The organism is Streptomyces sp. NPDC031049, assembly GCF_055571015.1.
The window spans coordinates 225657-272104 of record NZ_JBVIGC010000005.1; the positions used below are offsets into that span (position 1 = coordinate 225657).

A 46448-nucleotide genomic window follows, 5' to 3' on the forward strand; every position below is an offset into this window, starting at 1 on the left:
AAAGTCGGCGGGGAGGGGAAGTGGAAAAAGGAAGCAACCAACAACCCCCCCCCTCCCCCCCCCCCCCCCCCTTCTTTTTTTTTTTTTTTTTTTTTTTTTTTCCCCCCCCCCCCCCCCCCACCGGGCGGTACGGCGGGACGTCACGTCCCGGCTGCCAGTGCGGCCCCTGGCGGAGGTGGCGCAGGATCACGGCCAGGTCGATCGTGACGATCAACCACAGCACTCCACAGGCGAGGGCCCAGCCGGGGCGCCCGGTGAGCGCGAAGGCCGCCGTGCCGAAGACCGTCCAGAGCAGCCCCCACACGCTCAGCCAGAGACGCGCCCGCAGCGCACTGCGCGCGGTCGCCGGTTCACTGCCCGTACGCATGGCGGTCACCGCTCCCGAGGAAAACGTACCTCGCTGCCGTCCCCGGCGCCCGTTCACTCGGTCGGGTGAACGGGGTGGTGGCGGGAACGGGTGTGCGGACCCGGGCCGTTGGACGGGCATGGAGCTGAGAATGCGAGAGGGACACCGAGGGACGGGACCCGGTGCCATGACCCCGGACGGCTGCGCCGTCGAGCTCTACTCGCGGCTGCCCGTCGGAGCCGAGCCGGACGTCGTCGCCGCCGCCGTACCCGCGGGGAGCCACATCCTGGAGCTGGGCAGCGGTGTGGGCCGTGTGACGCACGCGCTGCTGGAGCGCGGGTTCACGGTCACGGCGGTGGACGAGTCCGCCCAGATGCTGGAGCGTGTCCGCGGTGCGCGGACGATATGCGGCGCCATCGAGGGGCTCGACCTGGGGGAGACCTTCGACGTGGTCATGCTGGCGTCGTTCCTCGTCCACACCGGGGACCCCGAGGTGCGGCGAGGACTGCTGCGCACCTGCGCGCGGCACGTGGCGAAGGACGGCTGCGTCCTGATCCAGCGAGAAGGCGGCGACTACCACACGAACGTGCCCCGGGAGCGGGTCGACCCCAGCGGTTTCACCGTGCGCGTCGCGTCGTCCGAACCGGTCGGCGACGGTGTCCACTCGGTCCACGTGGAGTACGTGTTCCCCGACGCCGTCTGGACGCAGACCTTCCGGTCCCGTCCGCTGACCCACGAGCAGTTCGAGGCAGCGCTCGAGGAGGCGGGCCTGAGAGTGGACCGCTATCTGACCGAGGACCGGATATGGGTCCGGGCGGTGCCGGCGGCATAGCGGCCACCGCGCCCTTGGGTCCCGGGGGTCACTGCCCTCGGCTCCCGGGGAGGTCAGCGGCCTCGGGGGCGGCCCCCGAGCCCGCCGCCCATGCCCATGCCGCCCGGGCCGCCGGCCCCGCCCGCGCCACCCAGGCCACGCAGGCGTTCCAGTTCCCGGCGGTCGCGCTTGGTGGGCCTTCCGGCGCCGCGGTCGCGGACACCGGCGGGGGCCACGGCCTCGCGGGGCGGGGGAGGAGGGGAGTTGTCGATGTAGCACTGGGCGGCCACCGGGGCCCCGACCCGCTTGCGGATCAGCCGCTTCACGACGACCACCCGTTCCCGGCCCTCGTGCCGCAGGCGGACCTCGTCGCCCACACGCAGGGCGTGCGCCGGCTTCACGCGCTCGCCGTTCACCCGGACATGGCCGCCCCGGCAGGCGGTCGCGCCGATGGACCGGGTCTTGACCAGCCGGACCGCCCAGATCCAGCTGTCGACGCGGACCGTCTCGCCGGTCTTCGGCCCGGCCGCCTCGGCGGCGGCGATGGCCGCGGCGATCTTCGGGTCGAGCTCCACGGCGGTCTGTCCGGCGGGCACGCCGCCCGTCTCACCTGCGGACTGCCCGGTCGGTGGCGTCGCGTCGCTGCTGCCCTGGTCATGCTCGGAAGCCATGCCCCTGACCATAGCCTCCCGGTGGGGAGGCGGGGGCACGAGCGCCGGTTCCCCGGTACCGGACGAGAAGTTCCGGCCGGCGAACGCCGGACAGGCGGGAATTCAGGAGAGGGGAGGGTTCGAGCCAAGCCGAGCGTGGCGGAGGGGAGGGCTCGAGCCAGCCAAGCGTGAGAGAAGGGAGGGAAGGGGCGGCGAGGGCGGGACACGGCCCTACGGTGGAGAGATGGACAGCAGTGGACTCGGCGAGCTCGACCAGCGCATCGCGGGCTGCCGCGCCTGTCCGAGGCTGGTCGACTGGCGAGAGGAGGTGGCCCGTACCAAACGGGCGGCGTTCGCCGACTGGACCTACTGGGGCCGGCCGGTGCCGGGCTTCGGCCCGCCGGACGCCCGGCTGCTGATCGTCGGGCTCGCCCCGGCGGCCCACGGCGGGAACCGCACGGGCCGGATGTTCACCGGGGACCGCTCCGGCGACGTCCTGTACCGGGCGCTGTACGAGGTGGGCCTCGCCTCGCAGCCCACCGCCGTCTCCACCGACGACGGCCTGGAACTGTACGGCGTCCGCGTCACCTCGCCGGTGCACTGCGCCCCGCCCGCCAACAAGCCCACCCCGGGCGAGCGGGACACCTGCCGGCCCTGGCTCGTACAGGAGCTGCGCCTGCTGCGGCCGACGCTACGGGCCGTGGTCGTCCTCGGAGCCTTCGGCTGGCAGGCGGCACTGCCCGCGTTCGCCGAGGCGGGGTGGACCGTGCCGAGGCCCCGGCCCGCCTTCGCGCACGGTGCCCGGGTCGCGCTGGAGGGGGCGGAGCCGGGAGACGGACGGGACGGGCTGGACCTCTTCGGCTGCTTCCACGTCAGCCAGCGCAACACCTTCACCGGCCGGCTCACCCCCGAGATGCTGCGCCACGTGCTGCGCACGGCGGCACGGACGGCGGGCCTGCCGGTCACGCCCGCGGAGGACGGGGAAAAGGAGACGACCGGCCCCCGGCACCGCGATTAGGGTGCGCCGATGGCCTTGTATCCGGAGATCGAACCCTACGACCACGGCATGCTCGACGTCGGTGACGGCAACCGCGTCTACTGGGAGACCAGCGGCAATCCGCACGGCAAGCCCGCCGTGGTGCTGCACGGCGGCCCCGGATCGGGTGCCGGCCCGAACTTCCGGCGCTACTTCGACCCGGCCGCCTACCGGATCGTGCTGCTGGACCAGCGCGGCTGCGGACGGTCCACGCCGCACGCGAGCGCCCACGACACCGACATGAGCGTCAACACCACGGCGCACGTGATGGCGGACCTGGAACTGCTGCGCCGCCATCTGGGGATCGAGCGCTGGCTGGTGTGGGGCGCGTCCTGGGGCTCCGTGCTCGGCCTGCGCTACGCCCAGACGCACCCGGCCGTGGTGACGGAACTGGTGCTCACCGCGGTCGCGACCGGTTCCGACCCCGAGGTCACCCTCATGACCAAGGGGCTGGGCAAGCTCTTCCCGGCGGCGTTCGCGGACTTCGTGGCACTGGTTCCCGAGGACGAGCGCGACGGGAACCTGCCCGCCGCCTACAACCGACTGCTCGAATCGCCCGACCCGGCCGTGCGGGAACGGGCGGCGCGGGCCTGGACCGACTGGGAGACGGCAGTCGCCTCCGCCCCGCCCCGCTCGGTGGCCCGCTACGAGGACCCGGTCTTCCGCATGGGCTTCGCCCGCACGGTGACCCACTACTGGGGCAACGGCCACTTCCTGGGCGAGGGCAACGACGAGGGCGTCGTCCTGCGCGACGCCCACCTGCTCGCGGACATCCCCGGCACCCTGGTCCAGGGCGGCCTCGACCCCGGCAACCTGCTCGGCATCGTCTGGCGGCTCCACCACGCCTGGCCGGCCAGCGAACTGTTCCTTGTGGACGAGGCCGGTCACAGCGCCACCGCACCGGGCGTGACCGACCTGCTGACCGCGGCGACGGACAGGTACGCGAGACTTCATTGACCACTCCCACGACCGACGATCCCCCTCGGACGGCAGGAGCCCGCCCCATGCCCTCCCTCACCGACCACGCCTTCCTCGACGCCACCGCCGACCGGCTGGCCGCTCTGCCCGGCGTCCGTGCGGTCACCCTGGGCGGCTCCCGGACCCTGGGCACCCACGGGCCCGGGAGCGACTGGGACCTGGCGGTCTACTACCGAGGCTCCTTCGACCCCGCCGACCTCCGTGCCGTCGGCTGGGAGGGCGAGGTCTCCGGGCTGGGCGAATGGGGCGGCGGTGTCTTCAACGGCGGGGCCTGGCTGACCATCGACGAGCGGCGGGTGGACGTGCACTACCGCGACCTGGACGTCGTCGAGCACGAGGTGGAGGAGGCCGAGGCCGGCCGCTTCCGCGTCGAGCCGCTGATGTTCCACCTCGCGGGCATCCCCACGTACCTGGTCGTCTCCGAACTGGCCGTCAACGAGGTGCTGCGCGGTGAACTGCCCCGCCCCGCCTACCCGGAGGCGCTGCGCCGCACCGCCCCCGGGTTCTGGCACGGCATGGCCGCCGCGACTCTCGCCTACGCCAAGGCGGGCCACGCCCCCAAGGGCGCCGTCGCCCAGGTCGCGGGCGCGATCGCCCTCGCCGCGACACAGACGGCGCACGCCGTGCTCGCGGCGCGCGGCGCGTGGGTCACCAACGAGAAGGGGCTCGTCCTGCGGGCCGGGCTGACCGAGGCGGACGCGCTCGTGGCCGGGCTGTCACCGGCTCCGGAGGCGCTGACCCGGGCGGTCGCCGAGGCCGAGACGCTGTTCGGACGGGCCGTGGAGGCGGCTCGCGGGGAATAGCCGCACGGGCGTCGCGAGCGGTGCCGGCGCCCCGGGCCGGCCTCCCGCTCCCGGCCGGACCTCCGCCGCGGGCCGTCCGGGCCCGGACACCGTCACACCTCCGCAACACGCCCTTTCCCTCCGCTCAAAGAACGCCCCCTACCCTGGACGGGACCCCCTGCCCGGCCACCGTCGCCCGAAGGCTCACCCCTGCCCTCGACATGACGACAGGAGCCCCGCGCCCTTGCCCCGCCGCTCACCCGCTCCCGGACCCCCGCACGAACCCGAGCCCCGCCCCGGTCACGCACCCAGGCCCCGCCCCCGTCACGCACCCGAGCCCGGGCCCCGGCACCAGCCCGCGCCCCGGCCCGAAGACGAGCCCGCGCCCCGGTCCGTGACCGGGCCCGAAGACGAGCCTGTACCCCGGCCCTCGCGCCCCGGGCGTCGGCGGCACCGAGCCGCATCGCCCGGCCCCCGCCGCCACGGGAGGCTCGCCGTCCCGGCGCTTCCCCTCTGGCTCGACCACGCCTTCCGGGCCCAGCGTGGGCCCGTGCCCTGGGACGCCGTCGCGCGCGGTGCGCTGGCCGGCGGGCCGTTGCTGCTCCTCGCCGTGCTCGCCGGGCACCCCTCCGTCGGTGTGGTCGCCGCCATCGCCGCGATGCTGGCCGGGATCAACGACCGGCCGGGAAGCCGACGGGCCGCCGTCCGGCGGATCGGCGTGCCCGCGCTCGCCGGGGCCGCCGGGCTGTTCGTCGGCACGTACGCGGGCGAGCACCTCGGCGCCGTCGCCCTGACCCTCGTACTGACCCTGCTCGGACTGCTCGCCGGGGGCGCCAGCGCCGTCGGGCCCGTGGCGTCCGCGGCCGGGACGCAACTGCTGGTCGCCGGTGCCGTCGGGGCCGGGATGCCGCTGCCCGGCACCGGATGGCAGCGGGCGGCCGCCTTCCTCGCCGGCGCCGGATGGCTGCTCGTGCTGAGGCTGGCGCTGCCCACGCCCGGTGCGCTGACCGGCGACTTCCGGTTCGACGGGGAGCGGGTCGCGGTCGCCGACGTGTACGACGCCGTCGCCGCGCTCCTCGACGCCGCCGGCACCGAGCACGCCGTCGCCCGTCGCGCCGCGCTCACCGCCGCCCTGGACCGTGCGCAGGACGCGCTCGCCGGGCCCCGGCTGCGCCGGTACGCCTCGTCCGCGGCCGAGCGGCGGCTGCACGCGCAGTACGCCGCCGCGCTGCCCCTCGCCGAGGCCGCGACCGCGCTCGCCTGGGCGGGGGAGGCGGTGCCCGCGCGTGCCGGTGAAGGGCCCCGGCGGCTGGCGGCGGCGGTGCGCGGCAACACGCACACCGGGCCGCTGCCCGCGCCCGCCCGCTCCCTGCCCGCCCTGCGCGCCCTCGACGACGCCCTGCTGCACGCCGCCGAGGCCTTCGACCGCGGCCGGAGCGGTGACCTCCACACCCGCAGGCGCTCGCCCGCCGCCCTGGCCCGCACCGTCCTCGGCCCCGGCGGGCGCGAGTACGGGCTGCGGGTCGCCCTGAGCTTCGGGGCCGCCGCCGCCGTCGCGCAGGCACTGCACCACGCCCACTGGTACGGGCAGCACCGGCACTGGTACTGGCTGCCCGCCACCGCCGTCTTCCTGGTCAAGCCGGACCTGGGGCCGCTCGCGTCCCGGGTGCTGTGCCGGGCCGCCGGAACCGTCCTCGGGGCGCTGGCGTTCGCCGCCCTGGCCGCCGTGCTGCCCAGGCCGGCGGGCCTCGTCGCGCTCGTCGCCGTCTGCGGCGCCCTCATCCCGGTCGCCGCCCGGCACTTCGCCGCCCAGACCGCCGTCGTCACCGTCCTCGTGCTGGCCCTGGTCATGGCCGGCGGCGAACCGCAGGCCTCGGCCGCCCGGATCGGCGAGACCCTGCTGGCCTGCGCGATCGTGCTCGTCGCCGGACATCTGCCGTTGCCGGGGCAGCGCGGCGGCGGTGTCCGGGACCGGCTGGTCGCGGCGGGCGACGCCGCCCACGCCTACCTCGCCCATGTGCTCGGCGGGTCCGGCGACCGCGCGACGCGGTGGAGACTGCGCCGGGAGGCCTACCGCGCGCTGGCCGAGGCCCGCGCGGCGATCGCGCTCGCCGCCGCCGAACTGCCCGCCCTCGCCCGTCACTCCGCGGGCGCCGACGACCTCGCCGCCACCCTCGAACTGCTCGTCGACACCACGACCGCCTGCGCCGTGCACCTCGACGACACCGGCCGGCTCACACCCCGCCACGTCCGCCGGCTCGCCGAACTGCGCGACGACCTCGCCCGGCACCGGCAGCGGGTGCCGCTGCGCCTGCCCGGCCTGCCGCTCGCCGGATAGCGCACCCGCCGTGCCGGTCCGGTCACCGACGCCCCGCCCGTGCAGCCCCGTCGGCCGGGCGGGGCGTCCCCGATACCGGCCCCGGCGCGCCGTCCGGCGCCGTACGTTGTCCTCATGACGCACCCCGCGGATCTCGTCATCACCGGCTGTACCGTTCTCGTCCACGACGCGCAGGAGGAGGCCGGCTTCGAGGAGGACGCGGGCATCGTCGTCCGCGACGGCGTCATCGAGGCCGTGACGACCGGCGAAGCCGCCCGCGGCACCCCCGCCGCCGAACGCATCGACGCCCGCGGCCAGGTCGCCCTGCCCGGGCTGATCAACTGCCACACGCACGCCCCGATGGTCGCCCTGCGCGGCCTGGCCGAGGACCTGCCGACCGAGGAGTGGTTCAACGACGTCGTCTGGCCCGTCGAGACCAATCTGACGGCCGGGGACGTCGAGCTGGGCGCGCGGCTCGCCTGCGCGGAGATGATCCGGGCCGGCGTGACCTGCTTCGCGGACCACTACTTCGCGATGGACGCCGTCGCCGACGTCGTCGCCGAGTGCGGCATGCGCGCGCTGCTGGGCGAGGCGTACTTCTCCTCTCAGGGACCCGAGGGCCGGGAGCGGTCCCTGGAGTTCGCGCTGCGGCACCGGGGCGCCGCCGACGGCCGGATCACCACCGCCCTCGCCCCGCACGCCCCCTACACGGTGACGGAGGCCGACCTCACCGCCACCGCCGCCCTCGCCCGCGAACACGGCCTGCCCGTCCACCTCCACGCCGCCGAGAACCGCGACCAGACCGAGGCCAGCCTCGCCCGGCACGGTGCCACCCCCGTACAGATCCTCGAACGCACCGGCATCCTCGGCACCGACGTGCTCATCGCGCACGGCACCGGCATCGTCGAGACCGATCTGCCCGTCCTCGCGCGCGCGGAAGGACGTACGGCGGTGGCGAGCGCGCCGCGCGGCTACCTCAAGTTCGCCTGGCCGACCACCACACCCGTGCGGGCCCTGCGCGACATCGGCGTCGCCGTCGGGCTCGCCACGGACGGCGCGGCCTCCAACAACTCCCTCGACGTGTGGGAGTCCATGGCGCTCACCTCCCTGATCCAGAAGTCGACCGAACGTGACCCGAGATGGCTCACCTCCCGTCAGGCCCTCCACCACGCCACGCTGCAGAGCGCCCGCGCGGTCGGCCTGGGCGACAGCGTCGGCAGCATCGCGCCGGGGCGGCGGGCCGACCTGGTCCTGGTGGACCTCACCGGCCCGCACACCCAGCCGGTCCACGACCTCGCCGCCACCCTCGTGCACAGCGCCCGTTCGTCCGACGTGCGGACGACGATCGTCGACGGCCGGGTGCTCATGCGGGACCGGGAACTGCTCACGCTCGACGTCCCCGCGGTCGTCCGGGAACTGGGGGAGCGGCTGCCCGCCCTCACCGACCGCGGTCACGGCCGGCGCATCCAGCGGTACGGTCCCTGAGCCGAGAGAAAAATTCTCGCCGCGCCGCGATGAGTTCCGCCGACGCCGACGGTCACCACCTCCGGACGGACCGTTGCACAGGAGGAGCCCCATGTCGCTTCCCGAGATCGTCTCGCGCGACGCATGGCGCGCGGCGCGCGAAGCCCTGCTGGCCAAGGAGAAGGCGGCCACCCGCGCGCGCGACGCGCTCAACGCCGAGCGGCGCAGACTGCCCATGGTCGGAATCGACAAGGAGTACGTCTTCGAGGGCGGCGACGGGAAGGCCTCCCTGCTCGACCTCTTCGAGGGGCGGCGGCAACTCGTCGTCTACCACTTCATGTTCGCCCCCGAATGGGACGCCGGCTGCCGCAGCTGCTCGGCCTTCCTGGACCAGATCGGGCATCTGGCGCATCTGCGGGCGCGCGGCACGTCGTTCGCCGCCGTGTCCCGGGCGCCGTACACCAAGATCCTTCCGTTCAAGGCGCGGATGGGCTGGACGCTGCCCTGGTACTCGTCGTACGTCAGCGACTTCAACACGGACTTCGAGGTGACCCTCGAACACGAGGGGGAGCTGCTGGAGCGGCCGGGCCTGAGCTGCTTCCTGCGGGACGGGGACCGGGTCTTCCACACCTACTCGACGTACGAACGCGGTCTCGACGGCCTCGGCTCGACCACCAGCCTGCTGGACCTGACCGCGCTCGGCCGGCAGGAGGCCTGGGAGCAACCCGAGGGGCGCGCGTCGGCTCTCGGGGCGCCTGCGGGCAGCGAGCACATCCGCTACCACGACGAGTACGAGGAATGATGCGCAACGTAACGAAAACGGCCGAACAGCTGAGATGTTCATCACTCTTTGCGGTGAACGAGTGTCAACTACGTCTCAGTACCGTCACTTCGCGAGGCGTTCACCTCATGGTTGGCGTTTAACTCTACGAGTACAGCGCTACATGGAGGTGCAGGGTGAACGGGCGAACGGTGCTCGAACGCTTTCCCGCCGGTGGGCCGCGTGGCTCCTGGCCGGCGGAGGAGTTCGCTCATGCGCGGCGTGCCGAAGGCCTGCCCGCCGAGGTCGTCATGGATCTGTCCACCGACATGTTCCTGGTGATCGTCCGGAGCGTCGACGCGGCCGGTGACGCCGCGGCCTGATCCCTTGTGCCGGCCGCCGGGCCCGAGCAGTCCTCAGCCCGCCTCGCGGGTGGGCACCGGCGCCTTCGTGAGCTGGTCCGCCTGGAGGGAGTACAGCTCCGCGTAGACACCGCCGGAAGCGAGCAGCTCGTCGGGTGTCCCGGACTCCACCAGCCGGCCCTGGTCCAGGACGTGCACCAGGTCCGCGTGGCGCACCGACGCCAGCCGGTGGGTGATCATCACGACCGTCTGACCGCGCCCGCCAGGGCGCGGACCCTCTCGAAGATCTCCAGCTCGGCCCGTGCGGCCAGGGCCGCCGTCGGTTCGTCCACGACCAGGATGCGGCCCCGCCGGTAGGCGGCACGGGCGATCCCGAGCCGCTGCCACTGCCCGCCGCACAACTGGTGGCCGCCGCTGAAATGACGGGCCAGCAGCGTGTCCAGTCCGCGCGGCAGATCCGCGATCACGTCCCCGGCACCGGCCTCGGTGACCGCGTCCGTCACGTGCGCGTCGTTCACGGGGGCCGAGCTGCGGCCCAAGGCGACGTTGACGCGTGCGGTGAACGGCCACCGCCTGAAGTCCTGCGCCACCATCGCGACGCGCTCGGCGAGCGCCTGGCGGTCCGCCGCCGGGGCGTCCACCTGTGTTAGGCGCTGAGCGGGCGCGACCAGGTCGGCGTCGTGCCCGTCACCCGGCACAGGGCCAGGTACAGGGGGATCGGCGGCGTGTAGGGAACCGTGCCCTCCGGGCGGTGGATCAGGCCGGGCACGCGCTGCGGGCCGGAGGATTCGGGCAGGAGCGCGCCGGTGGCGTACCGCGCGGGCTCGGGCCACTCCATGGCGTAGTCCGAGTCGGACGGCACGATCCACCACCACTGCGTGTCATCGGCGTAGACGCAGCCGACGCGCGGCAGCCGGGGGAGCACCTGCGGGCCGAGGCCGGCGGGCGCCGCCACCGCGTCGCAGCCCAGCGGGGCGCTCATGCCCTCCGGCACGGGGAGCCGACGGGGAGTGTCCGGCGTGTGCAGGCCGCGCTGGAGACGGACCAGTGTGTCCAGGCCGAGTACCTGGCCGCCGGACCAGGCCCTCACAGCCATACGCCCCCCGCCCTGCGGTGGGTCCGGGCAGGTGGCTCCGTGGGTGGGTGGGGCTGGGGCGCGTGCGGCTGGGGTGCGTGGGTTTGCGGCGCGTGCGGCTGCGGCCCGGGGGGCTGGGGCGCGTGTCCCCGCGGTGCCCTCGGCGGGTGGGGCTGCCGGGTGTGCGCCTGTGGTGCCCGTACGGTCGACTCCCGGGCCTGCGACTCCGTCTCGTCCTCGTTCTCCGAGCCGTCGTCGGCCGGGCCCGGCTTGGGGCGGGCGCCCCAGCCCAGGTCGTTGCGGGGTTCGGACGGGTCGCGCGGAATGTCCGCCTTGCGGGGCAGCTCGGCCCAGACCAGCAGCCCGGCGTCCTGCTCGTGCGCGCCCCAGGCATGGCACATCGCGTCGACCAGCAGCAGGCCCCGGCCGTGCTCCTCTTCGGGACGGCTGCGGGCCGCCGCCTGAGGCTGACCCGGCGCGCACCCCTCGTCACGGACGGCTATGCGTACCAGTTCCTCACCGTCGTGCAGCTCGCACACTATGTGCCTGCTCGCGGTGTGGACGATCGCGTTGGTCACCAGCTCGGAGACCACCAGAGCTGCGGTGTCGCAGGTGTCCTCGCACACGGACCAGCCGGTCAGCCGGGCCCGTGTCAGGCGTCTGGCCTGTGCGGGGGAACCCGGATGCGCGGCCAGCTCGAAGCGGAACCGGCGCTCGGCAGCCGTCCCGGAGGGACCGGCTCCCGAGGCGACACCGAGGCTGGAAAGGCCCGCGGCGGTGTCTGTTCCTAAGGGCGCGGACGGAATCACGCTTGCCACTATCTCCCCGGCGTGAACACTTGGCAAGTGTCACTCTGAAAAATGCAGAGTGCAGTGTGACGGCTCGGGCGGTCGTGGCACACTGCTCGCAACAGAACGTCGAGCGGCGCCACTTCAGATCGGCGAAGGTCTGCCCAGGCCTTCGAAAAGGTCTTCGAATGGCGCCGCCGGGCTGTCCGCACGCTGACGCGGCGGCCCTCGGCGTAGGGGCGTCGGGAACACGGCGCCCGGAGCGCGGCGCCCGAAGCGCGGCGTCCGGCGAGCGGCGTCGAGTCAGGGCCGGCGGCACGGTGGAAGCGTGCCGCTCGGGCGTGCCGTCGGGCGCCCCGACCGGGAACCGGGAATCAGGGACTCTGCATGGAGGTGGAGCGGTGAGCGAACCGCGGTCTGCGCCGACCGTCGGCCAGGTCGTCCTCGGTCGGCGCCTGCTGGACCTGCGGGAGCGCGCCGGGCTGAAGCGCGAGGAGGCCGCGAAGGTCCTCCGGGTCGCCCCGGCCACGGTCCGCCGCATGGAGACGGCCGAGGTCTCGCTCAAGATCCCGTACCTCCAGCTGCTGCTGAAGGCGTACGGCGTCTGCGACGAGGAGGCCGACGCCTTCGTCCGGCTGGCCGAGGAGGCCAACAAGCCGGGGTGGTGGCAGCGCTTCCACGACATCCTTCCCGGCTGGTTCTCGATGTACGTCAGCCTGGAGGGCGCGGCCAGCCTCATCCGTTCCTACGAACCCCACTTCGTCCCCGGTCTGCTCCAGACCGAGGACTACGCGCGCGGGGTGCTGCGGTCGGGCGCCATCGCCCAGACCCGGCCCGACGACATCGAACGCCACGTCGCCCTGCGCATGCAGCGGCAGGAACTGCTCACCCGCGAGGACGCGCCCCGGCTGTGGGTCGTCATGGACGAGACCGTGCTGCGCCGCCCCGTCGGCGGCCCGGAGGTGATGCGTGCCCAGATCGACCGACTGCTCGACGCCACGAAGCTGCCCCACGTGACCTTGCAGGTCGTCCCGTTCGAGAACGGGCCGCACCCCGGCACGTACGGGCCCTTCGTGCTGTTCCGATTCGCCATGCCGGAACTGCCGGACATGGTCTACAGCGAGTACCTGACCGGCGCGGTCTACCTGGACGCGCGCGCCGAGGTGGCGACCCACCTCGAGGTCATGGACCGCATGGCGGCGCAGGCCGCTACGGCACATCGCACGAAGGAGATCCTCCGGGATCTCCGCAAGGAGCTGTGAATGGAACGCATGATGTCCCAGCCCGCGCCGCCGTCCCGCGGCGAGCGGATCTACAACGGCATGCCCGCGCGGGAGCTGGGCACCGAGGGCTGGCACAAGCCGTGGAGCGGCGGCAACGGGGGCAACTGCCTGGAGGTCATGAAACTCGCCGACGGGCGCATAGCCCTCAGGCAGTCCACCGACCCCGACGGGCCCGCGCTCATCTACACCTCGGACGAGATGACGGCGTTCATCGAAGGGGCCAAGGCGGGGGAGGCGGACTTCCTGCTGTCCTGAACCCCGCGGGGGCTTGTTGGTTAACTCGTTGCGTTGCGTCACCTGCCTCGGTCCGTCCACCGTCCTGTCCCGACGATGAGTTGATCACCACAGGGGCGGCCGTCAGGCCGTCATCACCCGGGCGGCCGTCAGACCGTCATCGGCCGGTCGTACGGTCCGATCGGCGCCGGCAGGCGTGTCGTCCCGCCCGACAGCTGGCGGTCCACGGCCGCGGCCACCGCCCGCCCCTCCGCGAGCGCCCAGACGATCAGCGACTGCCCGCGGGCCGCGTCCCCGGCGGCGAACACCCCGGGGACGTTGGTGGCGAACCGGCCGTCCCGCGCGATCGTCCCGCGCGGTTCCAGCTCCAGTCCCAGCTGGTCGACCAGCCCGTCCGCGCGGTCGGGGCCCAAGAACCCGAGGGCGAGCAGCACCAGCTCGGCGGGGATGGCCCGCTCGCTGCCCGGCACCGGTCGGCGCGCCGCGTCCACGCCGACCAGATGCAGCCACCGCACATGCCCGTCCGGGTCCCCGGTGAGCCGGAGCGTGGACGCGGCGAACAGCCGGGCGTCCGCGTCGGCCGCCGGCGCGGACCCCAGATCACGCGCCTCCTCGTGAGCCGCCGACAGCCGGTACAGCTTCGGATACGTCGGCCACGGCTCGCTCTCCTCGTCGCGGGCCGTGCCCGGCTGGGCGTAGATGTCCAGCTGGGTCACCGACGCAGCGCCCTCACGCACCGCCGTGCCCAGGCAGTCCGCTCCCGTGTCACCGCCGCCGATGATGACGACGTGCTTGCCCGCCGCCGACAGCGGGGAGGTCTCCAGGTCGCCCTCGCACACCCGGTTGGCCAGCGGCAGGTACTCCATGGCCTGGTGAACGCCCCTCAGCTCCCGCCCGGGAACGGGCAGTTCCCGCCACGCCGTCGCCCCCGTGGCCACCACCACCGCGTCGTACCGGGCGCGCAGCCCGGCGGCGTCGACGTCCCGCCCGACCGCCGTCGACGTCCGGAACCTCGTCCCCTCGGCCCGCATCTGCTCGATGCGCCGCTCCAGATACCGCTTCTCCATCTTGAACTCGGGGATGCCGTACCGCATCAGCCCGCCGATGCGGTCCTCCCGCTCGTACACGGCCACGGTGTGCCCCGCGCGGGTCAGCTGCTGGGCCGCGGCCAGCCCCGTGGGGCCCGACCCGATCACCGCCACGGTCTTGCCCGACAGCCGGTCCGGTGGCCGGGGCGCGGTGAAGCCCTCCTCCCAGGCACGGTCGGCGATGGCGCACTCGACGTTCTTGATGGTGACGGCCGGCTGGTTGATCGCCAGCACGCAGCCCGCCTCGCACGGGGCGGGACACAACCGGCCGGTGAACTCGGGGAAGTTGTTCGTGGCGTGCAGCCGGTCGCTCGCCGCCCGCCAGTCCTCCCGGGAGACCAGGTCGTTCCACTCGGGGATCAGGTTGCCGAGCGGGCAGGCCTGGTGGCAGAACGGGATGCCGCAGTCCATGCAGCGGTCGGCCTGCCTGCTGATGATCGGCAGCAGCGCCCCCGGCACATAGACCTCGTCCCAGTCGCGGACCCGCTCCTCGACCGGCCTGCGCGGCCACTCCTCGCGGGGGGTTCTCATGAAACCCTTGGGATCGGCCATGGCCGTCTTCCTTGCGTGCGCGGGTCGCGGGCCGTGCGTCGCCGGGTGCGTCCCCGGGTGCGTCGGCGGCGGCACTCCTGCGGCCACGATACGTCCGGCCGACCGTGCGCGCAGTGCGGCCGGCAGCGCCTTCTCGCAGGCCGGGTGGTATGCGAGGGGTGTGCGGGGAGCGCGTGGACGGGCCGGGACTAGGTGAGGGCGAGTACGTAGGCCCCTGCGGCCGCTGCCGAGGCGATCGTGCGCACGTGGTTCCACGCCGTCCACTCGCGCACGTACGCCGGCCAGTACGCCGCCGCCTCCGCACCGCCCGGCTCCAGCCGCCGCAGCGCCTCGTTGCGGGGCACGTTGGCGACGACGGTCACACCGAACGACCCGAACAGGTACAGCGCACTGCCCGACAGCAGCTCCACCGCCCCCTCGTCCGGCCACACCGCGAACGTCGTCACGGCGATCACCGCGCACAGCACCGCCGACCCCAGGAACAGAACCATGAAGGGCGGCGTCACCGCGGCCCCGTTGATCGCCTGCATCGCCGCGACACCCTGCGCGGGCGGCAGGGCACCGAGACCGCGCATGACGAACGCCGAGAACCCGGCGAAGACCCCGGCCACCAGCCCGGTTCCCAGCGCGCCCAGCAAGGCCAGCACGACGTACGGTCCGTCGATCATGTTCTGTCAGCTCCCCCGTCGGTCCGGGCGACGCCCGCAACCCATCCGTCTCCACAGCACGTCCAGTCAAGCGCGCCGGCACCCCCGGGGCCATGGCCGGAAGACGCGCGCACATACGCGGGCGTCCACGCCCGGGAGGGCCAGGCGGGCGGCTCGTGGCCCGGTGCCCTGCCGGTGACCTCCCGCCGGCCGTCCCTGCCCTCCGCCCGGAGGCTGACGCATCATGGGCCCTGTGCGACTGGAAGCGATCACCTGGGACCGCCTCGGCGAGCAGCTCGCCGAGCGCCTCCTCGCCATCGAGCCCGCCGACGGCGGTGCCTGGCCGCGCATCGCCTTCGACGGAGCCCCCGCCGCCCGCCCCGGCGACCTCGCCGACCGTGTCCACGAGGCACTGCGCGTCCGCGGACGCCCGTCCCTGAGCGTCGGTACGGCCGGCTTTCTGCGTCCCGCGTCGCTGCGCCTGGAGTACGGGCACCGCGACGTCGACTCCTATTACGACGGCTGGTACGACACCGGCGCCCTGTGGCGCGAGGTCTTCGGCCCGCTCGAGCCGGGCGGTGACGGACGCGTCCTGCCCGACCTGTGGGACCCGGTCACCGACCGGGCCACCCGCAGCCCCCGGGCCCACCTCCCGCCGGGCGGCTTCCTGCTGCTGCACGGCCCCTTCCTCCTCCGTCACTGGTTCCCCTTCGACCTGAGCGTGCATCTCCTCCTCGGCCCGGCCGCCCTGCGCCGCCGCACCCCGCAGGACGAGCACTGGACGCTGCCCGCCTTCGAGCGCTACGAGCACGAGACCGACCCCGCCTCCACCGCGGACGTCCTGGTGCGCGCCGACGACCCCCGGCACCCCGCGTGGAACGGCTGATCCCCAAAACGGCCGATCCGCTCCCCGCCGCCGCCCTGCCCGGTGTGCCTCAGAGCCAGCCGTTGCGCCGGAAGCCCCGGTACAGCGTCAGGCAGGCGACGGCTATGACGCCGATGACCAGTCCGTAGCCGTACCGCCAGCCGAGCTCCGGCATGTGGTCGAAGTTCATGCCGTACACCCCGCACACCATGGTCGGCACGGCGACGATGGCGGCCCACGCCGTGATCTTCCGCATGTCCGCGTTCTGCGCGACGGTCACCTGGGCGAGGTGCGCCTGGAGGATCGAGTTGAGCAGCTCGTCGAAGGCGGCGATCTGCTCCGTGGCACGCAGCAGGTGGTCCGAGACGTCCCGGAAGTAGGCCTGTATCTCCGGGGCCACCACCCGGATCGGGCGGGTGGCCAGTTCCTCCAGCGGCCGGCCGAGCGGCATCACGGCCCGCTTCAGCTCCAGGAGTTCCCGCTTGAGCTGGTAGATCCGCCCCGGGTCGACCAGCGCGCCGTTCTCCGCGAACACCTCCGATTCCACCTGGTCGACGTCCGCCTGCACCGCGTCGATCGTGGTGAGGAAGTCGTCCACGACATGGTCCGCGATGGCGTGCAGCACCGCCGACGGCCCCTTCGCCAGCTGCTGCGGATCGGACTCCAGCTCCTCGCGGAGCGGGCCCAGCGAACCATGCCGCCCGTGCCGCACGGTGACCACGAAGTCCCGGCCGACGAACACCATGATCTCGCCGGTGCTCACCACCTCGCTCGTGGCCGTCAGCTGTTCGTGCTCGACGTGGCAGACCGTCTTGAGCACGGCGAAGAGCGTGTCGTCGTACCGCTCCAGCTTCGGTCGCTGATGCGCCTCGACGGCATCCTCCACCGCCAGAGGATGCAGGCCGAACAGCTCCGCGATGCCCGCGAACTCCTCGTCCGCCGGCTCGTGCAGGCCGAGCCAGACGAAGCCGCCGCCGTGCTTGCGGACCTCCTCGAGGGCGTCGACCGGGTCGTCGCTCGCGGGGGTGCGGACGCCGTCCCGGTAGGTCACGCAGTTCACCACCGAGGAACCCAGAGGAGAACGGGCTGGGTGACTGAGGTCGACGCGGGGGCGCCGCCGGGCCATCCTGGCCACCCTGCGCAGCCCGCCGACACCGCGGAAGCCCGTGACCTTCCGCAGATTCCCGCCCATGGACATCCCGACCTCCCCGTGCGCCATCCCGTTCCGTCCCACCGCGCTTCCAGCGCCGTGGCGCGCCAGTCTGCCAGTCGGCCGCGAACGGCGCGGAGGCCTGTGGAAAGGGAGCGTTCCGCTTGGTTCCCGGCTGTGGACACAGCCGGGTCGGCACCTCGGCCCGCGCCTACCCGCACCGACCCGCGGGCGGCCCGGCACCGGCCCGGTGTCCGTCACCCGCACGAGGCTCCGGAGCGTCGCCCCCTCCCGACAAGCCGGGCAACTGGGATGATCGTCGCATGACGCGAACCGACGGATACCTCCTCGACAACCGGCAGACCGAGGCGGCGGAACGCTTCGACGCGTTCGCCGCCCTTTTCGACCCGACCACCTTCCGGCACCTGGCGGCACTCGGCGTCGGCCCCGGCTGGCGCTGCTGGGAGGTCGGGGCCGGCGGCACCTCCGTGGTGTCGTGGCTGGCGAAGAAGGTGGGTCCGACCGGCAAGGTCGTCGCCACGGACATCGACACCTCGCGCCTCCTCCCGGCGGCCCGCCCGCCGGTCGAGGTACGGACACACGACGTGGGCGCGGAGGAACCGCCGGGGGAGGGCTTCGACCTGGTGCACGCCCGCCTCGTCCTGGTCCACGTGCCGGAGCGGGAGCGGGCGTTGCGCTCGATGGTCAAGGCGCTGCGTCCCGGCGGACGGCTGCTGGTCGAGGACGCCGACCCCGCATTGCAGCCGCTGCTCTGCCCCGACGAGTACGGCCCCGAGCAGCAGCTGGCCAACCGGCTGCGGCACGGCTTCCGTCAGCTGCTCTCCCGCCGCGGCGCCGACCTCACCTACGGCCGGCAGCTCCCGCGGCTGCTCCGGCAGGCGGGCCTGACCCGGGTGGAGGCCGACGCCCACTTCCCGGTGGCCTCGCCCGCCTGCGCCGCCCTGGAGTCCGCCACCATCCGCCAGGTCCGCGACCAGCTCGTCACCGCGGGGCTGGCCACGGACCAGGAGATCGACCGCCACCTCGCGAACGTCGCCGCCGGCGGCATGGATCTGGCGACGGCACCGATGATCTCGGCGTGGGGGCGCAGGGCGTAGCGCTAACCGCTCGGCGGAGCGGCTGGTGAGCGCCCGGCGAGTCCCCGCGGAGCCTGGGATCGTCGTGCGGAGGTCCCTGGCGAGTGCCCGGCGACCGGTGTCGGCACGGGTGGTCTCCCGCCCACCTGTTCGACGGCCAGCGCCCCCGCCCGGCACCCCTCCTCCGCCGCCTCCTCCGGAGCGGCGCCGGCCAGCAGGGCGGCGAGGAACGCGCCCGTGAAGGCGTCACCGGCGCCCGTGGTGTCCCGTGGCCGCGCCGCCACGGCGGGGACGCGTGCCGTCACGATGCCGGCGGACGCCACCAGCGCACCCTCGGGACCCTGCTTGACGACGACCAGCGGGACCCGGCGGCTCAGCTCGACCGCGGCGCCCGCCGCATCGGCCCCGCCGGTGAGCAGACAGGCCTCGTCCCGGCTCGGCAGCAGGACGTCCACACCGCCGGTCAGGGCCAGGAACCGGTCGATGCCCAGTTCCGTGAGGAAGCCCGCCGAGGCGGGGTCCAGGCTCACCGGGACACCACGCGCGCGTGCCGCGGCCAGCGCCGCCGCCACGAGCGCCCGGCTCTGCTCGGAGAACAGCAGGTAGCCCGACAGATGCAACCGTGCGACACCGTCCAGCATCGCCTCGGACCAGTCACCCGGCCCGAGCCGCAGCGAGGCGCCGCTGTCGGTGAGGAACGTCCGCTCGGCCGCGGCGCCCCCGTCGACCAGGCAGATCACCGTCCCGGTCGGCGCCTGTGCGTCCACGACCAGGTCGGGTCGCACGCCGCAGGCCGCCAGCTCCCGCGCGTGCCAGTCCGCCGCGTCCGCGCCGACCCGCCCGAGCAGCCGCACCTCCGGGCAGCCCCACCGGGCGGCCCAGCAGGCCACGTTGGCGCCCGCCCCGCCGGGCAGCCGACGGATCGAGGCGGCCGTGTCCGTGCCCGCGGCCAGCGGGCCCCGGTGCCGGGCGACGATGTCCGTGACGACGTCCCCGACGACCAGCAGCGCCCCGCCCGGCGCCGTGGTCACGCCGCGGCCCAGGACGCCGCGACGCGTGCCGCGAGCCGTACGTTGCCGCGCACCGCCGCGAGATTGGCCTCCAGCGACGCCCCGTCGGTGTGCCGTACCAGATGGTCGAGCAGGAACGGGGTGACCGCCTGACCGGTGATGCCCTCCCGCTCGCAGGCGCGCAGTGCCTCGGCGAGCACGCGCGCGTGCAGACCGGGATCGAGCTGCTCCGCCTCGGGCACCGGGTTGGCGACGACCAGCGCCGACTCCTGGCCGCCGAGCGCGTCCTGCGCCCGCATGACCTGCGCGACCTGCTCCGGCGTCCCGAGTGTCCAGTCCACCGGATGCCCGGAGTCGGTCAGGTAGAAGCCTGGGAAGCGGTCCGTGCCGTACCCGGCCACCGCGACGCCCAGTGTCTCCAGCCGCTGCAACGTCGCCGGCACGTCCAGGATCGACTTGACCCCCGCGCACACCACGGTGATCCGGGTACGCGCCAGCAGCCCCAGGTCGGCCGACTCGTCCTGCGTCTGCGTCCACTCCCGGTGCACGCCGCCGAGGCCACCGGTCGCGAACACCCGCACGCCCGCCAGGGAGGCCAGCAGCGCGGTCGCCGACACGGTCGTCGCGCCGCTGGCTCCCGAGGCCACGGCGAGCGGCAGATCACGATGGCCGAGCTTGCGGATGCCGTCCTCGTCGGCGATCCGCTCCAGCTGCTCCTTGCTCAGCCCGACGTGCGGCCGCCCGTCCAGCACGGCGATGGTGGCCGGCACCGCACCCTCCTGCCGCACCAGCCGCTCCAGCTCCCGGGCCACCTGGAGATTGCGCGGACGGGGCAGCCCGTGCGCGATGATCGTGGACTCCAGCGCCACCACCGGGCGACGGGCCTCCATCGCCTCGCGGACCTCTTCCGACACCACCAGCACCACGCGTATGCCTCCCGTCCGTCGGCTCCTCCCTCATCCCTGGCGGGCGGCGCAGCCGATCAAACCCCTTGCGGGTGAACGCGGGCGCCAGGAGCCTGGGGACCATGACTGACAACACGACGCGCCTCGACCACGTGGTCCTCTGGGTGCGTGACCCCGTCGCCGCAGCGGACTTCTACGAGAAGGCCCTGGGGATGGAGCCCCTGAGGGTCGCCGAGTTCGCCGCGGGGACGGTGGCGTTCCCCTCCGTGCGCCTCAACGAGGAGACCATCCTCGACCTCGCACCGCTGACCATGGCGGAGCGCATGACCATGCTGCCCGGTTCCGCCGCGAGCTCGGGCCACCCCGTCAATCACGTCTGCCTGGCCCTGCCGGAACTGGACTTCGACGCGCTGCGCAGCCGGCTCGAGGAACAGGGCGTCCCGGTCTCCGGCATCTCCCACGACGCCTTCGGAGCCCGTGGCCCGGCCCGGCGCAGCTTCTACTTCACCGACCCCGACGGCAACATCTTCGAGGCCCGGCACTACGCCTAGCCGGAGCCGGCCGGTGCCGCCCGGGTCTCAGAACAACGGCTCGGGCAGCACGCCCTCCAGCGCGAGCAGCCGCCGCTTGGTGTCCAGGCCGCCCCCGAAGCCCCCGATGCCGCCGCCGCTCTCCACGACCCGGTGGCAGGGCACGACGACCGGCAGCGGATTGGCCCCCATGGCCATGCCCACCGCTTGGGCGGCGCCCGGCTGACCCACCCGCCCGGCGAGGTCCCCGTAGCCGACCACCGAGCCGTAGGGCACGCCGGACGCCAGCTCGCGCAGCACCTGCCGGTTGAAGCCCGAGATCAGCGACCAGTCCAGTGGCAGCTCGAAAGCCTGCCGGTCGCCCGCGAAGTACGCCTGGAGCTGGCGTATCGCCTCGGCCAGGAGCGGGGAGCCGGGCGCCTCGACCGGTTCGGCGCCCATCCGGGAGGCGAGCCGGCCGAGCGCCCGGTCGCGCACCGCCTCCGTGGCGTGGAACACGACATTGACCAGGCCGTCGCGGGTCGCGGCCAGCAGCAGCGGGCCGATGGGGGTGTCGGTGACCGCCCACACGACCTGCTGCTCGCCCTGCCCATTGCTGTCCATGCGCCCACCGTACGGCCCGCCACCGACAACGCCGGGGCCGCGGGCACCGGCCCTCGGCCCCGGTGCGGGGTCAGAACCGGGCGCCGTGCCGGTCGGCCTGCCCGCGTACGGCCTCCCGGATCACGTCCGGCTTGTTCGTGATGATGCCGTCGACCCCGTACCCGGCGACCTTGCGGGCCGTGCCGGCGTCGTCCACCGTCCAGGTGAAGACCTCCATCGGCCTGCCGTGCGGGCCGGTGAAGGCCTGTACGGCGGACACGTAGCCCATGGACACGGTGCCGTGCGAGGGGTTGATCTGGTCGGCGAACTCCGCGTACTCGGGCAGCTCGTTCACCGGCGGCGTGCCGAGGAAGCCGGTCTTGACGGCCGGCTTCAGCTCGTGGACGGTCCGGACGCTGTCCGCGCTGAAGCTCTGCACGATCAGCCGGCCCTTCACGTGCCGCCGGTCGAGCCAGCCCTCGTTGGCGAGGACCTTCAGGGTGTCCCATTCGATGCCCGGGTACAGCTGGGGGTGCTTCAGCTCCAGCAGGAGCTTCTGGTGGTGACGGTCGATGCGCTTGAGGAACTGCTTGAGCGTCGGCACGCGCGTGCCCGCGTGGCCGGCGCCGAACCAGCTCCCGGCGTCCAGTCGCGCGATCTCGGCCGCGGTGAAGTCCTTCACCTTCCACGGCGCCCGGTCGGGGAAGACCTCTTCGACGTTGGTCGTGCGCTTCAGGTTGTCGTCGTGAAGGACGACCAGCTCGCCGTCCTTGGTGCGCTGAACGTCGTTCTCCACCCAGCGGATGCCCAGCTCGGCCGCCTTGTCGACAGCGGCCAGGGTGTTCTCCGGGGCGTACGCGGAGGCGCCCCGGTGGGCGACCACCGTCGGTCCGGAGCCGCTGTGGGAGGCCTGGGCCGGGGAGGCGGGCACCAGTGCGGCGACGGCACCCAGGAGCGCGGTCGTCGTGACGGCAACTGCACGCGCGTGCATGCGAACTCCTCGCGTCGATCGATCACGGACAGCACCACTGTGACAGCAGGGAGTCAACGGCAGAGGGGTGCGGGATGGCCATTGTCTGAATGGAGGTGCTCAACTCCGCTCACCAGGGCCGCACAACTGGGGCAGAGCCGTGATTCTTTGCCGCAGACTCGTTCGGCCATTCCGGTGGGAGTCATACTCTCTGCCTCGACCTTGACCGTTCGTACGGTCCAGGGAGGGGGTGCACACCGGATGAAACCGGACGGAAGAGGGCGGAAGGGCAGCCGCGCATGGACAGCACGGTCGACGGGTTCAATTACCGAATCGTCACACCGCTGGTCGCCTACCTCATGGCCTGCCTCGGCGGTGCCCTGGGTCTGCGCTGCACCGCCAGGTCGCTCCGCGCACCCCGGTCCTGGCGCCCCGGATGGCTGGCCCTCGGCGCGGCGGCGATCGGCTCCGGCATCTGGACCATGCATTTCATCGCCATGATGGGCTTCACCATCGAGGGCACCCCCATCCGCTACGACCTGGGCATGACGTTCGCGAGCCTGGCCGTCGCCATCGTCATGGTCGGGATCGGGATCTTCATCGTCGGCTACCGCGGCGCCAGGGGCACCGCCCTGTTCACCGGCGGCACCATCACGGGACTGGGCATCGCATCGATGCACTACCTGGGCATGGCCGGAATGCACCTCGACGGGGAGCTGAGGTACAACACGCTCACCGTCGCCGGATCCGTGGTCGTCGCCATGGTCGCCGCCACCGCGGCCCTGTGGGCGGCCGGGCAGGTCCGGGGCTGGCGGTGGAGCGTGGGAGCGAGCCTGGTGATGGGGCTCGCCGTGAGCGGCATGCACTACACGGGAATGGCCGCGCTGGAGGTCCACGTCCACGGCACGGCCGAGCCCGCCGTGGGCGAGTCACCCGCCGCCCTGCTCGCGCCCATGCTGATCGGCCCGCTGGCCTTCCTCGTCCTGGCAGGGGCCGTCGTGATCTTCGATCCGTTGCTGGCGGCGGGACAGCCCGCCTGGGTCCCGGCCGAACGGAAGCCGGGCGTCCCCGCCCGCACGGTCGTCCACCACAGGCCCCACGAGCCGGTGCACCACCACCCGCCGCGGACCCGTCGCACCCTCGCCCACCGCCGCTCGCGCACCCCGCAGAACGGCTGACCCCGACCCGTTGTCAGTGGCGAGTCGTACGGTTGACTGCATGCGGCCCGTTTCCCAGATCGAACGCACGGTGGCGCCCTTCGAGGTCGTCAGCCCCTACCAGCCGAATGGCGACCAGCCGACGGCCATCGCCGAGCTCGCCCGGCGCATCGAAGCAGGTGAGAAGGACGTCGTCCTGCTCGGCGCCACCGGCACCGGCAAGTCCGCCACCACCGCGTGGATGATCGAGAAGCTCCAGCGCCCCACCCTGGTGATGGCGCCGAACAAGACCCTGGCCGCCCAGCTGGCGAACGAGTTCCGCGAGCTCCTGCCGAACAACGCGGTCGAGTACTTCGTCTCGTACTACGACTACTACCAGCCCGAGGCCTACGTCCCGCAGTCGGACACCTACATCGAGAAGGACTCCTCGATCAACGAGGAGGTCGAGCGCCTGCGCCACTCCGCCACCAACTCCCTGCTCACCCGCCGCGACGTCGTCGTGGTCGCCTCCGTCTCCTGCATCTACGGCCTGGGCACCCCGCAGGAGTACGTGGACCGCATGGTCCCGCTGCGCGTCGGCGACGAGATCGACCGGGACGAGCTGCTGCGCCGCTTCGTCGACATCCAGTACACGCGCAACGACATGGCGTTCACCCGCGGCACCTTCCGGGTGCGCGGCGACACCATCGAGATCTTCCCGGTCTACGAGGAGCTCGCCGTCCGCATCGAGATGTTCGGCGACGAGATCGAGGCCCTGTCCACCCTCCACCCGATGACCGGCGAGATCATCAGCGACGACCAGCAGCTGTACGTCTTCCCGGCCTCCCACTACGTCGCCGGCCCCGAGCGCCTGGAGCGGGCCGTCAACGACATCGAGAAGGAGCTGGCCGAGCGCCTGACCGAGTTGGAGAAGCAGGGCAAGCTCCTGGAGGCCCAGCGCCTGCGGATGCGCACGACGTACGACATCGAGATGCTCCGCCAGATCGGCTCCTGCTCCGGCGTGGAGAACTACTCGATGCACTTCGACGGCCGCTCGCCCGGCTCCCCGCCCAACACCCTGCTGGACTACTTCCCGGACGACTTCCTCCTCGTCATCGACGAGTCGCACGTCACCGTGCCGCAGATCGGCGCCATGTACGAGGGCGACGCCTCCCGCAAGCGCACCCTGGTCGACCACGGCTTCCGGCTGCCCTCCGCGCTGGACAACCGCCCGCTGAAGTGGGAGGAGTTCCAGGAGCGCATCGGCCAGACCGTCTACCTGTCGGCCACTCCCGGGCAGTACGAGCTGTCCCGCTCGGACGGCGTCGTCGAGCAGATCATCCGCCCCACCGGCCTGGTCGACCCCGAGGTCGTCGTCAAGCCCACCGAGGGGCAGATCGACGACCTGGTGCACGAGATCCGCAAGCGCACCGAGAAGGACGAGCGCGTCCTGGTCACCACACTCACCAAGAAGATGGCCGAGGACCTCACCGACTACTTCGTGGAACTGGGCATCCAGGTCCGCTACCTGCACAGCGACGTCGACACCCTGCGCCGCGTCGAACTCCTCAGAGAGCTGCGCGTCGGTGACTACGACGTCCTGGTCGGCATCAACCTCCTGCGGGAGGGCCTCGACCTGCCCGAGGTGTCCCTGGTGGCGATCCTCGACGCCGACAAGGAGGGCTTCCTGCGCTCCGGCACCTCCCTCATCCAGACCATCGGGCGTGCCGCGCGCAATGTCTCCGGCCAGGTCCACATGTACGCCGACAAGATCACCCCGGCGATGGAGAAGGCGATCGAGGAGACCAACCGCCGCCGCGAGAAGCAGATCGCCTACAACAAGGCGAACGGCATCGACCCCCAGCCGCTGCGCAAGAAGATCAACGACATCGTCGCGCAGATCGCCCGCGAGGACGTGGACACCGAGCAACTGCTCGGCTCCGGCTACCGCCAGTCCAAGGACGGCAAGGGCGCCAAGGCCCCGGTGCCCGCCCTCGGCGGCAAGGGGGCGAACGGCGCCAAGGCCGCCAAGGGCAAGGGCAAGGCGGCCAAGGAGACGGTGCCCACCGACCGTCCCGCGGCCGAACTCGCCGATCAGATCGAGGAGTTGACCGCGCGGATGCGGGCCGCCGCCGCGGACCTCCAGTTCGAGATCGCGGCCCGGCTGCGCGACGAGGTCTCGGAGATGAAGAAGGAACTGCGCCAGATGCAGGAGGCCGGCCTGGCCTGACGGCGTGCCCGGGCACGGACTGTGTTGCAAGACCGACACAAAGTGCGGGCCCGGGTACGGCACGGTCAGTGCCTCTGCGTAGTGTTCGGACAACCGCGGACGCCGCGGCAACAGGGGACCGTTCGAGAGGGGATCAGCCCGTGACCGTCAACATGACCAAGGGCCAGGCCATCAGTCTGCAGAAGAACGACGGCGGCAGCCTGACGTCGGTGCGCATGGGTCTCGGCTGGCAGGCGGCTCCCCGGCGCGGCCTGTTCGGCTCACGCACACGGGAGATCGACCTGGACGCCTCCGCCGTCCTGTTCGCGGACAAGCAGCCGGTCGACGTCGTCTTCTTCCGCCACCTGGTCAGCGACGACGGCTCCGTCCGCCACACCGGCGACAACCTCGTCGGCGGGGTCGGGCAGGGCGGCGACGACGAGGCCATCCTCGTCGACCTCCAGCGCGTCCCGGTCCACATCGACCAGATCGTCTTCACCGTGAACTCCTTCACGGGCCAGACCTTCCAGGAGGTGCAGAACGCCTTCTGCCGCCTGGTCGACGAGACCAACGGCCAGGAGCTCGCCCGCTACACGCTGGCCGGCGGCGGCGCCTACACCGCCCAGATCATGGCGAAGGTGCACCGCGCGGGCCAGGGCTGGTCCATGACGGCCCTCGGCGTCCCGGCCAACGGCCGCACCTTCCAGGACCTGATGCCGGCCATCCTGCCCGTCCTCTGAGCCGGACGCCGCCCGGCCGGGCGACCGGCCGATCCCGTGCCCCGGCGGACGGCCGGGGCACGACACGACACGAGTGACCAGCCACAGCACGAGTGACCGCCAGCGAAACAGGGGGAGAAGGCGATGACGGCCGAGCTGGTGCGGGGGCAGAACCACCCGCTCTCCCAGGCCCGCCTGGAGATCCGGGTCTCGGCCGGCACGCCCGTCGTGGCCGCGGCCACGCTCGGCGACGAGAACGGCGAGGTCCCCGGGGCCGAGTCGGTCGCCCACCCGGGTTCGCCCACCCGGCCGGGCCTGGAGGTCTCCCGCCAGGCGGCCGCCGACCACCGCCTCGCGGTGGACCTGGACGCCATGCCGGACGCCGTGCACCGCATCACCGTGCTGCTCGCGCTGCCCACCGCCGACGCGACGGCACCCGCCCGCTTCGGCGCCGTCGCCGCTCCCTTCGCCGCCGTCACCGGTCTCGACGGCACCGAGATCGCCAGCTACACCCTCACCGGCCTGGACGCCGAGTCGGCCGTCGTCGCCCTGGAGCTCTACCGCAGGCAGGGCGCCTGGAAGGTGCGCGCGGTGGGCCAGGGGTACGCGGGCGGTCTCGCGGAGCTGTTCACCGACCAGAAGCTGCCCGAGGCTTGCTCGCTCGCCGCGGACATCCACGAGGCGGTGGCCCGCGGCCTGGCCCGTTCGGTGCCGGCCCCGCCGCCGCGCACCACCGACGGCGACCGCACCCGCCGGGCCGCGACCCCGGCCGCCCGCCCCGACCAGGGCGGTGCCCGCACCGACCACGGCGGCGCGGCACCCCAGCCGACCCCGGGCCCCGTCGCGCCGCCCGGCCCGTACGGCGCTCAGGCGGCTTACGGCACTCAGGACTCGACCGGTACGCAGGGAACGTCTGGCATCCACGGGACGCCGGGCGTCCAAGGAATGCCCGGTGCCCAGGCCCCGTCCGCCGCACCCGGCCAGCCCGGCCAGCCCGGGCACGCCGCCCACCCCGGCCCCCAGCAGCCCCCGCACACCGGCGGCGGCGCGGGGGAGACCGCCGGCCAGCATGAGGCCCCCGCCTCCCGTGGCCCCATCGACTACAGCCACCCGCGCCGGCGGCCGGCCGCCCCGCCTCCGCCCCCTCCGACCGCGCCTCCCGCCGCCCCCGGGCAGCCCGCGCGCCCCGTCGCCGGTGACGCGACCGGCTGGTCCATGGACGAGCGGCTCTACAACCAGGTGTGGGGCATGTTCGAGGACCTGGCCCGCACCACCGCCGCCTACCGCAGCGCCGTCGACTTCGCCGAGTCCCGTATGGAGAAGGAACTCGACCGGGTCCTGTCCGACCCGCGCAGCCGCATCGGCGGTCAGGGCGACGCCGCCCGCGAGGCGGCCCGCGCCCGGCACGACGCGCTGGTCGACCAGGCCAGGGAGGCCCTCGACCGCGACCTCGCCCAGCTCGCCGCCGAGGCCGAGGTGGTCGAGCCCGCCCTGCCGCCCGCCTACGCCGGCTGGGACAACCCCGTCTGGCACGGCTACCGCGTGCCGATGGAGCTTCCCATGGCCATGCGCCTGGGCGACCTGCATCTGCCGGAGGCCGATCGGATACGCATTCCGCTGCTCGTCCGGCTGCCGCTGGAGCGCGGGCTGTGGATCGACAGCGGACGGTCCGGGGCGTCCGGCGGTTCCTTCGCCGACTCCCACGAACTGCGCCGCCTCGCCCTGGACGCCGCCGTGGCGCACGCCGCCCGGCTGCTCGCCGTCCACCCGGCGGGCGACTTCACCGTGCACGTCGTCGACCCCGCCGGGGCCGGCGCGCAGGCGCTGGCGCCGCTGGCCGGAACCGGCGTGCTCGCGGGCCCGCCCGCCCTCGGCGCCGCGGGCGTCGCGGACGTCCTCGCCCGGCTCACCCAACGCGTCGACCTGGTGCAGATGGCGGTCCGCGGCGGTGCCGCCGACTCACTCCCGCCCGGCTTCGACACCTCACAGCAACTGCTCATCGTCAACGACTTCCCGCACGGCTTCGACGACCGCGCCGTCAACCAGCTCCGCTACCTCGCGGACGAGGGCCCGTCCGTCGGCGTCCATCTGATGATGGTCGCCGACCGCGAGGAGTCGGGCGGCTACGGGCCGCTGCTGGACCCGCTGTGGCGGTCGCTGCTGCGGCTGACCCCGGTGGCCGACGACCATCTCGCCGACCCCTGGGTCGGACACGCCTGGACCTACGAACCCGCCCTGGTGCCGCCCGGCAGCCAGGTGCTCCAGCAGGTCCTCACGCGTGTCGCGGAGGCCCGCCGCACGTGGAACCGGTAGGCCGGTGGGCCGGGGCGGAACCGGTGGTCCCATGACCCGGTCCGGGCGGAACCGGTAGTCCATGGCCCGGTCCGGGCGAGAGCGCTCCCACCAGCCCCTTTGAGCTTTATTTGCAGATCTCTTTACCTTCCTTTGGGGAATGGGGTACTGTCGTCCGTACGGAGGGGAGTACTCCCTGTCTGCTGCGGCGTCCCCGTCAATACGGATCAGGCCAGATCCCGGGGCGTCGGCCCGCGGGCTGCCGTGCGCGACATGCGCACCGGTCGCCCGGGGTGGAAGAGACCTCCGGCAGCGACGACGCTGACATCTGCCGTGTGACGTACTGCCGGAGGCGTAGTGGAAGTTTCGACGACCCTGTGGGTCCTGACCGTCGTGGGCCTTGCCGCCCTCATTGCCGTCGATTTCTTCATCGGCCGCAAACCGCACGACGTATCGATCAAGGAAGCCGGTATCTGGACGGTCGTCTGGATCGTGCTGGCCGGACTCTTCGGCATCGGCCTGTTCATCTTCGGCGGCGGCCAGCCCGCCGGTGAGTTCTTCGCCGGCTTCATCACCGAGAAGTCGCTGAGCGTCGACAACCTCTTCGTCTTCGTCCTGATCATGGCGAAGTTCGCGGTGCCGTCGCAGTACCAGCAGCGGGTGCTCCTCGTCGGTGTGCTCATAGCCCTGGTCCTCAGGGCCGTCTTCATCGCCGCGGGCGCCGCGATCATCGCCAGCTTCTCCTGGGTCTTCTACATCTTCGGTGCCTTCCTGATCTGGACCGCCTGGAAGCTCATCCAGGAGGCCCGCGCCGACCAGGAGGAAGAGGAGTACGAGGAGAACAAGCTCCTCAAGGCCGCCGAGCGCCGCTTCGGCGTCGCCGACCGGTACCACGGCACCAAGCTGTGGATCCAGGAGAACGGCAAGCGGGTCATGACCCCGATGCTGGTCGTGATGCTCGCGATCGGCACCACGGACGTGCTCTTCGCGCTCGACTCGATCCCCGCGATCTTCGGCCTGACCCAGGACCCGTACATCGTCTTCACGGCCAACGCGTTCGCCCTGATGGGTCTGCGGCAGCTGTACTTCCTCATCGGCGGCCTGCTGAAGAAGCTGGTCCACCTCTCGTACGGCCTGTCCATCATCCTGGGCTTCATCGGCGTCAAGCTGGTGCTGCACGCGCTGCACGAGTCCGGCGTCCACGTCCCGGAGATCAGCATCCCGGTCTCGCTGGGCGTCATCTGCTCGGTCCTCGTCGTCACCACGATCACCAGCCTGCGCGCCTCCAGGAAGCAGGCGGCGGCCGAGGCGGAGCGCCCCCAGGACGGCGACGTCGCGAAGGACAGCGTCGACGCCTGACGGCTCCGGTCCTCCGGAGAGTCTCAGAGCGCCGGGAGCGGTGCGCGGCCAAAGCCGCCGCCGCTCCCGGCGCTCACGCCGTGCCACGACGGCGTGCGGGCCCCCGGCGCCTCTGCGACGATCACGGCATGATCACTCGGTCCTGGGCGCTCATGACGCAGTGGACGACCGTCGTGCCCGTGATCGCGGTGGTGCTGCTGCTGTTCACCTGGGGGCGCGAGGTGCCGGGAGTGGTCGTCGGCCTGGCGACGCTCGTCCTCGCGGGGGCCGTCCTGGCCGCCGTCCACCACGCCGAGGTCGTCGCCCACCGGGTCGGCGAACCCTTCGGCTCGCTCGTCCTCGCAGTCGCCGTCACGGTCATCGAGGTCGCCCTCATCGTGACTCTGATGGCAGACGGCGGCGACAAGAGCGCCACCCTCGCCCGGGACACCGTCTTCGCGGCCGTCATGATCACCTGCAACGGCGTGGTCGGCATCAGCCTGCTCGTGGCCTCCCTGCGGCACGGCACGGCCGTCTTCAACCCGGAGGGCACCGGCGCGGCCCTGGCCACCGTCGCCACGCTGGCCACCCTCAGCCTGGCGCTGCCGACGTTCACCACCAGCAAGCCGGGACCCGAGTTCTCCACGGTGCAGCTCACCTTCGCCGCGGTCTCCTCGCTGATCCTGTACGCGCTGTTCATCGCGACCCTGACGGTGCGGCACCGCGACTACTTCCTGCCGATCACCCGGCAGGGCGAGGTGATCACCGCCGAGCGGCACGCCGAGCCGCCGACCGCCCGTGTCGCCCTGCTCAGCCTCGTTCTGCTGGGCCTGGCACTGATCGGCGTGGTCGGCCTGGCGAAAGGCGTCTCGCCCACCATCGAGGACGGCGTGGAGGCGGCCGGACTGCCCCACGCCGTCGTCGGTGTCGTCATCGCCCTGCTGGTGCTGCTGCCCGAGACCATCGCCGCGGTGCGCACCGCCCGCCGCGACCGGGTGCAGACCAGCCTGAACCTCGCGCTCGGCTCGGCCATGGCCAGCATCGGCCTGACCATCCCCGCCGTCGCCCTCGCCTCCGTCTGGCTCTCCGGACCCCTCGTCCTCGGCCTCGGCGCCACCCACATGGTGCTGCTCGCCCTGACCGTCGTGGTCGCCTCGCTGACCGTCGTACCGGGCCGCGCCACGCCGCTGCAAGGAGGCGTCCACCTGGTCCTGTTCGCGGCCTACCTGGAGCTGGCGATCAATCCGTAGGGCCGTGATAGACCGGGGGCAGCAGCGGTCCGGCCGGACCGCGTACCGCGAACGGACCGGAGGAAGCGCACCGTGCCCCGCAGCCTGGCCAACGCCCCGATCATGATCCTCAACGGCCCCAATCTGAACCTGCTCGGCCGGCGGCAGCCGGAGATCTACGGCTCCGACACCCTCGCCGACATCGAGGCGATGTGCGCCGAGGCGGCCGCGGCGCACGGCGGCACGGTGGACTTCCGGCAGTCCAACCACGAGGGCGAGCTGGTCGACTGGATCCACGAGGCCCGCCTGAACCACTGCGGGATCGTGATCAACCCGGCCGCCTACTCGCACACGTCCGTCGCGATCCTGGATGCGCTCAACACCTGCGACGGGCTCCCGGTGGTGGAGGTCCACATCTCCAACATCCACAAGCGCGAGGAGTTCCGGCACCACTCCTATGTGTCGCTGCGCGCCGACGGCGTCATCGCGGGCTGCGGGGTCCAGGGGTACGTCTTCGGCGTGGAGCGGATCGCCACCCTCGCGGGGGCCGGGCAGGCCAGGACCTGAGCCGGCGGCCCGGGCTCGATGCTGTGTCGCGGACTCGGCCCCGTGCCACGGTCACGCCCGACTCCGCCTCCCGCCCGACTCTCTGCGGATCCGCCCGGCGGGGACGCCGGCTCACCACCCGCGCGCGTGCCACTCCGGCAGGTGCGGGCGCTCCGCGCCCAGCGTGGTGTCGTTGCCGTGGCCCGGGTAGACCCAGGTCTCGTCCGGGAGGACGTCGAAGATCTTGGTCTCCACGTCGTGGATCAGGCTCGCGAACGCCTTCGGGTCGTCGTGGGTGTTGCCCACCCCGCCCGGGAAGAGACAGTCCCCGGTGAAGACGTGCGGGTGCCCGTGCGGGTCGTCGTAGACCAGGGCGATGGAGCCCGGCGTGTGCCCGACCAGGTGGCGCGCGGTGAGTTCCACGCGCCCCACCCGGACGGTGTCGCCGTCGTCCAGCAGGACGTCGGTCGGCACGGGGATGCCCTCGGCGTCGTCGCGGCCCGCGTGGGTGCGGGCGCCGGTGGCGGCGACCACTTCGGCCAGTGCCTGCCAGTGGTCGCCGTGCCGGTGCGTGGTGACGACGGACGCGATGCCGTCGCCGCCGATCATGCCGAGCAGGGTCTCCGCGTCGGCGGCGGCGTCGACGAGCAGCTGCTCGTCGGTGGCCCGGCAGCGCAGCAGGTAGGCGTTGTTGTTCATCGGGCCGACCGCGATCTTGGTGATCATCAGGTCTGCCAGCTCATGCACGTCGGCGGGCCCGCCCACCGTCACCTCTCCGCTGTACGTCATGGCCGCCAGCCTAGGCCCTGTCGTCCGGGTCCCGCAGGCGCGGGGCCTACAGCGGCGGGAGGGCCGGCAGCGCCCCACCGGTCACGGTCAGCCCGGAGCCGTCGCGCCGGCCGGCGAGCCAGCCGAGCAGGTCGGCGGGTGTGCCCTCGACCGTCACCGGGCCCCCCTCGGCGCCGCCCCCGGTGCTCCACGCGTGCGTGCCGTCCGTGAGCCGGACCGCAGGGACGTCCTTGTGCCCGGCGAAGCGCTCCGCGAGGAACGCGGTCTCCCGTTCCGTGAACTCCGCCGGGAGATCCTCCAGCTCATACCCGACGCCGAGGTCCACGTGGTGCAGCTCGACCTCGACCCACCGGCGGAACGGCACCCGGGACGCCGAGTCGGTGACCCCGTTGCGCAGCTCCACCGTGCGCGACCAGTCGGCCGGCGCGGCCCCGGCCTCCTGGAAGCGGGCACCGCTGTCACGCACGTCGGCGAGGTGCACGTCCAGGGGCCGCGGGGCGTCCCGCTCGATGTCGGCGTCCCGCGCCTCGGCGGAGGCGTACATGGGGCGGCCTTCGAGGACGTTCACGAGCGCGTCCGCGTTGCGGGCGACGTGGGCCAGCACATGGCCGCGGGTCCAGCCCGGCAGCCGTGACGGCTCCGTCACGGCCGCGTTGTCCAGTTTGCCGACCGCGGTGAGCAGCCGGTCGGTCGCGTCGCGTACAGACGCCAGGTCATGAGCGTGATCAATCATGGTGCTGACCCTAGCCGGGGCCACACCTTCGGGTGAAGGTTCCGGACAGCGTCCTCAAATCGAATGCACGTGCTATATGGTCGAGTGCGGCGTCGGGCATGCTGGAGAGCCGGGGTTTGTTGACAACCCGTGAATCCGACCGGCGTTGTCAGTGGCTCCCCCTAGTCTGAGAAGGACGGGGGCCCCGCCCCTGTCGCTTCTCTCAAGAAAGGTGCGGACCGGCGTGGCCGACCGTCTCATCGTCCGTGGCGCGCGCGAGCACAACCTGAAGAACGTGTCGCTCGACCTGCCCCGGGACTCGCTCATCGTCTTCACGGGCCTGTCCGGCTCGGGCAAGTCCTCCCTGGCCTTCGACACGATCTTCGCCGAGGGCCAGCGGCGCTACGTGGAGTCGCTCTCCTCCTACGCCCGGCAGTTCCTCGGCCAGATGGACAAGCCGGACGTCGACTTCATCGAGGGGCTCTCCCCGGCCGTCTCCATCGACCAGAAGTCGACCTCGCGCAACCCGCGCTCCACGGTCGGCACCATCACCGAGGTCTACGACTACCTGCGCCTGCTCTTCGCCCGCATCGGCAAGCCGCACTGCCCCGAGTGCGGCCGGCCGATCTCGCGCCAGTCGCCGCAGGCCATCGTCGACAAGGTGCTGGAGCTGCCCGAGGGCAGCCGCTTCCAGGTGCTGTCCCCGCTGGTGCGCGAGCGCAAGGGCGAGTTCGTCGACCTCTTCGCCGACCTCCAGACCAAGGGCTACTCCCGCGCGCGCGTGGACGGCGAGACCGTCCAGCTCTCCCAGCCGCCCACGCTGAAGAAGCAGGAGAAGCACACCATCGAGGTGGTCGTCGACCGCCTCACGGTGAAGGACTCCGCCAAGCGCCGGCTCACCGACTCCGTGGAGACCGCGCTCGGCCTGTCCGGCGGCATGGTCGTGCTGGACTTCGTCGACCTCCCCGAGGACGACCCCGAGCGCGAGCGGATGTACTCGGAGCACCTCTACTGCCCGTACGACGACCTGTCCTTCGAGGAGCTGGAGCCGCGCTCCTTCTCCTTCAACTCGCCCTTCGGCGCCTGCCCCGACTGCACGGGCATCGGCACGCGCATGGAGGTCGACCCGGAGCTGATCGTCCCCGACCCGGACAAGTCCCTGGACGAGGGCGCCATCCACCCCTGGTCGCACGGCCACACCAAGGACTACTTCGGCCGTCTGATCGGCGCCCTGGCGGACGCCCTCGGCTTCCGCACCGACATCCCCTTCGCCGGGCTGCCGCAGCGTGCCAAGAAGGCCCTGCTGCACGGCCACAAGACCCAGGTCGAGGTCCGCTACCGCAACCGGTACGGCCGCGAGCGCCGCTACACCACGGCCTTCGAGGGCGCCGTCCCGTTCGTCAAGCGCCGGCACAGCGAGGCCGAGAGCGACGCCAGCCGGGAGCGCTTCGAGGGCTACATGCGGGAGGTGCCCTGCCCCAGCTGCGCGGGGACCCGCCTCAAGCCCGTGGTCCTGTCGGTGACGATCATGGGCAGGTCCATCGCCGAGGTCTCCGCCATGTCCATCAGCGACTGCGCGGACTTCCTGGGCGAGCTGAAGCTCACCGCCCGCGACAAGAAGATCGCCGAGCGGGTGCTGAAGGAGGTCAACGAGCGGCTGCGGTTCCTGGTCGACGTCGGCCTGGACTACCTCTCGCTGAACCGCGCGGCCGGCACGCTCTCCGGCGGCGAGGCCCAGCGCATCCGCCTGGCCACCCAGATCGGCTCCGGTCTCGTCGGCGTGCTCTACGTCCTGGACGAGCCCTCCATCGGACTGCACCAGCGCGACAACCACCGGCTAATCGAGACCCTGGTCCGGCTCCGCGACATGGGCAACACGCTCATCGTCGTCGAGCACGACGAGGACACCATCAAGACGGCCGACTGGATCGTCGACATCGGCCCCGGCGCCGGTGAGCACGGCGGCAAGGTGGTGCACAGCGGCTCCCTGAAGGAGCTGCTCGCCAACGCCGAGTCGCAGACCGGCCAGTACCTCGCAGGCAAGAAGGCCATCCCGCTGCCCGACGTCCGGCGCCCGCGCGACCCGTCCCGGCAGCTGACGGTGCACGGCGCCCGCGAGAACAACCTCCAGGACATCGACGTCTCCTTCCCGCTGGGCGTGTTCACGGCCGTCACCGGTGTCTCCGGCTCCGGCAAGTCGACGCTGGTCAACGACATCCTCTACACCCACCTCGCCCGCGAGCTGAACGGTGCCCGCAGCGTTCCGGGACGGCACACGCGCGTGGACGGCGACGACCAGGTCGACAAGGTGGTCCACGTCGACCAGTCGCCCATCGGCCGCACCCCGCGGTCCAACCCGGCGACGTACACCGGTGTCTTCGACCACATCCGCAAGCTGTTCGCCGAGACGACCGAGGCGAAGGTCCGCGGCTACATGCCCGGACGCTTCTCCTTCAACGTCAAGGGCGGACGCTGCGAGAACTGCGCGGGCGACGGCACCATCAAGATCGAGATGAACTTCCTCCCGGACGTCTACGTCCCGTGCGAGGTCTGCCACGGTGCCCGGTACAACCGGGAGACCCTGGAGGTCCACTACAAGGGCAAGTCCATCGCCGACGTCCTGAACATGCCGATCGAGGAGGCCACGGAGTTCTTCGAGGCGGTCCCCGCGATCGCCCGCCACCTGAAGACGCTGAAGGACGTCGGTCTGGGGTACGTCCGGCTCGGCCAGTCGGCGACCACCCTGTCCGGCGGCGAGGCGCAGCGCGTGAAGCTCGCCAGCGAGCTGCAGAAGCGCTCCACCGGCCGCACGGTCTACGTCCTGGACGAGCCGACCACCGGTCTGCACTTCGAGGACATCAGCAAGCTGCTCAGGGTCCTGTCCGGCCTGGTCGACAAGGGCAACACGGTCATCGTCATCGAGCACAACCTCGACGTGATCAAGACCGCCGACTGGATCGTCGACATGGGCCCCGAGGGCGGCGCGGGCGGTGGCCTGGTCGTGGCGGAGGGCACCCCCGAGCAGGTCGCCGCGGTCCCGGCCAGCCACACCGGCAAGTTCCTGCGGGACATCCTGGGCGCCGAGAGGATCAGCGACGCGGCACCGGTCAAGGCCCCCCGCAAGGCGGCGGCCAAGACCGTGGCCGCCAGGACGGCCGCGAAGAAGACGGCCACCAAGAAGGTCGACGGTGCGTCCGCCAGGACGGCCGGGGCCACCAAGGCCGCCGCGAAGAAGACGACACGGACCCGCAAGGCCTGACGCCCGGCACGCCCGGCGGCAGCACGACGCGCCGTGTCCCCCGCAAACGCCGGGGGACACGGCGCCTCCGTATGCGCTGCCGCCTCCGACTGCACATGCCGCGCCCGTATGCGTACGGCGCCCCCGTAGGCGCACACCGCTTCCGTAGGCGCACGCCGTCTCCGTAAGCGCACGGGACGCCCGCCCGCGCACGGCGCGTCCGCCGGCCTGGCGCCCGGATTGCGACGTGGGGCCCCGCTGCGTGGGGCCCCGCGTCGCCGAGCCGGTCGACGAGTCGGCGGTGACGGCCGGAGCCGGGCCCGTCAGCCGGCCATCTCGTGGGCGTACGGCGGCTCCGCGCCCGCGCGGGAGCAGGTGACCGCCGCGGCCCTGGCGGCGAAGCCCAGCAGGTCCGCCCAGCCGTCCGGGCCCAGCGCGGCCAGCGAGTCCTGGTCGAGCGCGTCCCGCGCCGCCAGGCCGTGCAGCAGCGCCGCGTTCACCGTGTCGCCCGCGCCGATCGTGTCGACCACGTCGACCCGCTCGCCCGGCACCGCGTACTCGCCGCCGTCGCGGGTGAACACGGTCAGCCCGTCGCCGCCCCGGGTGACGACGACCGCGGCAGGGCCGGCCGCCAGCCACTCGCGCGGGCCGCCGCCGAGCCACTCGGCGTCCTCGGCGGACAGCTTCAGCAGCGACACCGACGGCAGCCAGCTCTTGAACCGGGCCCGGTAGGCGTCCGGGTCCGCGATCAGCCCGGCCCGGATGTTCGGGTCCAGCGCCGTGAACACCCCCTGGGCCGCCGCGCCGCGCATCAGCTCCTCGTACGCGCTCGCCCCGGGCTCCAGCACCAGGGAGCACGTGCCGAACGACACCGCTCTGGTGCCGGGCGGCAGTGCGGCGGGGGCGCTGAACAGCCGGTCGGCCGTCCCCTCGACGTAGAAGGAGTACGCGGCCGAGCCGTCCGCGCCGACCGTGGCGACGGCGAGCGTGGTCGGCTCGGCACCGCGCTGCACGGGGGTCACGTCCACGCCCGTCTCCCGCAGCCGGTCCAGCAACGCCTCGCCGAAGGCGTCCTCGGACACCCGGGAGCAGAAGGCGACGGGCGAGCCGAGCCGGCCCAGCGCCACGGCCGTGTTGTACGGGCCGCCGCCGAGCGCCGGAGTCAGCGCGGCGAGGGCGCCCGTGCCCTGCGGTACCAGGTCGATCAGTGCCTCACCGGCGACGACGATCATGCGGGGGTTCCTTTCTCGGCCGACTGTTCCGGGCAGCCGCACGAGGTGCGGTGGACGAAGGAGCAGGGCAGGCGCACGGTCCTGGCGGGCCGCTCCGGCTCGGCCAGGCGCTCCAGCAGCACGCGTACGGACCGGGCGCCGATCTCCCTGCTGGGCTGGGCGATCGCCGTGAGCCGGGGTTCGAACAGATCCGCCCAGGCGAAGTCGTCGAAGCAGCACAGGGCGATGTCGCCGGGCACGGACAGACCCTGGTCGCGCAGGGCGCGCAGGGCACCGATGGTCATCGCGTTGTTGGCGGTCACCAGCGCGCTGGGCGGCACCGCCAGGGACAGCAGGTCCCCCGTGGCGCGGGTGCCGCCGGTCGCCTGGGAGTCGCCGTGCACGACCAGCCGTTCGTCGTACGGCAGCCCGGCCGCGGCGAGCCCGTGCCGGTACCCCGTGATCCGCTCCCGCGTGGTGCTGAGCCCGGACCGGCCGGCGACCAGGCCGATCCGCCGGTGGCCGAGCCCGGCGAGGTGGGTGACCAGCCGTGCCGTCGGCTCGGCGCTGTCGGCGCACACCTGGTCGAACCGCGGGGTGCCGTCCTCGGGGGCGTCCACGACGCGGTCCAGGAGCACCGCGGGCACCCGGTGCCTGCCGAGGTAGGCCAGGAGGTCGCGGGGGTCCGGCGAGGGGGCGACGATCATGCCGTCCACCCGGCGTTCGTGGAGCAGCTGGACGACCGTGCGCTCATGGCCCGGGTCGTCGTGCGGATCGGCGATGAGCAGCCCGTAGCCGTGCTCCAGGGCGGCGGCCTCGACGCCCTGGAGGATCTCCGTGAAGTAGGGGTTGCTGATAGCCGAGACGGCGAGCCCGATGGACCGGGTGCGGGCGGTCACCAGGGAGCGGGCGAGGGTGTTGGGGGTGTAGCCGAGTTCGTCCACGGCGTCCAGGACGGCCTGGCGGGTGTGGGGGAGTACCGGCCGGGTGCCGTTCAGCACGTGCGAGACGGTCGCGACGGAGACGCCGGCGCTCCGTGCGACGTCGGCCATGGTCGCCATCGGCCCGCCCCCTCCTCGTTTCGCCGTCGGCGGGGACCGTATCCCATTCGGAGGCGGACGTAAACGCTTGCGCAAGCGTTTACGTCACCCGGCCCCGGTGCCGCCCCGCACGCGACCGCTCGCTATGGTCGGCGTGCACAAGCCCCTGACCTGTGGAGAGCCCCCATGCCCGGCCGCCCCGCCCCGAGCCGTCGTACCGTCCTGCGGGGAGCCGCCGTCGCACCCGTCGCCGGTCTGGGCGCCGCCGCGTGCGCGCCGGGTGAGGGCGCCGAGGGGCCCGGCAGGCTGACCGAGCCCGTGGAGCTGGGCGGCGAGAACGAGGTCGCCCAGGGCGGCGCGAAGCTGTACCGGGACCAGAAGGTGGTGGTCAGCCGGGCCGCGGACGGCTCGCTCAAGGCCTACAGCTCGGTGTGCACGCACGCGGGGTGCCCCATGACCAAGCTGGAGGGGACCAGGCTGACCTGCTTCTGCCACGGCAGCGAGTTCGACGCGACGACCGGCGAGGTGCTGCACGCTCCGGCGACCGTCCCGCTGAAGGAACTGCCGGTCCAGGTGGACAACGGCAGGATCGTCGCCGGCCCGGAGTCCTGACGCCGCCGCCTCAGGCCGCGCGGGTCGCTCCCGGTCCCGGCCGGTGCCGGGCCGCTTCCGCTCCGCGCCCCGGACGCGTCACTCCCAGTCCCAGCCGATCCCCAGGATCCCCGACCTGACCCGGGGCTCCACCAGATGCACCGAGTGGTGCCGCCCGCTGAGCTCCAGCTCCTGACGCCCCCCGCGCGGCGCCGCCGCCGAGTGCTGGGTGAACCGGTGGCAGCGGGCCGGCAGGGCCGCCGCGTCGAAGCGCACCTGGAGCGCGTACTGCCCGCCCGCCGTGTCGAACTCCCGGACGCACTCGCGGGACGCGCCCGCCGTGCCGTCCTCGACGCCGTAGCGGAACAGATGGGTGTCCCCGGCACGCAGCCGGGTGTCGAAGAGCAGCTCGACGACCAGTATCCCGGTCTCGTGATGCCGGCGGACGCGTCCGGTGCGGCAGTTCTCCAGGGCGTGCGCTGCCATCCGGCCGGGCGCGCACCCGGGGTCGCCGTGGTGGACGGCCAGGAAGCGGTCGACGCCGTCCCGGTGGGCGCGGACGATGAGGTGCGACTCCCGGGCGGCCAGTTCGCGGTGCGGCCCGATCCGCACCCGCTCGTGGTGGGCGACGGCGTGCAGCCCGCCGTCCGGCGGATGGTCCAGCTCGGCCAGCAGCCGGTCGAGGACCCCCGACGCCGCCACCCGGGCGCGGTAGGAGCGGTGCGTGGGCCGCTGCTCCGACGGGTGTCCGCCGGCCTCGGCCAGCAGCCGGATCAGCGACTCCTCGGGCAGCTGGAGTATCTCCTCCAGGGCCCGCACGGCCCGCAGCGACTCCGGGCGCTGCGGGCGCCGGGCACCCTGCTGCCAGTAGCTGAGGCTGGTGACACCCACCTTCACCCCGTGCCGGGACAGGTGGTGCTGCACACGCTGCAACGGCAGCCCCCGCGCGGCGATCGCGGCGCGCAGGGCGACGTGGAAGGGGCCACCGCGCAGGGCGGAGTCGAGTTCGGCGGTGGCGACGTCCGCGTGCTGTGTGGCGTGCGGCATGCAGGGGCCTTTCTGTGAATGTTCACGACGGCTGGTCAGACCGTTCGACGCGGAGCCCCGGAGCCGGCCGCCCCCGTCGCGGCGCAGGCGCGTCCGCACGTCCGTGCACCCCGTTCAGGGGCCCCGAGTTCCCCCGCATTGAAGCGTGTTGACCTAGTCCCGACAACACCCTCGACGTGAGCCGGACGCTCGGCTGGCCGAGATCGCACCGGGTGCCCCGCGGGCGGGAGGGCCGGGACCGCGGGGGCGTCGGCCGGATGGCCGGACCGGTGATCCACAGGCCCCGCGGGGCGCTGTCCACAGGCCCGCCGGAGTGTCGGTCCGCGCCAGTAGGGTGTGAGTCATGGCCGACCCCTCCAGCTACCGCCCCAGTCCGGGACAGATCCCGGACACCCCCGGGGTGTACAGGTTCCGGGACGAGCACCGCCGGGTGATCTACGTCGGAAAGGCGAAGAGCCTGCGCCAACGCCTGGCGAACTACTTCCAGGACGTGGCGAACCTGCACCCGCGCACGCGCACCATGGTCACCACGGCCGCGTCCGTGGAGTGGACGGTGGTGTCCACGGAGGTCGAGGCCCTCCAGCTGGAGTACTCCTGGATCAAGGAGTACGACCCCCGGTTCAACGTCAAGTACCGCGACGACAAGAGCTACCCGTACCTCGCGGTGACGATGAACGAGGAGTTCCCCCGCGTCCAGGTGATGCGCGGCCACAAGAAGAAGGGCGTGCGCTATTTCGGGCCGTACGCGCACGCGTGGGCGATCCGCGACACGGTCGACCTGCTGCTGCGCGTCTTCCCGGTCCGCACCTGCTCGGCCGGCGTCTTCAAGAACGCCGCCCGCACCGGCCGCCCGTGCCTCCTCGGCTACATCGGCAAGTGCTCCGCGCCCTGTGTCGAGCGTGTCTCCGCCGAGGAGCACCGGGAGCTGGCCGAGGAGTTCTGCGACTTCATGGCCGGCCGTACGGGCACCTATCTGCGCCGGCTCGAGCGGCAGATGGGCGAGGCCGCCGAGGAGATGGAGTACGAGCGGGCGGCCCGCCTGCGCGACGACATCGGCGCGCTGAAGAAGGCCATGGAGAAGAACGCGGTCGTACTGGCCGACGCCACCGACGCCGACCTGATCGCCGTCGCCGAGGACGAGCTGGAGGCGGCCGTCCAGATCTTTCACGTGCGCGGCGGCCGGGTGCGCGGCCAGCGCGGCTGGGTCACCGACAAGGTGGAGGAGATCACCACCGGCGCCCTCGTCGAGCACGCCCTCCAGCAGCTCTACGGGGAGGAGAGCGGCGACGCCGTCCCCAAGGAGGTGCTGGTCCCGGCACTGCCCGACCCGGTGGAGCCGGTGCAGGAGTGGCTGGCCGGCCGGCGCGGCTCGGGCGTGTCCCTGCGCATTCCGCAGCGCGGCGACAAGAAGGCCCTGATGGAGACGGTGCAGCGCAACGCCCAGCAGGCGCTCGCGCTGCACAAGACCAAGCGCGCCTCCGACCTGACCACCCGCTCGCGCGCCCTGGAGGAGATCGCCGAGGCCCTCGGCCTGGACAGCGCCCCGCTGCGCGTGGAGTGCTACGACATCTCGCACCTCCAGGGCGAGGACGTGGTGGCCTCCATGGTCGTCTTCGAGGACGGACTGGCCCGCAAGAGCGAGTACCGGCGCTTCCAGATCAAGGGATTCGCCGGTCAGGACGATGTCCGATCCATGCACGAGGTGATCACCCGCCGGTTCCGCCGCTACCTCGCCGAGAAGGAGAGGACCGGCGAGTGGTCTCAGGGCCAGGAGCAGGGCAACGGGGAGGTCGTGGAGGCGCTGGACGCCCTCCAGGACGACGACGGCCGCCCGAGGCGCTTCGCCTACCCGCCCCAGCTCGTCGTCGTCGACGGCGGGCAGCCGCAGGTGGCCGCGGCCCAGCGGGCCCTCGACGAGCTGGGCATCGACGACGTGGCGGTGTGCGGCCTGGCCAAGCGGCTGGAGGAGGTCTGGCTGCCCGGCGAGGACGACCCGGTGGTCCTGCCACGCACCAGCGAGGGGCTGTACCTGCTCCAGCGCGTCCGTGACGAGGCCCACCGCTTCGCCATCACCTACCAGCGCAGCAAGCGGGCCAAGCGCTTCCGGTCGAGCCCGCTGGACGACGTGCCGGGACTCGGCGAGACGCGCAAGCAGGCGCTGATCAAACACTTCGGTTCGGTGAAGAAGCTGCGGTCCGCGACCCTCGACCAGATCTGCGAGGTTCCCGGCATAGGCCGCAAGACGGCCGAGACCGTGCTCGCGGCCTTCGCCCGCGCGGCCCCGGCCGCACCCGCCGTGAACACGGCGACCGGAGAGATCATTGAAGACGACGAGGACGGGGCGCCCGAGACGACGGCGGACGCTCCGGGGGAGCCCGTGACCGCGGGATCCCCGGACGAACGACGGGGGCAGGAGAGATGACCGAGCACGACACACACCGCACAGCGGAACCGGCCCGGGCCGACGGCCCGCCCGAGCGCACCCCCGACGACCCCGCCACCGGCGCGGGCGGGCCGGACCGGGCCCGGCCGACGGCCGAAGGCGCGGCGGAGCCGGGACGGACGAGCGGAACGGCAGGTCCGGCCCCCGCCCCGACCGCCTCGGGAGCGGGTGAGGAACCGGGAGACGGACCGGGCGAGGGACACGGCAGCGCCGCCGTGGACGCGCCCGCGCGCGAGACCGGCCCCGGCCGGAGTCAGGACGACGGAGCACAGGTGAGTACGGGCAAGGACAACAACGGCGCCGCCGACGCGGCCATCCCCGAGCTGGTGATCATCTCCGGCATGTCCGGGGCCGGCCGTTCGACGGCCGCGAAGTGCCTGGAGGACCTCGGCTGGTTCGTCGTCGACAACCTGCCGCCCGCCCTGATCCCCACCATGGTGGAACTGGGCGCCCGCTCGCAGGGCAACGTGGCCCGGATCGCGGTCGTCGTCGACGTCCGCGGCCGGCGCTTCTTCGACGCCCTGCGCGAGTCCCTCGCGGACCTCGACGCCCGCGGCGTCACCCGGCGGATCGTCTTCCTGGAGTCCTCCGACGAGGCCCTGGTCCGCCGCTTCGAGTCGGTGCGCCGTCCGCACCCCCTCCAGGGCGACGGCCGCATCGTCGACGGCATCGCCGCCGAGCGGGAGCTGCTGCGCGAGCTGCGCGGCGACGCCGACCTGGTGATCGACACCTCCAGCCTCAACGTCCACGAGCTGCGCGCCAAGATGGACGCCCAGTTCGCCGGCGAGGAGGAGCCCGAGCTGCGGGCCACGGTGATGTCCTTCGGCTTCAAGTACGGCCTCCCGGTCGACGCCGACCTGGTCGTGGACATGCGGTTCCTGCCCAACCCGCACTGGGTGCCGGAGCTGCGCCCCTTCACCGGCCTGAACGAGGAGGTGTCGGCGTACGTCCTCAACCAGCCCGGTGCCAAGGAGTTCCTGGACCGCTACGCCGAGCTGCTCCAGCTCGTTGCCGCGGGCTACCGTCGTGAGGGCAAGCGCTACGTGACCATCGCCGTGGGCTGTACGGGCGGCAAGCACCGTTCGGTGGCCATGTCGGAGAAGCTCGCCGCGCGGCTCGCCGCCGAGGGCGTGGAGACGGTGGTCGTCCACCGGGACATGGGACGGGAATGACCGAACGTACTCCGCGGCTGAGCAGGCTGCGCAGGGTGATGCCCGAGGGGCGCGGCGGCCGGGGCGGCGGTGCCCGCACCGGCCGGTCCGCCGAGGCGCGCGGCGGCCGGCCGCGCCGCCGGGGCACCCAGCCCAAGGTCGTCGCCCTGGGTGGCGGCATGGGCCTGTCCGCCTCGCTCGCCGCGCTGCGCCGGATCACCGGCGACCTCACCGCCGTCGTCACCGTGGCCGACGACGGCGGCTCCAGCGGGCGTCTGCGCGACGAGCTGGGCGTACTGCCGCCCGGTGACCTGCGCAAGGCGCTCGCCGCGCTGTGCGGCGACGACGACTGGGGCCAGACCTGGGCCCGCGTCATCCAGCACCGCTTCCAGTCCAGGGGCGAGATGCACGGCCACGCGGTCGGCAATCTGCTGATCGTCGCCCTCTGGGAGCAGCTCGGCGACCACGTCCAGGCCCTGGACCTGGTCGGCAAGCTGCTCGGCGCGCACGGGCGCGTGCTGCCCATGTCCGCGGTGCCGCTGGAGCTCCAGGCACTGGTCAGGGGGCACGACCCGGAGCGGCCCGAGGAGGTCGACACGGTCCGCGGCCAGGCGACCGTGGCCCTGACGCCGGGGGAGGTGCAGTCCGTGCACCTGGTGCCGGCCGACCCGCCCGCCGTCCCCGAAGCCGTCGAGGCGGTCCTCGACGCGGACTGGGTGGTGCTCGGGCCCGGCTCCTGGTTCTCCTCGGTCATCCCGCACCTGCTGGTCCCCGACCTCCTGGACGCGCTCACCGAGACCAAGGCGCGCCGGGTGCTCTCCCTGAACCTCGCCCCGCAGCCCGGAGAAACCGAGGGCTTCTCCCCGCAGCGTCATTTGGAGGTTTTGGGACGACACGCCCCTAAACTCGCCCTGGACGTGGTGCTGGCCGACGAGGCCGCCGTGCCCGACCGGGACTCGCTGACCGACGCCGCCAAGCGGTTCGGCGCCGCGGTCGAGCTGGCTCCGGTGGCCCGGACCGACGGGACCCCGAGGCACGACCCGGAGCTGCTGGCCGCCGCGTACGACCGTATTTTTCGGATGCATGGAAGGATCGGCCCATGGCGATGACGGCAGCGGTGAAGGACGAGATCTCCCGTCTTCCCGTCACCCGGACCTGCTGCAGAAAGGCGGAGGTCTCGGCCATCCTGCGGTTCGCCGGCGGCCTCCACCTGGTCAGCGGGCGGATCGTGATCGAGGCGGAGCTGGACACCGCGCGGGCGGCCCGCCGGCTCAAGCGGGACGTGCTGGAGATCTTCGGCCACAGCTCCGAGCTGATCGTGATGGCGCCCGGCGGGCTGCGCCGTGGTTCGCGGTTCGTGGTCCGGGTCGTCGCCGGCGGTGACCAGCTCGCCCGGCAGACGGGGCTGGTGGACGGGCGGGGCCGGCCGATCCGGGGCCTGCCTCCCCAGGTGGTGTCGGGCGCCACGTGCGACGCCGAGGCCGCCTGGCGCGGCGCCTTCCTCGCACACGGTTCGCTCACCGAGCCCGGGCGTTCCTCCTCCCTGGAGGTGACCTGCCCCGGTCCCGAGGCCGCGCTCGCCCTGGTCGGCGCCGCCCGCCGGCTGTCGATCGCGGCCAAGGCCCGTGAGGTGCGGGGTGTGGACCGGGTCGTGGTCCGCGACGGCGACGCGATCGGCGCGCTGCTCACCCGGCTCGGTGCGCACGACTCCGTGCTCGCCTGGGAGGAGCGGCGGCTGCGGCGCGAGGTGCGGGCGACCGCCAACCGGCTCGCCAACTTCGACGACGCCAATCTGCGCCGGTCGGCTCGGGCGGCCGTCGCGGCGGGGGCGCGTGTGCAGCGCGCTCTGGAGATCCTCGGCGAGGACGTCCCCGAGCACCTCGCCGCCGCGGGGCGGCTGCGGATGGAGCACAAGCAGGCCTCGCTCGAGGAACTGGGCGCGCTCGCCGACCCGCCGCTGACCAAGGACGCCGTCGCCGGCCGTATCCGCCGGCTGCTGGCCATGGCCGACAAGCGCGCGGCCGACCTCGGTATTCCGGGGACGGAGGCCAACCTCTCCGAGGAGCTGGCGGACAACCTCGCGGGCTGACGGCGCCGGCCGTCCGCCTGAGGGTTCCCGAGCCGACGGTCCGAGGGGGCGCCCGGGTTCCGCCGACCCGGACCGGACGCGGGCCGCCCCGCAGCCGGCCCCGCCCCGCCCGGCGTCACAAGGTGCCGCAGGCGCGGGCTCCGGCCGGCCCCGTGCCTGTCTGCCCGGCGTTGTGGGTGCCGCCGCGCCCACCCGTGCCGCTCTGCGGCACGTCTGCCCGCGGCTGCGGCGATGTGAGGCCTGCGGGTGCGGGCTCCGGCCGTCCCCGGTCGCGGGGGGGGGGGGGGGGGGGGGGGGGGGCGGGGGGGGGGGGGGGGGGGGGGGGGGGGGGGGGGGGGGGGGGGGGGAGCGGGGGGGGGGGGGGGGGGGGGGGGGGGGGCCCCTCG

General features: G+C 73.1%; 40 protein-coding genes and 3 pseudogenes. 26 read left to right on the forward strand and 17 right to left on the reverse strand.

Features of this window, described 5'->3' with window-relative positions; genetic code table 11:
* Positions 1–121 precede the first annotated feature (121 nt).
* A pseudogene (locus ACZ45Q_RS10895) lies at positions 122–367 on the reverse strand (DUF6343 family protein); the annotation flags it as partial.
* 118 nt (positions 368–485) lie between these two features.
* Between ACZ45Q_RS10895 and ACZ45Q_RS10900 the strand changes: the two are divergent.
* The gene (locus ACZ45Q_RS10900; RefSeq protein ID WP_468258062.1) at positions 486–1178 is read left to right on the forward strand and encodes a class I SAM-dependent methyltransferase; all 693 of its coding nucleotides are present in this window, start codon (positions 486–488) and stop codon (positions 1176–1178) included.
* A 53-nt stretch (positions 1179–1231) separates the two neighbouring features.
* On the opposite strand, the gene ACZ45Q_RS10905 is transcribed toward ACZ45Q_RS10900, so the two are convergent.
* The gene (locus ACZ45Q_RS10905; RefSeq protein WP_468258065.1) at positions 1232–1828 is read right to left on the reverse strand and encodes an RNA-binding S4 domain-containing protein; all 597 of its coding nucleotides are present in this window, start codon (positions 1826–1828) and stop codon (positions 1232–1234) included.
* 223 nt (positions 1829–2051) lie between these two features.
* Between ACZ45Q_RS10905 and ACZ45Q_RS10910 the strand changes: the two genes are divergently transcribed.
* The 7 genes from ACZ45Q_RS10910 to ACZ45Q_RS10940 all read left to right on the forward strand — a co-directional run bounded on the left by ACZ45Q_RS10910 (position 2052) and on the right by ACZ45Q_RS10940 (position 9527).
* Positions 2052–2825: a uracil-DNA glycosylase gene (locus ACZ45Q_RS10910; RefSeq protein WP_468258068.1), complete on the forward strand. Its 774-nt coding sequence runs from the start codon at positions 2052–2054 to the stop codon at positions 2823–2825.
* A gap of 9 nt (positions 2826–2834) precedes the next feature.
* Positions 2835–3800, forward strand: a complete 966-nt coding sequence (pip, locus tag ACZ45Q_RS10915; RefSeq protein WP_468258071.1) for a prolyl aminopeptidase — start codon at positions 2835–2837, stop codon at positions 3798–3800.
* A gap of 47 nt (positions 3801–3847) precedes the next feature.
* Positions 3848–4624 carry a nucleotidyltransferase domain-containing protein gene (locus tag ACZ45Q_RS10920; protein WP_468258074.1) on the forward strand — a complete coding sequence of 259 codons (777 nt, stop codon included), beginning with the start codon at positions 3848–3850 and terminating at the stop codon, positions 4622–4624.
* A 529-nt stretch (positions 4625–5153) separates the two neighbouring features.
* Positions 5154–6941 carry an FUSC family protein gene (locus tag ACZ45Q_RS10925; protein ID WP_468258076.1) on the forward strand — a complete coding sequence of 596 codons (1788 nt, stop codon included), beginning with the start codon at positions 5154–5156 and terminating at the stop codon, positions 6939–6941.
* 114 nt (positions 6942–7055) lie between these two features.
* Entirely contained in the window at positions 7056–8405 is a 1350-nt protein-coding gene (locus ACZ45Q_RS10930) for an amidohydrolase (RefSeq protein WP_468258079.1), read from the forward strand.
* A gap of 91 nt (positions 8406–8496) precedes the next feature.
* A complete protein-coding gene (locus ACZ45Q_RS10935; protein WP_468258081.1) occupies positions 8497–9186 on the forward strand; it encodes a DUF899 domain-containing protein in 690 nt (229 codons plus the stop codon).
* A gap of 155 nt (positions 9187–9341) precedes the next feature.
* Positions 9342–9527, forward strand: coding sequence for a hypothetical protein (locus ACZ45Q_RS10940; RefSeq protein ID WP_468258083.1), 186 nt, complete (start codon positions 9342–9344; stop codon positions 9525–9527).
* 33 nt (positions 9528–9560) lie between these two features.
* On the opposite strand, the pseudogene ACZ45Q_RS10945 reads toward ACZ45Q_RS10940, so the two are convergent.
* From ACZ45Q_RS10945 to ACZ45Q_RS10955, 3 genes and pseudogenes are all read right to left on the reverse strand, one after another.
* Positions 9561–10147 (reverse strand): annotated as a pseudogene (locus tag ACZ45Q_RS10945) (ATP-binding cassette domain-containing protein); the annotation flags it as partial.
* A gap of 5 nt (positions 10148–10152) precedes the next feature.
* Complete coding sequence (locus ACZ45Q_RS10950) at positions 10153–10602, reverse strand: hypothetical protein (protein WP_468258086.1); 450 nt, start codon at positions 10600–10602, stop codon at positions 10153–10155.
* A 194-nt stretch (positions 10603–10796) separates the two neighbouring features.
* A pseudogene (locus tag ACZ45Q_RS10955) lies at positions 10797–11426 on the reverse strand (ATP-binding protein); the annotation flags it as partial.
* 344 nt (positions 11427–11770) lie between these two features.
* Here ACZ45Q_RS10955 and ACZ45Q_RS10960 point away from each other — a divergent pair.
* Positions 11771–12631, forward strand: coding sequence for a helix-turn-helix domain-containing protein (locus tag ACZ45Q_RS10960; protein ID WP_468258089.1), 861 nt, complete (start codon positions 11771–11773; stop codon positions 12629–12631).
* The gene (locus tag ACZ45Q_RS10965) at positions 12632–12907 is read left to right on the forward strand and encodes a DUF397 domain-containing protein (protein WP_468258092.1); all 276 of its coding nucleotides are present in this window, start codon (positions 12632–12634) and stop codon (positions 12905–12907) included. It begins immediately after the preceding gene.
* A gap of 128 nt (positions 12908–13035) precedes the next feature.
* Here the strand turns inward: ACZ45Q_RS10965 and ACZ45Q_RS10970 are convergent, their stop codons facing one another.
* Complete coding sequence (locus tag ACZ45Q_RS10970; protein WP_468258095.1) at positions 13036–14526, reverse strand: glutamate synthase subunit beta; 1491 nt, start codon at positions 14524–14526, stop codon at positions 13036–13038.
* A 188-nt stretch (positions 14527–14714) separates the two neighbouring features.
* Positions 14715–15194 carry an anthrone oxygenase family protein gene (locus tag ACZ45Q_RS10975; RefSeq protein ID WP_468258098.1) on the reverse strand — a complete coding sequence of 160 codons (480 nt, stop codon included), beginning with the start codon at positions 15192–15194 and terminating at the stop codon, positions 14715–14717.
* Between the two features lie 223 nt (positions 15195–15417).
* On the opposite strand from ACZ45Q_RS10975, the gene ACZ45Q_RS10980 reads away from it, so the two are divergent.
* Complete coding sequence (locus tag ACZ45Q_RS10980; RefSeq protein WP_468258100.1) at positions 15418–16059, forward strand: nucleoside/nucleotide kinase family protein; 642 nt, start codon at positions 15418–15420, stop codon at positions 16057–16059.
* A gap of 49 nt (positions 16060–16108) precedes the next feature.
* Here ACZ45Q_RS10980 and corA read toward each other — a convergent pair whose 3' ends face one another.
* Positions 16109–17236: a magnesium/cobalt transporter CorA gene (gene corA / locus ACZ45Q_RS10985; RefSeq protein WP_468258592.1), complete on the reverse strand. Its 1128-nt coding sequence runs from the start codon at positions 17234–17236 to the stop codon at positions 16109–16111.
* Between the two features lie 275 nt (positions 17237–17511).
* On the opposite strand from corA, the gene ACZ45Q_RS10990 reads away from it, so the two are divergent.
* On the forward strand, positions 17512–18306 hold the full coding sequence (locus tag ACZ45Q_RS10990; RefSeq protein ID WP_468258103.1) for a methyltransferase: 795 nt from the start codon (positions 17512–17514) through the stop codon (positions 18304–18306).
* Between the two features lie 2 nt (positions 18307–18308).
* Here the strand turns inward: ACZ45Q_RS10990 and ACZ45Q_RS10995 are convergent, their stop codons facing one another.
* Both ACZ45Q_RS10995 and ACZ45Q_RS11000 read right to left on the reverse strand, forming a co-directional pair.
* Positions 18309–19316 (reverse strand): carbohydrate kinase family protein, encoded by a 1008-nt coding sequence (locus tag ACZ45Q_RS10995; protein WP_468258106.1) that lies wholly within the window; start codon positions 19314–19316, stop codon positions 18309–18311.
* Positions 19313–20221: a pseudouridine-5'-phosphate glycosidase gene (locus tag ACZ45Q_RS11000; protein ID WP_468258109.1), complete on the reverse strand. Its 909-nt coding sequence runs from the start codon at positions 20219–20221 to the stop codon at positions 19313–19315. The genes ACZ45Q_RS10995 and ACZ45Q_RS11000 overlap by 4 nt, the downstream gene beginning before the upstream one ends.
* A gap of 101 nt (positions 20222–20322) precedes the next feature.
* On the opposite strand from ACZ45Q_RS11000, the gene ACZ45Q_RS11005 reads away from it, so the two are divergent.
* Positions 20323–20751, forward strand: coding sequence for a VOC family protein (locus tag ACZ45Q_RS11005; RefSeq protein ID WP_468258112.1), 429 nt, complete (start codon positions 20323–20325; stop codon positions 20749–20751).
* A 27-nt stretch (positions 20752–20778) separates the two neighbouring features.
* Here ACZ45Q_RS11005 and ACZ45Q_RS11010 read toward each other — a convergent pair whose 3' ends face one another.
* Positions 20779–21333, reverse strand: coding sequence for a methylated-DNA--[protein]-cysteine S-methyltransferase (locus tag ACZ45Q_RS11010; protein ID WP_468258115.1), 555 nt, complete (start codon positions 21331–21333; stop codon positions 20779–20781).
* A gap of 70 nt (positions 21334–21403) precedes the next feature.
* On the reverse strand, positions 21404–22303 hold the full coding sequence (locus tag ACZ45Q_RS11015; protein WP_468258118.1) for a glycerophosphodiester phosphodiesterase: 900 nt from the start codon (positions 22301–22303) through the stop codon (positions 21404–21406).
* A 278-nt stretch (positions 22304–22581) separates the two neighbouring features.
* On the opposite strand from ACZ45Q_RS11015, the gene ACZ45Q_RS11020 reads away from it, so the two are divergent.
* From ACZ45Q_RS11020 to aroQ, 7 genes are all read left to right on the forward strand, one after another.
* Positions 22582–23460 (forward strand): MHYT domain-containing protein, encoded by an 879-nt coding sequence (locus ACZ45Q_RS11020; protein WP_468258120.1) that lies wholly within the window; start codon positions 22582–22584, stop codon positions 23458–23460.
* Between the two features lie 40 nt (positions 23461–23500).
* Positions 23501–25648 (forward strand): excinuclease ABC subunit UvrB, encoded by a 2148-nt coding sequence (uvrB, locus tag ACZ45Q_RS11025; RefSeq protein ID WP_468258123.1) that lies wholly within the window; start codon positions 23501–23503, stop codon positions 25646–25648.
* 140 nt (positions 25649–25788) lie between these two features.
* Complete coding sequence (locus ACZ45Q_RS11030) at positions 25789–26367, forward strand: TerD family protein (RefSeq protein ID WP_468258126.1); 579 nt, start codon at positions 25789–25791, stop codon at positions 26365–26367.
* 123 nt (positions 26368–26490) lie between these two features.
* Positions 26491–28659, forward strand: coding sequence for a TerD family protein (locus tag ACZ45Q_RS11035; protein WP_468258128.1), 2169 nt, complete (start codon positions 26491–26493; stop codon positions 28657–28659).
* 336 nt (positions 28660–28995) lie between these two features.
* Positions 28996–29997, forward strand: a complete 1002-nt coding sequence (locus tag ACZ45Q_RS11040) for a TerC family protein (protein ID WP_468258131.1) — start codon at positions 28996–28998, stop codon at positions 29995–29997.
* Positions 29998–30125: 128 nt separating this feature from the next.
* On the forward strand, positions 30126–31226 hold the full coding sequence (locus ACZ45Q_RS11045; protein WP_468258134.1) for a calcium:cation antiporter: 1101 nt from the start codon (positions 30126–30128) through the stop codon (positions 31224–31226).
* A gap of 72 nt (positions 31227–31298) precedes the next feature.
* Complete coding sequence (aroQ, locus tag ACZ45Q_RS11050; protein ID WP_468258137.1) at positions 31299–31772, forward strand: type II 3-dehydroquinate dehydratase; 474 nt, start codon at positions 31299–31301, stop codon at positions 31770–31772.
* Between the two features lie 111 nt (positions 31773–31883).
* On the opposite strand, the gene ACZ45Q_RS11055 is transcribed toward aroQ, so the two are convergent.
* On the reverse strand, positions 31884–32540 hold the full coding sequence (locus ACZ45Q_RS11055) for an MBL fold metallo-hydrolase (protein WP_468258140.1): 657 nt from the start codon (positions 32538–32540) through the stop codon (positions 31884–31886).
* A gap of 46 nt (positions 32541–32586) precedes the next feature.
* Positions 32587–33273 carry a maleylpyruvate isomerase family mycothiol-dependent enzyme gene (locus ACZ45Q_RS11060; RefSeq protein ID WP_468258143.1) on the reverse strand — a complete coding sequence of 229 codons (687 nt, stop codon included), beginning with the start codon at positions 33271–33273 and terminating at the stop codon, positions 32587–32589.
* A 223-nt stretch (positions 33274–33496) separates the two neighbouring features.
* On the opposite strand from ACZ45Q_RS11060, the gene uvrA reads away from it, so the two are divergent.
* Complete coding sequence (uvrA, locus tag ACZ45Q_RS11065; protein WP_468258145.1) at positions 33497–36511, forward strand: excinuclease ABC subunit UvrA; 3015 nt, start codon at positions 33497–33499, stop codon at positions 36509–36511.
* A gap of 302 nt (positions 36512–36813) precedes the next feature.
* Here the strand turns inward: uvrA and ACZ45Q_RS11070 are convergent, their stop codons facing one another.
* Both ACZ45Q_RS11070 and ACZ45Q_RS11075 read right to left on the reverse strand, forming a co-directional pair.
* Positions 36814–37722 (reverse strand): carbohydrate kinase family protein, encoded by a 909-nt coding sequence (locus tag ACZ45Q_RS11070; protein WP_468258148.1) that lies wholly within the window; start codon positions 37720–37722, stop codon positions 36814–36816.
* Complete coding sequence (locus ACZ45Q_RS11075) at positions 37719–38762, reverse strand: LacI family DNA-binding transcriptional regulator (RefSeq protein WP_468258151.1); 1044 nt, start codon at positions 38760–38762, stop codon at positions 37719–37721. The genes ACZ45Q_RS11070 and ACZ45Q_RS11075 overlap by 4 nt, the downstream gene beginning before the upstream one ends.
* A gap of 165 nt (positions 38763–38927) precedes the next feature.
* On the opposite strand from ACZ45Q_RS11075, the gene ACZ45Q_RS11080 reads away from it, so the two are divergent.
* Positions 38928–39353 carry a Rieske (2Fe-2S) protein gene (locus ACZ45Q_RS11080; protein WP_468258154.1) on the forward strand — a complete coding sequence of 142 codons (426 nt, stop codon included), beginning with the start codon at positions 38928–38930 and terminating at the stop codon, positions 39351–39353.
* 78 nt (positions 39354–39431) lie between these two features.
* On the opposite strand, the gene ACZ45Q_RS11085 is transcribed toward ACZ45Q_RS11080, so the two are convergent.
* Positions 39432–40379, reverse strand: coding sequence for a hypothetical protein (locus ACZ45Q_RS11085; protein ID WP_468258157.1), 948 nt, complete (start codon positions 40377–40379; stop codon positions 39432–39434).
* A 343-nt stretch (positions 40380–40722) separates the two neighbouring features.
* On the opposite strand from ACZ45Q_RS11085, the gene uvrC reads away from it, so the two are divergent.
* The 4 genes from uvrC to whiA are packed head-to-tail and all read left to right on the forward strand — an operon-like array spanning position 40723 to position 46062.
* The gene (gene uvrC / locus ACZ45Q_RS11090; protein WP_468258159.1) at positions 40723–42801 is read left to right on the forward strand and encodes an excinuclease ABC subunit UvrC; all 2079 of its coding nucleotides are present in this window, start codon (positions 40723–40725) and stop codon (positions 42799–42801) included.
* Positions 42798–43994 carry an RNase adapter RapZ gene (rapZ, locus tag ACZ45Q_RS11095; protein ID WP_468258162.1) on the forward strand — a complete coding sequence of 399 codons (1197 nt, stop codon included), beginning with the start codon at positions 42798–42800 and terminating at the stop codon, positions 43992–43994. The genes uvrC and rapZ overlap by 4 nt, the downstream gene beginning before the upstream one ends.
* Entirely contained in the window at positions 43991–45082 is a 1092-nt protein-coding gene (locus ACZ45Q_RS11100; protein WP_468258164.1) for a gluconeogenesis factor YvcK family protein, read from the forward strand. Before rapZ ends, ACZ45Q_RS11100 begins: the two co-directional genes overlap by 4 nt.
* Positions 45073–46062 (forward strand): DNA-binding protein WhiA, encoded by a 990-nt coding sequence (gene whiA, locus ACZ45Q_RS11105; RefSeq protein WP_468258166.1) that lies wholly within the window; start codon positions 45073–45075, stop codon positions 46060–46062. Before ACZ45Q_RS11100 ends, whiA begins: the two co-directional genes overlap by 10 nt.
* Positions 46063–46448: the final 386 nt, after the last annotated feature.

Coding starts and splice junctions, on each gene's coding strand:
- ACZ45Q_RS10900 (WP_468258062.1), top strand. CDS start 486: ATGGAGCTGAGAATGCGAGAGGGACACCGAGGGACGGGACCCGGTGCC.
- ACZ45Q_RS10905 (WP_468258065.1), bottom strand. CDS start 1,828: ATGGCTTCCGAGCATGACCAGGGCAGCAGCGACGCGACGCCACCGACC.
- ACZ45Q_RS10910 (WP_468258068.1), top strand. CDS start 2,052: ATGGACAGCAGTGGACTCGGCGAGCTCGACCAGCGCATCGCGGGCTGC.
- pip (WP_468258071.1), top strand. CDS start 2,835: ATGGCCTTGTATCCGGAGATCGAACCCTACGACCACGGCATGCTCGAC.
- ACZ45Q_RS10920 (WP_468258074.1), top strand. CDS start 3,848: ATGCCCTCCCTCACCGACCACGCCTTCCTCGACGCCACCGCCGACCGG.
- ACZ45Q_RS10930 (WP_468258079.1), top strand. CDS start 7,056: ATGACGCACCCCGCGGATCTCGTCATCACCGGCTGTACCGTTCTCGTC.
- ACZ45Q_RS10935 (WP_468258081.1), top strand. CDS start 8,497: ATGTCGCTTCCCGAGATCGTCTCGCGCGACGCATGGCGCGCGGCGCGC.
- ACZ45Q_RS10950 (WP_468258086.1), bottom strand. CDS start 10,602: ATGGCTGTGAGGGCCTGGTCCGGCGGCCAGGTACTCGGCCTGGACACA.
- ACZ45Q_RS10965 (WP_468258092.1), top strand. CDS start 12,632: ATGGAACGCATGATGTCCCAGCCCGCGCCGCCGTCCCGCGGCGAGCGG.
- ACZ45Q_RS10970 (WP_468258095.1), bottom strand. CDS start 14,526: ATGGCCGATCCCAAGGGTTTCATGAGAACCCCCCGCGAGGAGTGGCCG.
- ACZ45Q_RS10975 (WP_468258098.1), bottom strand. CDS start 15,194: ATGATCGACGGACCGTACGTCGTGCTGGCCTTGCTGGGCGCGCTGGGA.
- ACZ45Q_RS10980 (WP_468258100.1), top strand. CDS start 15,418: ATGGGCCCTGTGCGACTGGAAGCGATCACCTGGGACCGCCTCGGCGAG.
- corA (WP_468258592.1), bottom strand. CDS start 17,236: ATGTCCATGGGCGGGAATCTGCGGAAGGTCACGGGCTTCCGCGGTGTC.
- ACZ45Q_RS10990 (WP_468258103.1), top strand. CDS start 17,512: ATGACGCGAACCGACGGATACCTCCTCGACAACCGGCAGACCGAGGCG.
- ACZ45Q_RS11005 (WP_468258112.1), top strand. CDS start 20,323: ATGACTGACAACACGACGCGCCTCGACCACGTGGTCCTCTGGGTGCGT.
- ACZ45Q_RS11010 (WP_468258115.1), bottom strand. CDS start 21,333: ATGGACAGCAATGGGCAGGGCGAGCAGCAGGTCGTGTGGGCGGTCACC.
- ACZ45Q_RS11015 (WP_468258118.1), bottom strand. CDS start 22,303: ATGCACGCGCGTGCAGTTGCCGTCACGACGACCGCGCTCCTGGGTGCC.
- ACZ45Q_RS11020 (WP_468258120.1), top strand. CDS start 22,582: ATGGACAGCACGGTCGACGGGTTCAATTACCGAATCGTCACACCGCTG.
- uvrB (WP_468258123.1), top strand. CDS start 23,501: ATGCGGCCCGTTTCCCAGATCGAACGCACGGTGGCGCCCTTCGAGGTC.
- ACZ45Q_RS11035 (WP_468258128.1), top strand. CDS start 26,491: ATGACGGCCGAGCTGGTGCGGGGGCAGAACCACCCGCTCTCCCAGGCC.
- ACZ45Q_RS11045 (WP_468258134.1), top strand. CDS start 30,126: ATGATCACTCGGTCCTGGGCGCTCATGACGCAGTGGACGACCGTCGTG.
- ACZ45Q_RS11055 (WP_468258140.1), bottom strand. CDS start 32,540: ATGACGTACAGCGGAGAGGTGACGGTGGGCGGGCCCGCCGACGTGCAT.
- ACZ45Q_RS11060 (WP_468258143.1), bottom strand. CDS start 33,273: ATGATTGATCACGCTCATGACCTGGCGTCTGTACGCGACGCGACCGAC.
- ACZ45Q_RS11070 (WP_468258148.1), bottom strand. CDS start 37,722: ATGATCGTCGTCGCCGGTGAGGCACTGATCGACCTGGTACCGCAGGGC.
- ACZ45Q_RS11075 (WP_468258151.1), bottom strand. CDS start 38,762: ATGGCGACCATGGCCGACGTCGCACGGAGCGCCGGCGTCTCCGTCGCG.
- ACZ45Q_RS11080 (WP_468258154.1), top strand. CDS start 38,928: ATGCCCGGCCGCCCCGCCCCGAGCCGTCGTACCGTCCTGCGGGGAGCC.
- ACZ45Q_RS11085 (WP_468258157.1), bottom strand. CDS start 40,379: ATGCCGCACGCCACACAGCACGCGGACGTCGCCACCGCCGAACTCGAC.
- uvrC (WP_468258159.1), top strand. CDS start 40,723: ATGGCCGACCCCTCCAGCTACCGCCCCAGTCCGGGACAGATCCCGGAC.
- rapZ (WP_468258162.1), top strand. CDS start 42,798: ATGACCGAGCACGACACACACCGCACAGCGGAACCGGCCCGGGCCGAC.
- ACZ45Q_RS11100 (WP_468258164.1), top strand. CDS start 43,991: ATGACCGAACGTACTCCGCGGCTGAGCAGGCTGCGCAGGGTGATGCCC.
- whiA (WP_468258166.1), top strand. CDS start 45,073: ATGGCGATGACGGCAGCGGTGAAGGACGAGATCTCCCGTCTTCCCGTC.